This window comes from Paenibacillus sp. NPDC058898 (assembly GCF_049316025.1).
GTDB lineage: Bacteria > Bacillota > Bacilli > Paenibacillales > Paenibacillaceae > Paenibacillus_AQ.
In genome coordinates, this window is the sequence record NZ_JBMOSM010000003.1 from 288,358 (window position 1) to 345,401 (window position 57,044).

Here is a 57,044-nt window from a genome sequence, read left to right on the forward strand (position 1 = left end):
CAAGGGGTTGATCTTATGTTGTTACTAATACTCTATGCTCTGATCATAACGGTCAACGTTCTGATCGTTTTGTTCGGCTTGTATGTCTTCAATCATCCAGATAATGATTGGTTACGAATGTTCAATGGAATTCCTGAGGATGTAGAACAAGATGATATTGATTTATTGAAAATTAAATTCAGGGCTGTAATCGCAATAATAGTCGGTCTGATCATGGGTTCGTTTTCGGTATTGCAGGTCATCGTTACACATATTGGGTAGGGAGGTAAATCATTTGTTTCCAATGCTAGTTGGTGTGATAATGAAATAGACGATCATGACATGTTAAAGGTGCAAGCACTTGGAATTTTAATTCCAACAAATTCATTTGAAATGAGGTAAATATATCATGAGAAAGATTAACTGGCCCGGACGAACCAAGTTAGAAAATTCATCTGGTAACGCCTCTCTGGTTCTGGATGTTATTCTCTATATCCCTCGTTGGATAATGAGGCTTTTTTAGTGGAGAGTATTCGCTCCATCACCTTGTCCGGTTGCAATCGGGAATCACTTAAAGAATGTGATGACTGGAAGCCTTAACCATGTTACGCTGGAAGTAAGCGGTTGCAACACCAATGTTGCCAGATGTTAATGCAGCCCGCCAATAAAGGATGTGTACAGAGGATGCGCTACGCTACTCCATATCTGCTTGAAAGGAGAACCATCGATGGGACCGTTCACTGACGATTTACTTCAGAATAAAGTCGTATTGATCACGGGAGGCGCCACGGGGCTGGGGCGTGCCATGGGGGAGAAATTTGCCGACCTTGGCGCCAAACTCGCCATCTGCGGACGCCGTGAGGAAGTTCTGCAGCAAACTGCTGAAGAACTAAGACAGCAGGGCTGCGAGGTATGGTACAAGAGCTGCGATGTACGGGACCCTGCGCAGATCTCGGCTCTTGTTGAAGCGGCAGAGCAGCATTACGGAGGCATTGATGTGCTTGTCAACAATGCAGCCGGGAATTTTATAAGCCCCACGGAGCGTCTCTCCCCTCGGGCTGTAGATGCCGTGCTGAACATTGTGCTGCACGGCACCTTCTACGCAACCCTTGAAGTCGGCAAACGCTGGATTGAACAGGGCACAAGCGGAACGATGCTCAACATCGTCACAACATATGCCTCGACAGGCTCTGGCTATGTGGTCCCTTCGGCAGCTGCAAAAGCGGGTGTGCTTGCGCTGACACGATCTCTCGCGGTGGAATGGGCCCCTTACGGCATCCGTCAGGTAGCGATCGCCCCGGGTCCGTTCCCGACCGAAGGCGCTTGGTCAAGATTATCGCCTACGCCGGACCTGGAGCAAAAAATGATCGACCGCATCCCCCTGAAGCGCGTAGGGGACGCAGAAGAACTGGCTAATCTTGCCGCTTATCTCATTTCCGATTTTGCTGGTTATATTAATGGTGACGTGATCACCATCGATGGCGGCGAATGGCTGAGGGGTGCGGGGCAATTCAACGACTTGGCGGAAGTGACCCATGAGCAATGGGACCGTCTGGCCGAACTGACACGCAAAGGCAAATAACCTCATAGGTAAGAAAAACATCTATCGACGTACTTTTACTACAGCAGACAGACTGCCTTTAGAGGTTTATCGAAATTTTCAGCTTCACTGAAAACTTATACATTCCATAATCTTATAATAGCCCCAAGCCGTGAGCATGTCATAACTGCTCCCGCTTGGGGCTATCCGGTATCCTGTGTTTCCTATGTTATTCGTTAACTCTAATAGGAATCAACCAGCAGTGCATACACGATGCCTGGCCCGTGAACGCCAATCGTAAGATCATTCTCGATATCGGCGGAACGGCTCGGACCCGAGATGAAGTGGATTCCCGCCGGCAACTGCTCGCGTCCGGACTGATCGAACTGAATCAGAATCTCGCCGAGTCGGGTAACCATACGCTCTACAGGGATGATAGCCATCAACACGGTCGGCAGCAGGCTGACGGATCTGCCTTTATGCGGGGACGATTTCACCGTAATCGAACCGGTATAAGCCGCTGCGTAATCCGCCAAGACGACGCCAAAATCGGCCCTGGCCGCTACAGCCCTCCAGTCCGTGTCCGCTGCATCATTCCAGGAGAGAACAAGAGCCTCCGGCAGGCTCTCCTCCAGCCCCAGGCGGTCCAGTGCCTCTTCCTGCTGACGAAGAATCGTAGCCGCACTCATCTCCTTCGCTTTGTCCCTGATAAACCGGCTGATCTCTTCGCGATTGCTCAGCCTTACCACATGGCCCCCGGCCGCTTCAAAGTTGGCGGTAAACTGTGTAATCCTCTCCTCAAGCGGCCACTCAAATTCATTCCAGAAGTCGGGGGCACCGCGGAAAGGGTGCTCCGGGGCGGTGCAAACCCGGTCTCTCCCCAGCTTCGCGGCGATTCCATCCATGAACTGCTCCTGCTTCTTGCGAGACTGTTCTTCAAGACGGTTCAGCCAGCTGCGATCAGTTTCGTTAGTCATGGGCATTCTCCCCCTTTCCGGACTTCTGCTGCTGAAGCCGCTCCTTCAATCGGTTTGCGATTTCAGGGTCCATCGACCCGGAGGTTCTGCGAATATCCTGCTCCATCTCCGACCATCGGTCACGGAAGGATTCCTTAGGGAGACTCGGCGTTACCCTGTACGAATTCCACCCCTTCAAAGGACCGATCCTCGTTCGGATTTCCCCGCCTCGCACCACCAATTTCTGCCCCCACTTTCCGAGGGATACCACACTACGGTAACGCTTGGCATTCCCCATAATCGCCGAGAAGCCCTTCATTCCCATCGCTTCCAGCTTGTCACCGCGCCCAGCTTCAATCTTCCGGCGGCGCAGGGAAACCAGCATATCATGCAGCGGAATCTTCACGGGGCATGCTTCATAACAGGCCCCGCACAGGCTGGATGCGTTGGCGATATCGTCCCATTCCGCGACATTCTTGTTCAAGGCCGGTGTTAATACGGCACCGATGGGGCCGCTATATGTGCCTCCATAGGCGTGCCCGCCAATATGGCGATATACCGGACAAGCATTCAGGCATGCGCCGCAGCGTATGCAGTTGAGCAGCTCCTGAAATTCGGGGTCGCCGAGCTGGAGAGAACGTCCGTTATCGATGATGATAATATGCATTTCGTCCGGACCATCGGCATCCAATTCTCTCTTCGGACCACTGATTCCAGACATGTAGACTGTCAGCTTCTGACCCGTCGCCGAGCGCGGCAGCAAGGTAGCCATCACTTCGAGATCCGCCCATGACGGGATAATCCGCTCCATGCCCATCAGGGTAATCTGTGTCTTGGGCACCGTCGTCACCATGCGGGCATTGCCCTCATTCTCGAACAATACCATCGAGCCCGTCTCGGCGATCGCAAAATTACAACCCGTCATGCCAATGTCCGCTTCAAGGAATTTCTCGCGCAGCTTCATGCGGACAAAACCCGCCATAATCGCCGTATCGGGCGGCAGCGTTTCGCCTGCCTCTGCGGACAACAGCTCCGCGATCTGATAGCGGTTCTTATGGATGGCAGGAATGATGATATGAGATGGCGTTTCATCCGCAAGCTGAATAATATACTCACCGAGATCCGTTTCGACGGCCTCCACCCCGATCGAGTCGAGCGCCTTGTTCAGATGCAGCTCCTCGGACACCATCGATTTTGATTTTACGACGGACTTGGCCGCCTTATGCTCCGCAATCTGCAAGGAGATCGTGACCGCTTCTTCCGCCGTCTCCGCAAAATGGACATGGGCTCCGTTCGCCCTGGCCTGTTCAGCAAACTCATTCAAATAGTAATCCAAGTGCGCAATGGTATGGAGCCGAATTTGGCGTCCTCGTTCCCTCCACGCATCCCAGTTGCCATGTTCCTCCGACGCAAGCTTTTTGCCAAGCCGCAACCGCTCTGTCGTAAACTTCACCGCATTGCGCAAAAAATCGTTATTAAGGGCGTAGCCTGCACGCTCCTTAACCGTCTGCGCTTTCGATTCAGCTGTGCTCATGTACACTCACCCCCTCATACAGAAGCTCGGCCAAATGTTTAACCTGAACCTTCTCGCCCCGGTGACGCAGATTGCCGGCAATATTCATGAGGCAGGCCATATCGAGACCGACAAGCACGGACGCCTCGGTCTCCAGCACATGATCGCTTTTCTCTGTCACCATGGCCCCCGAAATGTCCGCCATTTTCACGGCAAACGTTCCACCGAACCCGCAGCAATCCTCGGCAAAAGGCAAGGGAACAAGCTCCAGCCCCTTGACGTGGCTGAGCAGTTTCATCGGTTGCTCCTTAACGCCGAGCAGGCGGCTTCCGTGACAGGAAGGATGATAGGTTACCTTTTGCGGATAAACGGCGCCTACATCGGTCACGCCCAGCACGTCAACAAGGAATTGCGTAAATTCATAGCATTTGGATTGAAGCGCTTTCGCTTTATCCAGGTATATGGGATCGTCCTTGAACAAATCCGGATAATGATGAATCATATACGTGCAGGAGCCTGAGGGGGACACAACGAAGTCGCTATCGTCAAAAGCGTCCAGAATCGTCTTGGCACTTATGCGTGCATCATCCCAATAACCACTGTTATAGGCCGGTTGGCCGCAGCAAGTCTGGATTTCGGGGAATTCCAGCTGCACGCCGTACCTTGCCAGCAATCTTGCCATCGATTCAGCTACCCGCGGGAACAAGGCGTCGCTGAGACAAGTGACAAACAATGAAATCTTCAACCTCTTCACCCCGCTAATCATCAGGATATGGACCGAGAAATCGGCCTCTAGCAAGAACCCCGGACCGGGGGGATTCTATGTGATATGTTATAGCAACTTGCTCTATACAGATTCGATCTTGATGCCCAATGCTCGATAAGGTGCCGCTTCTTCTTCCTTCAAGCTGCGATCAGTGATGATCAGATTCACTTGGGAGAGATCGGCAACCTGCGCAAAAGCCTGCGTGCCGAATTTGCTGGCATCGGCGAGCAGAATGGTCTCATCCGTCATTCCGATCATTTTATGCTTGATTCTCGCTTGAAGCTCATTGGATTCGCTAAGGCCCCGCTCGATGTGCACACCCTTGCATGACAGAAAGGCTTTATCCACGTAGTAAGCATCCAGCGAGCGTTCTGCGAGCGGACCGACAAAGGACAGGGAGCGATGAGCCAGAATGCCGCCTGTGGAGATCACCTGAACCCTCTCCTTGGTGCTCAACTCAGCAGCCACCTTTATCGAATTCGTCAGCACGGTAATCGGAATATCCGGTATGATTTTCGCCATGTACCAAGCCGTAGAGCTTGCATCCAGCAGGATGCGATCATTCGGATGGATTCGCTTGACCGCTTCCTCCGCGATTCGCTGCTTCTCCAGCGCATGCATGATTTCCCGCTCAGCATACGGTATTTCCGGCTGCGACCGCTGAATTTCCGGTTGATCCTTCACGCTAACCGCTCCGCCATGGGAACGGCGCAGGCGCCCTGCCTGTTCCAGCCTGTCAAGATCGCGGCGAATCGTTTCTTCCGTTACACCGCAGAGCTGACTCAGCTCGGAGACTCGGATGCTCCCTCTTTCGTTGACCAACTGTACTATTTTCTCATATCGTTCTGCAACCAGCATCATACCGCCCATCCTTACTGTTTATATATTCTATCGCTTCCCGGTCCGCTGACCGAACACTCCGTAAGCTTCCTCCCATAAGGGAGTTTCCTTCGGCTCATAAGTCTTGACCGGGAAAGACTCTCTAATGACTGCGCGCGCTTCCCATATATCGGATAGCTCGCCTTGCGCGATCCACTGCACGGCCATATTGCCGATAGCACTGCCCTCTGCGGGACCTGCCCAAACGGGCTTCCCTATCGCATTCGCAGTCCACTGACATAATGTTTCATTATGAATGCCACCACCTACCATATGCAAGCCCTGAAATTTTTGCCCGGACAATTCCTCAGTCAACTCCAGCACATAACGGTATTGCATAGCCAGACTCTCCATTATGCAGCGCACAAGAGCACTTATCCCCTGCGGAACGCTCTGGTTCGTGCGGGCCGCATATTCCACTACCCGCTTCGGCATATCACCTGCAGGGAGGAATACAGGATCATCGGGATCAATGAAACAAGCAAATGCTGGCACCGCATCCGCCATATTAACCAATTCGGGGTAGGAGTACGTTAACCCTTCCCGTCCCCAGGTCCGCTGGCATTCCTGTAGAATCCAAAGTCCCATGATGTTCTTGAGCAGCCGGTACGTACCGTACGCTCCTCCCTCATTCGTGAAGTTCAGCTCTCTGGCCCGTTCATGTATGACAGGCTGGTCGACTTCGGTTCCCATCAGCGACCAGGTACCGCAGCTTAAGTAAGCAAATGATCGTTCCAGTGCCGGAACCGCGACAACGGCGGAAGCCGTATCATGCTCTGCAACCGTATAGAGCGGAATGGATGGAATCCCCAGCTCCTCTGTTACGGATGACCTCAGAGCTCCAACAAGCGTACCGGGTTGAACAACAGGATGAAATAACTTAGGAGGGATATTTAATGATTTCAAGAGATGATCATCCCAGCTGGCCGAAAGCGGGTTAAACAGCTGCGTTGTGGTAGCATTCGTAAATTCATTCGCCAGCTCGCCGGTCAAGAAGTATCGCAGCAAATCGGGAATCATAAGAAAACGCTCGGCTTCTTGAAGCAGGTAGGGCTTCTGCCGTTGCAATGAAGCCAGCTGATAGATTGTGTTGAACGAGAGGAACTGAATCCCCGTCCGATCAAAGATCTCGGCAGGCGGCACATCCCGGAAGACCTGATCCATCACGCCATCCGTACGTGTGTCCCGATAATGATACGGATTCATGAGCAGTTCCCCGCTCCGATCCAGGAGTCCATAATCCACCGCCCAGGTATCAATGCCGATGCTCGACGGCAAATTATGCTGACCTTTCAACCGGAGCAGGCCCTGCTTCACCTCGTGGTAGATCCGTAATATATCCCATTGGAAACGGTCACCGATTCGAACCGGATCGTTCGGGAACCGGTGGATTTCCGTTACGTCGATGGTTCGGCCATTCCATTGACCCAGCATAGCCCTGCCACTGCTTGCGCCCAAATCAAATGCAAGAATGCTCAACGCTCCCCAGCCTCCTTGTCAGATCAAAATCAACGATTCGGGCACCAACCCGAGGGTACTCCGTCTTCTCATCCTTACGAACGCTTCAGCAATACATCCTGCTCATACTGTTTCACTTCGGACAGCCACTCTTCTCTGACAGGTACACCCATGCGTTCGCAGTAATAATCCCACACCGCTCCAAACGGATAGGACTTAAACTCTTCCGATATCGCCAGGCGGGTCGTGTAATCGCCTTCAAGTTCAGCCTGCTTCAGCCTATCGATGGGTTCCAGCTTGGCACGCAGCAGTGCCTTAATCGTATTGCGTGTCCCGATAACCCACGCTGCGATGCGGTTAATGCTGGCATCAAAAAAGTCCAGTCCGATATGGGTAACTTCCAGCAGGTTATTGCGAACCAGCTCGCGTCCAATCTCGATCAGTTCATCATCCATGATGACGACATGGTCGCTGTCCCAGCGCATTGGCCGGCTGACATGGAGAAGAAGTCCATCGGTGAAAAGAGCAAGCGACGACAGTTTGCCGGCAATACTCTCGGTTGGGTGGAAGTGGCCCGCATCCAGGCAGATCAGCTTGTTGTTTCGAATGCCGTACCCCATATAAAACTCGTGGGAACCCACAACATAAGCCTCAGAGCCTAGTCCGAACAGCTTGCTCTCGACGGCATCGAGGTTCCATTGCGGATTCATTTCTTCAGCAAAAATCTCATCCAGCGCATCCTTCAGCCGCTGCCTCGGCGCCATTCGGTCTACCGGCATATCCTTGTATCCATCCGGAACCCAGATATTCGTTACACAGGTTTGACCCAGCTGTTCCCCGAAGTAAGCCCCGATTCTTCGCGACGCCTTGCAATGCTCAATCCAAAATTGACGGATCGCTGGATCGGCATGACTCAGCGTAAATCCATCCTTCGATTTGTCGTGGGAGAAGCAGGTCGGATTAAAATCGAGGCCAATGCCTTGCTCCTTGGCCCAATCCACCCAAGACTGGAAGTGCCTCGGCTCGAGCTGATCCAAATCAACGGACTCGTCGGTATCCGCGTAGATTGCATGAAGGTTCACTTTGTGGGATCCCGGAATGAGCGACATCGCTTTTTCCAGATCGGCCCGCAGCTGATCCGGCGTACCTGCAGCCCCGGGGTATTCCCCGGTCACGGAGATGCCCCCGGATAGCTCCTGATCGCGGAACAGAAATCCTCGGACATCATCTCCTTGCCAGCAGTGGATGGAGATTTTGATGCGCTCAAGTTCCGTCAAGATTTCGTCCACGTTGATGCCATGCTGCCCATAGAGCTTTTTAGCTTCTTCAAAGTTCCTTGCAACATCCTGCCTCATCACATATCCTCCCGTATGATGGATAGCAGGGTCATATTAGACCCAGCGCCCCATCTTAATAAGAAATCTTGATTCCTTGCGGTAGATGTGTCATACCTTCATTCGATTAACGAGTAAATGCAGCAGGTACCCCGCCGTCAATCGTCAGCATGCAGCCGGTCGTCTTCGAAGATCTTGATGATGCAAAGTAAGCGATGCCTTCGGCAATATCCTGCGGATAGATGTTGACAAGAAGCGTTGTGCGTTTACGATAATGCTCTTCCAACTGATCGGGTTCAATCCCGTAAGCTGCTGCCCGCTCGTTTCTCCAGTTCGAATTCCAGATCGCGGAACCTTGCAGAATGGCGTCCGGCAGAATGGTGTTGACTCGAATGCCGTATTCTCCGCCTTCAGCAGCAATGCAGCGCGCCAGATGAGCCTCCAGTGCTTTTACAGAGCTGTATGCGGTCACGTTCTTACCGGCATAGACGGAATTCTTCGATCCGACAAACACCATGCTTCCGCCAACGCCCTGTGTCTTCATCAACGAGAAGGCTTCCCGCGCAACCAGGAAATAACCTGTGCCCAGCACGTTCATGTTCAGGTTCCATTCCTTCAACGATGTCTCGTCAAACGGGCTGGATGTTGCAAGGCCCGCATTGTTGACGATAATATCAACACCGCCATAAGTGATGGATGTTTCTCGATAGGCGCGCTTCACCGCCTCTTCGTCGGTTACATCCATCTTAACAGCAAATGCCCGATTCTCCCCGTGTTTTGCGTTAATCTCCTCGGCAACCTGCTGCGCCCCTTCCAGGTTCAAATCCGCCAAAACGACATGCGCACCTTCTGCTACTAGCCTGCGGGCTGTGGCACTTCCGATACCGCCTGCTCCCCCAGTAATAAAAGCGATCTGGCGGGAAAACTCCGCCTCAGCCGGTGCAAGACTCAATTTATACAACTCAAGCGGCCAATACTCCACGTTGTAGGATTCATTTTCACTCAGGGATACAAAATTGCCCAGGGCCGTCGCACCGCGCATGACCGCAATCGCCCTATGATACAGGGCGCCGCTGACTTGCGACATCGCCCAGCTCTTGCCCGTGTTGATCATTCCGATGCCGGGAATAAGAATGACGCGCGGAGCCGCCTCGAACATGACGTCCCCTTCATGATGGTTGCGTTCAAAATAAGCTTTATACTGCTCTTTGTAAGCAGCAATCCCATCGATAAGCTTTGCCTTAAGACCTTCCACATCTTCGGCGTCAGGTGTCCAGTCGATGAAGAGAGGAACTACCTTGGTATGAACCAGATGATCGGGGCAAGCTGCGCCTACCTGGGACAGCTTCGGCGAATCGGCACCGCCGACAAAGTCCAATACATCATCTTGATCGTCGAAGGACAGGATCATTTTCTTCACGTCGCTAACGGCGCCGCGAACAGCAGGCATCACTTTAGCAGCGATGCTGCGACGCACTTCCGATCCAAGCGGTGTATGCTTCCGGCCGCCGAACAGCTTGTCGTTATCTACTCGAGCTTCGATGAAAGCTTCCGCTTCACTAATGATACGAATCGTTTGCGCGTAACAGGCTTCCGATGTATCGCCCCATGTGACAAGCCCATGCTTCTCCATCAGTACCAGCTCGGCCTTCGGATTAGCCAACACCCCTTCGGCAATCATCTTCGACAAAGTAAATCCGGGACGAACGTAAGGAACCCACACGAATCGGTCGCCAAAGATCTCCCGTGCTAATTCTTTGCCGTTATGGGCGCAGCATAAGCTGATAATGGCATCCGGGTGGGTATGGTCCACATGCTGAAACGGCAAGAACGCATGCAGCAGCGTTTCAATGGATGCGCGAGGGTGCTTCGCATCGACCATGCAATGTCCCAGATAAGCCACCATTTCCTCATCCGACATCGAATCCCTTTCGAATAACGGCCGAATATCCTCCATGCGCAAGCCTGTGAAATTGCCCGATTTCATGGTAGCCAGATCGGAACCGCTGCCTTTCACGTACATAACCTCTATGTCTTTGCCGCGAAAATCCTGAATCGTTGTTTTGCTGGATGTGTTGCCGCCGCCCCAGTTGCATACGCGCCGGTCGGAACCGATCAAATTCGAACGGTAGACGAGCTCATCCAATGTATGTTGTGCCTGCTGTGCCTTTGACTGTTCCCATAAGCTTTGAACCATGAAGCTTCCCCTCCGATTGACCCTATGAATTTGCTTTCATTTGTTTCCCATAATATCACGCCCGTTTATCTTTGAATAGTGTATTTTCAAAAATAAACAAAGATTTATATGCGTTTATTCAGAATTCCATCTTATAAATCTGTTGCAAACAAAAAAACATCCCTGCCAGAGTTATCTCTAGACAAAAGCTGCTAAATTACAATCTAAAGATGGGTCTGAGCCTGCGGCTGCCATTTGATCCGCCTTCGCAATTCCTTCCATTAAGGCATCACGAAAGGCGATTTCATCCTCATTGACATAACCCATAAATACAATTTCCGAAATGTCCTTATGGTTGAAAAAGATATTGGAATCTACGGTCAGATTAACACTTGCTTCATCCCCGGCTTTAGTCCAGCACAGAAATCATTCCGGGGTACAGGGTTCTGTTACATCCCCAGCCCGTTAAAGTCACCCCCATTCTCCTGTAAATTATAAACAATTCATCATTACGGAGAGGGTGTCATTCATATGAATCAACTTGCACGTGAAACGAGGAACTGGGCGTTCAAGCTGTATAAGCAGGAGACTGGGCTTTTGCTGACAGGGCTGCTCGGGTTTTTGTTAGCTGGAATATGCGGGATATGGGTATTGCTGAATGGGGGGTCTGTCTCGCCGGATGGAGATATCTCCAAAGCGTTTTCCTTCAACGCGGCTCTGGGGATCTTCATCGTATCAACCGCAATCATTTTGCCGGTTTCCGGTATGAGGCCACGAAGCAAATCGTTCTACCGCTGGTGCTATATTCCGCTTGTTCTGTTCTCCTACTTCGCCGAAACCGTTCAAAATTTCCGCGGTGTCGATCCGCGATTCGTTCAGAACGGCTCGACTTTTGATTATGTCATCTCGACTATTTTCCCTGCCGTTGCGATGCTGCTTGTCGTGTTCTACCTGACCCTTGGCGCCCAATACTTCCGCAAGCGTGTAATGGAAGCCCATCCGGAACTCGGGCTCGGCATTCGTTATGCCATGATCGCGGTGCTGGTATCTTTTGCAGCTGGTATATGGATCTCCATCAATGCGGGACGTTTTACCGGGATCGGCGGCAATATCATCTGGCTGCACGGACTAGGGTTTCATGCGCTGCAAGCGATCCCTTTTGTGGCGTGGCTGTCCATGAGGAAATCCGTCAATCCTGCAGTTAAACCGATCCTCATCCATATTAGCGGTCTGGCATATTTGCTCGGATTAATCGCCATCGGATGGCAGACGGTTCTTGGATACTCCATCGCTGAATGGTCCTTGCTTCCAATTCTGGCGGGCAGCTGTTTTCTCGTCGCATTCACGCCAGTTATATGGCTGCTCAGTCAGTCCAATGCAACCGCTGAACCTGTCCACCATGCCCAATCCACACGTAATGTATAAGACTTGCATAAGAAAAACGGCTATCGACGAACTTTCTCAGAAGACAGACCGCGTTTATAGGATGTTTTTCTTGCGATATCAGGAAGCCCCATGCTTCGAAGTTTATACTTTCTGATATCTAAAAAAAAAGAGACAGTACTGGGATATTCCCACCTGTCTCTTCTATAAAAACACTGCGCCCGTGATCTAAATTCCTTGACGTTTAGATAAACAAGAACGGAATGAGGAACAACAGCGCTATGGCTTCCCAAGCAAACACATTGCCTCCCCAGCCGTATCCACCGTAGCCACCGCCGTAGCCGTAAGGTCCAAATGCGGACGTTTGCGCACTGCTTTTAGCTGACTTCGAAGACTTTTTGCCCTTTTTACCTTTTGTGGACAATGTATATACGGATGGGTTCCCAAATTCGAGTTCAAGGCCTCGATCATGTACACCGCGAATAGTCCCCACGACTTCTGTTCCATCACGCATGACAGCGCAAACGGTTTTGCCGACGTAACCTCTGCATCCTTCTGCCGAAATTGGTATTGGTTGCACTTATTTTCCCCCTCCCCAGCGTTTGTGTATTATATTCCGCCTGGGGAGAAGACGGCAGAGATAGGTGTCCACATCTCCAAAAATCCGCCATTTAACCTCACTTAATCGCGCTAGCTTTTCGGTAGGCTCTAATCATTAAATCTTCGTCAACCGCGCCTTGAAACCGCTCAGATATCAGACCGTCCGGCGAGATGACGTAGGTGGTCGGATAGGCCACCACCTCGTACCGTCTGGTGCTTGCTCCGTTCGGGTCGTATAGGACAGGAAAGGTAAAACCGTTCTGCTCAACAAAAGACTGTACCTCACTCATGCTATTTTCCAGATGCGTCATATTTACAGCTAGTATTATCACGTTCTCATCCTGATGTTTATCGTAAAAATCCTGCATATAAGGCATTTCTACCTTGCAAGGCGGACACCAGGATGCCCAAAAGTTCAGAAGAACCGTTTGCCCACGATAATCGGACAGTTTGATCTCCTGCCCTTCCCGATTCATCAGCGTAAAATCCGGTGCGCGAAGCCCGGGCTTCAACCCTTCAGCAACGGCTTCGGGATTGTTTTTGTCATTCGGCGATACGAGTGCTTCTCGTTCGCTGACCGAGGTGGAAGCGAAGTCATAGATTGCCCACACGAAAAGAGCGCCTATGATGAGTTGCACCGCTCCATTTCTCCCTAATCCCAGGGTAAGAAAACGGGTGAGATGAGAATGGAATTGAAGCCAGCTCATCGTCAGCAGTGTACCGAATAATAGCATATAGAATAAGGAAGAGTTTAGACCAGCCCCGTCCGCCCACAACCATTGAAATACATACCCGACCCATCCGCTCGCGAATGCCGACAACAGAGCGGACTTCAGCAGTAGACCTGAATCTTTTCTATTCTTGTTCCAGCGCAGAGCTATGTAGATCAGGGATAGAACGACCCCAAGCCATATCCCCTTCGTTCCGCCCGTCATGTAAATAAGCGAGGTCGGATGCTGCAAGGTGCGGATCGGATCGAACACCAGCATCCCGAATTTCCATGAAATAAAACCGATGATAAGTACAGATAAATAGGTGTCCAGGATCCATTCCCGCTGCGGCATCTGACGCAAACGAATTCGAAGCGCAGCGAAACCAGCCGCCGCACAAATTAGAAAAATCACAATGTCGGCCCTCACCATAAAAGGACCTATCGGAATTATACTCAAATGCGAACCTCCTATGGTCGGCAAAGCAATTGTAAGCATCGCTATTACCCACCGGGGTATATCCCCATAATAGTAGATTCCCTCTCTAATGTAAACTCAAGCGGAGCACTTTTTAAGAGAAGGGCCGAATCCGATTAATGGAACTCCACAGCAGAGCCATTTCAGTATGTGTTTTTCCGCCGATGACAATCTCTTTTCGTTTCAGTTCCTGGCCGCCCATATATTTATAAAAATGCTCAGCCTTATTGCCTTCAAGGACCCAGACCAATAATGAACGATATCCTCTAACTTGCAGAAATTCCTTCAGCCTCGCAAACAGCTGCTTCCCCCAGCCCTTCCCCTGAAGCTCTTCCAAAAGATAGATCGCGTAAAGTTCTCCTTCATGAGAAATCTTCTGCTCTCGCTCCGTGCCGTAAGACATGAACCCGTATACCTCGCCATCTTCATCTGCAATGACCAGAAGTTGTTCGTCCTCCGGCATATTGGCAAGCTTCCAGCGCCAGCCTTCTATCCGATCCGCAGCGGACAAATTTTCTAAGAAGCTATCATCCACGATTCCTTTATACGTCGTTTTCCAGCTATTCACGTGGACGTTAGCGATGCCTGCAACATCATGTTCATTTGCGTGTCTAATATGCATAAACTTCCTCTTCCTCCTGCTCATATCTTAATCTCTATGTATTCGCGGACACGATCTGCGATCCTCTTTTTTATGAACGCTTCATCCCTGATGACGCAATGCCCATTCCCGGCATACATATATCGAGATCGGTACTCCGAGCAGCTACCCATGGAAGGAGCGCATCTTGATGAATAAAGCATTGATACGGCTTGAAGATATCGGACCGGGCGGCTGGTATGAGACGGAGGAACAACAGGCGAAGCTGCTGGTCATCGCACGGTTCCTACATCATCAACAGATCCCCTTTCACCTGGCCGTCATTCCGCGATATGTCGATCCGGTGCACCATGTGGATCGATCGATAGATGATCTGCATGATGAAGTTTCCCTTCGATTTGCAAGGCTGCTACGAAGGATGGTAGCCCTTGGAGCCTCGCTAGGTATTCATGGATATACGCATCAGTACGGGGAATCGGTAAGCGGCGACGGATTCGAATTTGCTTATCCCGAATGCAGCGGCAATTGTCCTCCGGATGATCCGCCCGAGGCGCTCCATTCGCTCCGGCAGTTGCAGCAATCCTATGCTTATCAGCGGGTTCAACGGGCTCATAAGAGGTTTCAAGCGGCTGGTCTTACAGCGGTCTGGTACGAAACTCCCCATTATACCGCTTCATCTGTCCAGCGCCATATTATTGAGATTTGTAACGGCATCCTCTATGAATCTCCGACTTCCAGCCCAGATGCAAGGACAGTCACACTCCAGCACACCCTGGACGATCCATTGACAAACGGAACGATCTACGTTCCCACTCCGCTTTATTATGTTGCAGGTGACAAGATTGAGGAAGAAGTCACTCGTATGGAACGGACATTACAGGATTTCACAGGCGATCGTGAACTGGCCTCGTTCTTCTACCACCCCTATCTCGAATTCCCCTATATCCGTTTCCTTGCTGACGGCACTGTACATTATGAAGAGCATTCGCCTCTTAGAAGAATCATTCAGTCCTTCAATAGGGAGCGTAAATCGTTTGTGACCATAACCTCAATCTTGCCCTTCATACCGGATTTCAGGGAAACCCGATGGCAGGACAGGTCGACCATGAATCGCCCTAAGTTTCTGCACGCCACGAGAAAAGAGCAGCCGGATCGATGGATCGTCCGGGACGAGGCCAACAACCTATGGTACGACGCTACTTTTTGGGTCTTGTCCCCCATTAAAATCCATAATGGCATACAGTATATACGCCCGCTGTTGGCAGGCTGGCCGCTTTACCCCGGTGGAACTGCGATGGCAGGCGATTATGATGGAGATGGCAGCGTCGATGCGGCTGTATGGCATGCGGAGCTGGGGATCTGTGAGGTTGCCTTGGGTTCAGGCAGCCGTTTAGTACCATCGGGTCATTGGCTCTGTGAATTTGGAGCCGTGGACTGGAAAGCTCTTACGGGGGATTTGGACGGGGACGGCAGACATGATTTATTTCTATGGGACCCTGTCACAGGAAAAGCCGCCATTGCTTATAGCTCCGGGTGTCATTTTTATTCTCCCCTCATTCAGCATGAGGTTTCCGTACAGGGTGAAGGCGTGATTCCCTCCATAGGAGATGTGAATGGCGATGGACTGGATGACCTGGTCGTGTGGAACTCCGACTCAGGCACATGCCAGGTCTGGTTAAGCAGTGGAAAACAGCTCGTGGACGCCGGAAATTGGTATTCTGACAAAGATTCCATCGGTTCACCCATATCTGTGATGTTAGGTGACGTGGATGGGGATGGGCTGAAAGATTTGATTCTCGTTGAACATATCGCAGGGAAATGGCTCGTTCTCTATAGCTCGGGAACCGCCTTCGGGCGGCAGGAAGAACGGTTTGGGCCTTGGGTTGCCGGTGAATCAATGACACCTCTCATTGGCGATCTAACGGGCAATGGCCGTGTCAGTCTGCTGGCATGGTCTCCGAATCGGCTCGGCGGAACCTTGGATGCCGCCATCAATTCCAGGGACCGGACAATCGGATAAGGACATGATATACTTCTATACAACAAAACCAGGTTTATTCAAACCTCCCGTAATATGCGGTCTGTCTTCTGAGAAAGTACGTCGATGGAAGTTATTCTTATAAGTTCTCATCTCTATACTTATTTCTATGTTCGGAGGAGAAGTCATGTCATCCAAAAGCGAAAACCATACCAACAGCAATACAGCCAGTCCATCCCCCCCAGTCAAAATCGTGAAACCCAAGCTCCCCAAACAGCTTGAGCCTATGATTCTATCCGATGCCGGCGTTGACGATGAATCCTCGTTCATTCAATCTACTTGTCAGGACGAGACCCTGTCTTATATTTCAGCCGACAAGGTTCAATTCGATCAAATGATATTCCATAACGTTACGTTCCAGCACGTCACGCTCCACCATGCCGAACTAACGGATCTGGTATTTAACCATTGCGACTTGTCCAACGTAGATCTCAGTGAGGCCATTATGTACCGCGTACAATTCAATCATTGCAAAATTCTGGGGCTAGACTTGACGGCAGCCACCATCCGTAATGTCGTGTTCGATCATTGCACGGGCGACTATGCTACGTTCCGTTTTGCTAACATGAAGCAGGTGTCATTCCAATCCACCTCGCTCATAAAGTCGGATTTTTATCATTCCGAATTAAGCAAGGTGGAATTTGTGGATTGTCAGATCGACCAATCGCAGTTCTCCGGTACGAAGCTTGCGGGAATCGACTTAAGCCGAACCGATTTCCATAATATTGGCGTGACCCTGGAGGATCTTCAAGGATGCATCATTTCACCGCATCAAGCTATCCCGTTAACCAAAATATTCGGTCTTGTCGTCAAAGAATGACCGTAAGTTACGTGCTCTCAATAATCATCTTCGTTTATATGATGGACGTATCCGTGCGCAGCATAAAGCGGCTTACTCCGAGGTCCGTTGGACCCTTCGGGTTAAGCCGCTTTTTTAGATCATTCTATTATTGATCAAGAGTATACTTCTGCAAATCCAGCGGCAGCGGTGCCGGGATGTCACAGGTGCTGACCATCTCATAGCGCTTGCCTTCATCGGAAGCATCATGGAATCCCCACATAGCTTCAAGCACATGGTAGGCAAGCTCGCCACTCGCACGGTGAGCTCTCCCGCTGCGGATAGCATAGGCCATATCCGCTGGGCCGATCCCTCTTGTATTCTCGTTATACCCCGGAAGCAATGGTTCTTCCGTCCACTCGGTTTCTCTAGTCAACCGATATTGAACCGAGCCGCCAAAGCCGTTGGGATCTGGGACGAGCATTGTACCCTTGGTGCCGTAGATTTCAATATTAGGAAGCGTGCTCCCTCCAAATACATCAAAACTCGTAATCAGTGTGCCAATCGCACCGTTATGAAACTCCATAAGTCCAGCCACGTGAGTAGGAATGTCCACCTGAATCTTCTGACCCTGTTTCTTCTCACTGGTAATCGTCCGTTCCGTAAGGGCCGTTCCGGTCATGCCGCTAATACGGCGGATGGGTCCCAGCAGCTGAACCAGCGCTGTCAGGTAGTAAGGCCCCATGTCAAACATCGGACCACCGCCAGCGGCATAATAAAATTCCGGATCAGGATGCCAATGCTCGTGTCCGCGGCTCATCATAAATGCGGTCGCTGCAATCGGCTTGCCGATGCGTCCGTCTTCAATGAGTTTCAGTGCCGTTTGGATACCGGCTCCAAGGAATGTCTCAGGAGCGCATCCGACAAGCAGCCCTTTGGACGCAGCCATATCCAGCACCGCCTTACCCTCTTCTCGGGTCACGCCAAGCGGCTTTTCCACGTACACATGCTTGCCGGCTTGCAGTGCATCCAGCATAATTTGCGCGTGAAGTGCAGGTATCGTCAGATTAATGACCAGCTCAATCTCCGGATCTGCAAGCAGTTCCTCGGTAGTGTATACATTCGGGATATTATACTTGGCAGCCTGTTCCTCGGCACGCGCACGATCGATATCCGCACAAGCCGTCATCTCCAGGATATCGAACTTATGGCAGTTTTCCATATATATGCCGCTGATTTTTCCGCAGCCGATGATGCCAACCTTTACTTTCTTCATGATCCAAGTCTCCTTCTGCCTTATTGGCTGTCTCCCATGCCTGTGTAGCTTTGACCTTCCGTAAACACACTCATGTCCGAACCCGAATACAACGCTTTGCCTTCAGCAGCCCAGAGCAATCCCCTGCGCATCATTTCCTTCACCTGCGGCATATCGACGATATCCGCATGATGGCCGAGGGAATTGTAATAGACCCGTCCATATCCCCAGCGCTTCGTCCACGCCACCGGCATGTCGACCGCTTTGTTAAGCAGGTGCGGTCCGGCCGCAACCGGAAAACGAGTGGTTGCCAGCACTTCAACGGCCGGATCCACATGCAGATAATACTGCTCGGAGGCCACCGTGAAATCCTGCATTCCTGCTACCAGCGGACTGGAGCTCGATTTAATCTCAACCCGGTATTTCACGCCGTCGTTGCCTGGATGCGCAACCCAGTTTCCTCCTGTCATGAACTGCCAATCCACATTGTTGCGGAACGAATCACACATACCGCCGTGGCAGCCCGCCAAGCCGGTTCCCTTCTGTACGGCAAGCGATACGTTCTCCACCTGCTCCTTCGATATTTCGCCCATCGTCCATACCGGCACGATCAGATCCAAGGCTTGAAGCTTCTCTGCATCATTAAAAGCATCCAGCGTGCCGGATACTTCTACCTCATATTGCTCATGCCGAAGCAATTCCTCGAAAATGCCGGCAACCTGCTCGGGTTCATGTCCGTCCCAGCCGCCCCATACAATTAAAGCCTTTTTCATGATGATAGCACTCCTTTTTTATGTGTCCGGCCAAGATCGGCCGAATGACTTGATTACATTTCCGACAGCTGCACCCAGCGGCGCTCTGCAATGGATTTATCCACGGCTTCCAGCACTGCCTGGCATTTCACGCCATCCTCGAAATTGGGCATAGGCTGCCTTCCCTCGGATATAGCGGTCGACAGCTCCAGAATTTCATGCGTAAAGGTGTGCTCGAAACCAATCGTATGTCCCGGAGGCCACCATGCTTCCATATAATCGTGAACGGGATCGGTTGCGAGTACGCGGCGGAAGCCCTGAACATCCTCAGCGTCGGATGTAAAGTAAACCTCCAGCTCATTCATCCGTTCAAAATCGAATTTAACACTGCCCAAGCTGCCGTTGATCTCGAAGGAGTTGGTGCTGCGGTGACCCGCAGCAAAGCGGGTCGCCTCAAAACTGCCCAGCGCCCCGTTCTCAAAGCGGGTCATGAACAGCGTAGCGTCATCTACCGTCACTTTCCCCATGGGACCGCCTGTGCTTCCTTTTGCGCTTAACCCGGTCATCTCGCTGGCAATAGGACGCTCCTTGATAAAGGTCTCACTCATTCCGATCACTTCCTGCATATCGCCGACCAGATAATGGGCGAGATCGATCAGGTGAGCTCCAAGATCCCCGTGCGATCCGGATCCGGCCACTTCCTTCTGCAACCGCCATACCAGCGGGAACTGCGGGTCCATGATCCAATCCTGCAAAAACCAGGCGCGAAAATGATAGATCTGGCCCAATCTTCCACCTTCAACCAGCTTCTTGGCCAGTCTTACGGCTGGTGAAAATCTATAGTTAAATCCGACCATATGTGTGACTCCCGCTTCTTGCGCTGCCTGCAGCATCTCTCTGGCGTCCGCCAGGGTCAAAGCAAGCGGCTTCTCGCAAAATATATGCTTGCCCGCCTTGGCCGCGGCAATGGCAATCTCCTTATGGGCATCGCTTGGAGCATTGATATCGATCAGATCGATATCTTCCCGATGGACAAGCTCCTTCCAATCGGTAACGCTTTCACTCCAGCCCAGCTGAACCGCCGCAGCTTGAACGGCCGACACATTACGTCCGCAGATTGCCACCATTTCTGGCTTCAGCGCCTCCGGAAAAAACATCGGGAGGCTCCGGTACGCATTGCTGTGGGCTTTACCCATAAATTTATAACCAATCATGCCGACACGTAATTGTTTCATCCTTCATTCCTCCTTAAATAAGGGTTCATTGATTTCGATGAAGCGAAGATGCACGGATTACCAGGCGAGTTGGAAGTTGGCGATGGAGAACTGCGTTCGTTACGTTACCTGCTGGCAAATCGGAGGCTTCCAGCATCCGAAGCACATGCTCCGCTGCAAGGCATCCCAGCTCATAAAACGGAACTCTCACGCTGGTAAGCGGCGGAGTACACAGCTCGGCGGCATCCGAATCGTCATACCCGACAAAGGCAGGCATTCGTTCTTCTGAAATGCCTAATGCCCGCAGTCCCTGCTGAAGTCCAATCGCCATGCGGTCATTGGCGGCAAATACGGCTTCAATCCGGTCCAACTTCCCGGCGATTAACTCGGCTGCGGCATAACCGCTTTTGCGGCTGAAGTTGCCTTCGAACAGCAAGGATTCATCCAGCACGATTCCCGCTTCATTCAGTGCCCGGGCGTACCCCTTCAACCGGTCGCGACTGTTGGAATACTGAGGCGGCCCATTCAGGAAAGCAATCTTCCGGAAACCCTGCTGCGTCAAGTGATGAACCGCTTGATAGCTTCCATCCACATGATCGGCATCCATAACGTGAAACGCCTCGCCGTCAAAGTATTGATTAATCAGGCAATAGGGTTGATTCGCTTCACTCAGCTGTTTGATGGCCGCACGTTCGCCTTCATCATCCCGGGCGCCCAGAATAATGCAGGCATCAACTTTCTGAGTTCGGAACAGGTTCAAGTAGTCCATCGAACCGCCAGGCTCGCGGAACAGCATCAACAGGTCATATTGACTCTCCAACGCCTTACTGCCAATACCACTCAATATTTCGGAAAAATAGTAAGCGGAGAATATACGAGCCTTCGGCAGATAGGGCATGACGACGCCCAGGTTACCGCTTCTTCGACGGGCAAAACTTCGGGCAAGCGCACTCGGGGTATACCCGAGCTGATCCGCCGCTTCCAGCACCCGCTGCTTGGTCTCCTCCTTGATTGGTCCGACCCCATTCAGTACACGGGATACCGTTGCTTCCGAAACGCCGGCAAGCTGTGCAACTTCTTTACGACTAGCGATATTCATCAAGCCTCCTGCAATTTATGTACGCGCGTACATTTTCTCATGGAGCCTTTCTGTTGTCAACCGCCTTGATCTAATTTCATGTATAATATGGCGCCAAGAAACGCTGCTGCGGTTCTCCATGATCCTGATACCGATCAATCCTCGGCGGTACCATCATGCTTCTGCGATAAGCTCATACTACTTCTAGTATTAGAGCGTCCGTATCCCTTATCCTTTGTTGCGAACGTTCTTTTTCTGTCCTCCTGATATCCTCCGATTTCATGCAGCAAAATTATTCTTGCACCATCATTTGAGATATGCAATAATCATCTCCAGACACTTATTAAACTCGTTTAAAAAGGTGAGGAAGTGGTGATGACAACGCGCAAAGAAGCTTTACCCACACCGCAATCCATGAAATACGCCGTGCGGCGCGCGCTCCGCTCTTCCCTGCTGGAGCTCGGCAGTGGAACCAAAGCGGAGCTAAGTGATCGGCTCGGCATCAGCTTTCCTACAGTGAGCAAAGTTCTGGAACAGATGGCCCAGGAAGGCGAGGTCACCCTGCTCGGACTGGATGAGTCCAGTGGCGGCAGGCGTGCAAACCGCTACGCTTTTAACCCGGACTATATGCTGGGTCTCGCCGTTTATTATGAGAAGGAGCAGAGCGTATATACCATTTTTAATTGGAACGGCGATCTGATCGAACGGAAAGCTGAAGACGGCATACTCCAGCTTGGACCGGAAGCGCTGGCTTCCCAGCTAGGAAGCTGGATCCACCGTTATCCTAAGATCCGCTCAATTGCGGTCGGCATGCCGGCTGCGGTGCGAGATGGCGTCATTTTTCACGTACCGCTGTACGGGACATTCCAGGATTATGACCTTAAATCTTACCTGGAGAACCTGTTCTCCATTCCTGTCATCGTGGAGAATGACATGAATGCGGCCGTGCTTGGCTATCAGAATTTGAGCCGCTCGGAGGAAGCTTCCCTGGTATACGTGTATCTGGGACATAATGGTCCGGGGGCGGGGCTGCTGATCAACGGAAACGTCGTTCGGGGCAGGACGTTCTTCACGGGTGAGATCGGCTATGTACCGATGAGCAAAGACAACAATTTTCATGATGTATTGGACCGTAAAAGTTCCGTCATGAGCAGTCTCATCGAGCCGGATGAGGAGCAAATCGATGCGTTAAGCCGATTAAGCGCCGCCTTCACCGCGATTCTCAATCCGGATGCCATTCTGTGGTGTGAGCATAACCTTCTGCCCTCCACCCTGCTCTCCGTTAAAGACCGGGCTTCCGCCTACGTACCGGAGCGGCATCTGCCCGAGATGCTGCTTCGCGAGTGGGAACATGACTATATAGCCGGCCTGCAGCGGCTTGCTCTGGATATGATGATATCCGATACAAGTGCAATGTAAAATTCAACGATGACGATTGGGGAATAACCGTGAATACAGACCTTCAAACGAAAGCAAAACCTAAATTCAGCAAAGACTACACCCTTCATTTGGCAACCATCTTTCTCGGCTTTATCATTTTCGGAATATCGGAAAATATAAAGGGACCCGCCATTCCAAGAATTCAATTCGACTTCAACCTGGATGAAATGCAGATCGGTACCTTGCTATCGCTGAACGCGCTCGGGTACTTGATTGCCTGCTCTTTCACCGCGCTGTTAACCCGGAAGATCGGGATCAAGTGGGTCAGCATGGCTGCCTTCGGTTCGATGGCTCTCTCGGGTGTATTCATCTTCCTGTCGCACAGCTACCCAATGTTTACCGCGTCCTACTTCTTCATGTACATTGGAAACGGTATGCTGGAAATCGGCCTCGCCATATTGGCAGCCCGGATCTTTGTGCGAAACACAGGCACGATGATGAACCTGTCCCATTTCTTCTACGGAATTAGCTCAACCGTGGCACCAATGATTGCATCCGGCCTCATGACCGTAAGCGTGTTTAATTACACACTGGACTGGCGGGGTATGTATCTGGCCATGCTGATGTTATCCGTACTGCCGATGATCCCGGCACTCATGAGTAAGTTTCCCGGGGACGATCTATCCGAAACGGAACGAACTCCGCTCAAGTTATTAGTTAAAGATCCTGCGCTGTGGCTTGTTGTCATGATTCTATCCTTCGGTGTCGTATCGGAGATGGCCGTTGGCGGTTGGCTCGTAAACTTTCTTGAAAAATCGTACAAATGGGAACCTACGGCTGCAGCCGGGATGCTGTCCGCCTTCTTCCTCTGCTTCTCGGCAGCACGCCTGCTGCTTGGCCCGATAACGGATCGGATCGGCTTCACGCTGTCCATCATCATCCTGTCCGCGCTGACCGGAGTATGTACATTTGTCGCAATCTTTGGCGGGGAATCCTATGCCTTCCTGTTTGCGGCTGCCGGCATTGGAATTGCTCCGATTTATCCGACGGTCATGGCTCTAATTGCCAAAAGATATCCGAACGAGAGCGACACTGCGATTACGTTCATCGTCACCATGATGGGAATCGGCAGCGTTATCGGCAATTACGCGATCGGAGCGATCACGAACGGATTCAAGCAAATGTACGGCAGCGGAACAGAGCTCGGTTTGCTGCGCGGGCTGCAGGCCGGCTATGGCTTCATCGGATTGTGTGCCATCCTATGCTCACTCTTCGGCATCATTCTGTACCGTTATTTAAAAGTCCGTAAGCAATTGGTCTAATCCTTTAATTCTCTTTGAACATTAAAGGGAGCCCTCTCATGAGTACGAGAGGGCTCCCTTTTATTCATTAATAACGTTTGTCTACCCACACCCTCATTAACCCAAGTCGGGTTGATCAACAAGTTCGATGCTTGCTGTTTCGGTATGATGCAGCTCAAACACCAAGATCTCATTGCGCCCCTGCTTCAGCAGCGGTCCAGGCAGATAAAGTGCTGCTTGTGGTCCTTGTTCCCAGTAACGCCCCAGGTTAAATCCATTAACCCAGACGACCCCTTTTCCCCATCCGTCCAAGCGGAGAAACGTATCGCCAATGTCATCCACCGAGAATTCACCCCGATAGAAGGTAGGGCGATCCCGCTGTTCAAGCGGACCCGCAAGCGGTTGAAACGGTGCCGCATTCGGATTCTCAAGCGGCAAAGGATAGATGCTCCAGTCATACAGGAACTGGTTGTTCATCCGGACTCCCTCAGTGATCCCTTTATAGTCCTTCAGCTTCGGGCCGTAATTGATACGCCCCATATTCTCGACAACGATCTCAAGCCGAGCCCCGGCTGCCGGAACATCGATCTGCAGGGCTTGGGGATTCCAGCGTTCAACCGTTCCCTGATACTTACCGTCCAGGAATACCTGTGCCCGGTCATGCACCTCTTGCAGATACAGCGATTCTCCTTGACGAGGTCCGGAGATATCCGTTGCGTAAACGATGAAGCCATAACTTTGACCCAGCAGTTCCATCGGAACAGGTGTCGTACGTTTCACCGGATCGGATAGAACTGACAGGTGCTCCAGCAAGTCGGCATAATGCGTCATGCGAACCGAACCATAGCTATTTTTCTTGACGGACTGAGGCAGACTTGGGAAATCCGAGAGCTCTTTCCCCTGATGCTTCGCAATCGCGCTGCGAATGGCCTCGTATTTAGCTGTTACATCCCCACACTCCGAGATAGGGGCATCATAATCGTAGCTAGTTATCGTGGGCTCATACTTCTCGTGAAAATTCGCCCCGTTATAAAATCCGAAATTCGTTCCGCCATGAAACATGTAGAAGTTCACGGATGCATTCAAGCTCAGCATCTCCTTGAACACGGAGGCGGCATCTTCCGCGTCCCGGGTATGATGGGGTTTCAACCAATGATCAAACCATCCATTCCAGTATTCCATGCACATCAGAGGGTCTTCTGCGCGATATTCCCGCAGTTTGGCAAAAGCTTCCTCGGTTCTTGAACCAAAATTGACGGTGGCAAGCACGCCTGGAACGGTTCCCCCTTGCAGCATCCCGTCGGTGGGACCATCCGAAGTGAACAGCAATACATCTACGCCCCGCTTGATCAAGCCATCCTTCAAATACTCCAGATATGCCGTATCATTACCGTAGCTCCCGTACTCGTTCTCGATTTGCATGGCAATCACCGGACCTCCATTGGAGGTTAATAACGGAACCAGCCGCGGAATCAGTTCATCATAATAATGGTCAACCTTCTCCAGATACACCGGGTCCATGCACCGCAGGTGGATATCCGGATACTGCAGCAGCCAGGACGGAAGCCCGCCAAATTCCCATTCTGCGCATATGTAAGGGCTTGGTCGAAGGATCACATGCAGCCCGACATCACCGGCAATTTGGACGAATCTCTCCAAGTCGGCGATGCCATCAAACGTAAATTGTCCTTCCTCAGGTTCATGCAAATTCCACGGAATATAGCTTTCCACGGTGTTCAACCCACAGCTTTTCAGCTTCATCAGCCTGTCTTCCCAATATTCCGGTACGATCCGAAAATAATGTACGGCACCCGACAGAATCTGGATCGGCTCATCCCCGAGCACGAACTGTTGATTAACCGCTTTCAATTGAGCTTTCATATCCTGTTTCCTCCCTGCTCGTATCATTTCGCTTTCTATTATCATCATCTAACAAAAGCTCGTGCTGCTCAATCTCCAAATGGATCATTCTTTATACCTTTTGTGCCGAATATTCAGAATCGCAAGCTCCTATTATGATAATATATATGGCATAATCACTGGAATTTTCGATGCCAAAGGAGCCGACCCATATGGATATCGCTTATCGCTTCCCTAATATGATTCACACCCTTCAAGTAACAGGATGCCTTTTTGATTCCCATCCACCCGGATGGAGTTATCCGAGGCATCATCATCATCTGTTCGAGCTGCTGTACTGTCTGGAAGGCGAGGTCCTGCAGGAAATTCATCGGGAGTCCTTTACGCTGCGGCAAGGGGAATGGCTTCTGATCAAATCCGGAGTGCCCCATCAAACCTCCAATCTGGCGAGCGGGCCGTATGGATACTTCAACGTTCATTTTGATCTCGATGATCAGGAAATTAGGAGTTTATTGTCCGCCGCCCCTTACCGTCACATTCGCCAGCAGGAAAGCGAGCACAGCAATCTGAATGCATACGTTCAAGAGCTGGAGGGAATCGTTCGGCGCAGTCAGCCGGCAGCCCATTCGCTTCATCCGGAGAACCCGAGAGCTGAGTACAATCTCACCTTTGAAGACAGGCTGCTGCTTCAGTCCTATACATTGCTCATCATCCACGATGTACTTTCACTTCTGAAGGTGCAGGATGAAGTCAAGCTGCCTTCGTCGACACAGGCTGCAGCAGGCTCGCATAAACCGTCTTCCTTGCATGCTGCCGATGCCGCGCATGCCATTGAAGAAAAATTATCATCAGGACTCACAGAGGAGATCTCTGTCGCAGCGGTATCCAAAGAGCTTAATTTAAGCCGCAGCCAATGCAGCAAGCTGTTTCGCCAGGTTTACGGAATATCGCCAAGACAATATATCAGCCGTCAAAAGCTCACCCTAGCCAAGGAACTGCTAGTCACGACCCATCTGCCAATGACGGCGATCGCAGACAAACTCGGTTTTCGCTCAGCAAGCCATTTTTCAAGACAATTCCGCCGCTGGACTGGGCAGTCGCCAACCGAATACCGTCCCAGACACTAAATAGTGGAATTTGATTATTTTTAGTAAGTTACTTGACAATTAACAGCATAATTGAGTATGATACAATCTATAGTTTCAGCTATACAAAAGTTAGTTGATAACAATTAAAAACAAAAACAAGGAGCTGTTACCATTCATGCGTAGTTATTCTTCTACGGGTACATTTATTATTCGAGTTATTCTGGGGGTCATCTTTTTGGCTCACGGTTTGGATAAATTCCAGAGCGGCATCGGAAATATCGAGGGCTTTTTCGCAAGTTTGGGTATCCCCGCATTCATGGCAACCGTTGTGGCCATTATCGAAATTGTAGGTGGTATTGCACTGATTATCGGTTTGGGAACAAGGATTGCCTCCCTTGTTCTTGGCGTCGTGCTTGTCGTTGCTATTTTTCAGGCCAAGCTGGGCATGGGCTTCCTAAATGGCTATGAATTGGATATAGCGCTGCTCGCAATGGCTGTCCACCTTGCCCTTAGCGGCAGCAGCCTGCTGTCAGTTGATTCATTGTTTAGCAAGAAGAACAAAGCCTAAAGCAAACGCAAAGGCTCGCCGTTAATCCGAGGCGCGACGACCTCATTTAAGAAAAACGTCTATCGACGTACTCTCAAAGAGGACAGACCGCGTTTAGCGGTAGTTTTTCTTGCGATATCAGGCAGCAGATCCTTCGAAGTTTCTATATCTTAAAAAAAGCCGTACCTGACGATCAGTCTCCCATGATCCTGATCCAGGTACGGCTCTTTTTATAACATGTTATGAAAAGTTGCTGCCGCCCGTTTCTGCCTCTAAAGCCGAATTCCTTTGCAATCTCAGGAGCGTAAACGACAACCCTGCGGATATCGCAATACAGATTGAACCTACAATGTACACCATGCGAATGCCGAGTGTATCCGCAACTAGACCAATTATGGCAATCGATAAACTCGTTACCGTGGATAGCAAGATATCACGCGAAGCGTAAATTTTCGGCAGCATCTCTTGATTTACACTGGATTGGAGCGCGGTTTGCTGAGCCACATCCCGCAGCTGGTAGGCCGGTCCCATTGCTATACACAGGATCAAAGCCACGATCGGGATACTGTTCAGGCCATACCATAGGGTAAGCAAACTGAACACCGCGGAACCTACGGCCATGCATGGAATCAGATTCTTCTGGATAAAGGAAGACAGCAGCAGCATCAGTAACCCACCCACAATGGCGCCTACATAATAACTGGCGTTAATGAATCCCCACCAAGCTTCGCCTTGATGCAGCACTTCCTTGACATACACCAGCGTGATCGCTCCTACCCAGATGGTTCCGGCAATCCCTTCAATCATATCCATCATCGTGACGATTCTTAATGTAGGATTTCTCCACAGGTAGAACCAGCCTTCACGAATCACTTCCCAGCTTGGTTTCGCTCGTCCAGCTGCAGCCGGTTCCTTCGCCTTCATGGAGCGCGCTGCGATCCAAAGGGAAAAGACGGATACCCAGATGAGTACACAGCTCATGATTAAAGTCGGCATATGTCCAAACCGTACAACTAGAAAGCCCGTAAAGGTATATCCTGCAATCTGCAAGGATTGGCTAGTCACGGATAGTGAGCTGTTGGCCTTAACCAATCGGTCAGGTGCAACTAGTCTCGGAACCATGGACTGGATGAGCGGGTTTCCCCATCCTTCGGTAAAAGCAATGAACAAGATAAACATACATAGTATGGAAACCTGAGATGATATGTATGGAAATGCAATGACCAATGCGGTTAACAACAGAGCTTTCATGACTTGAAGCCTTACCAGAAGCTTGGAGAAGCCGAATTTCTCCATGACAAGCGGAGCCGTAAGACCGGCGACAAACCGTGCGACTGCGTTAAACAGCGGGAACAACGCGGCAATAAAGGCCGATCCGGATTCTTGATACATAAAGGTAGTCAGTACCATAATGTAGACAACGCCTGCCAGCGAAATGCTCGAGTGCGCGGTCCAGTAGTATAGAAAGCCCCCTCTTTTCATGTTCACACCCTATCCTGATGATCTTTTTTCTAATAGTCATAACATAGGTTGAAAGTTTCTGTAAAGATAATGGAAGTTCTCCCATACTAAAAAAACCTGCTCCCACGATCCATCCATGAGAGCAGGCCTGACTATAATTTGCTATGAAGCGCTACTGGCAACTGGCCAACGGTCTTGCCCCGGATAAGGGCATCGCTTGTCTTTCAGCTTTGCAGTGATCTGTACGATGCAGCCGCACAGCGTGCACGTCGTGTTCCCCTGCAGCTTTGGACAAGAGAAGCACGCACGCAGTCGGGCGTCATACTCACCATCCGACACGCACCGGTCAGACGCAAACATGGGAGATGATAGGACGCGTGTAATTTGTTCATCGTTAACCTGGTAATCGTCATGACAACCTTTACAGCGATTATCCGCCATCACCTTCGTTTATCCTGCCGTGATCTCGAGAACGGTAACGGACATCGGTGCAAGCTTCGCACGCAGAATGTCGCGTTCCTGTTCAAATGCATGGAATGTTGTTGGCCTCAGGGTCTCCGGCGATTCAAAGGTGTTATGAGCGTCCAGCGAATCGGAGGCAAGCTGCTGGCCTACGATCTTAGACACCTCACCGTTTAATCCCCGAAGCTGAATCGTCACGTCACTTTGCTCCGTGTGGCTCACATTACACAGGCTCACATGGATTTTGCCAGCTTGATCCTTCGAGGCCGTTACGGATACTTGCGGAATCTTCTCGCCGTCCATCTCGTAATCGTCGCCGCTGTAATTGGTTGCCAAACGTTCTGCATCCTGATGCACTTTATACATATCAAACACATGATAGGTCGGAGTCAGGATCATCTTCTCGCCTTCGGTCAAAACGACGGACTGAAGGACATTGACAACCTGAGCAATGTTCGCCATGACCACCCGATCATTATGCTCGTGGAAGATATTCAGCGTTAACCCCGCCACCAAGGCATCACGGATCGTATTCTGCTGATACAGGAAGCCCGGGTTGGTGCCAGGCTCTACATCAAACCAGGTCCCCCACTCGTCTACAATGAGGCCGATCCGCTTGTTAGGATCATACTGGTCCATGATCGCCGAGTGTCTTGTAATCAATTCATCCATATGAAGCGCCTTCTTCATCGTGGTGAACCATTCCTGTTCGCTGAAACCGGTAGCAGGTCCTTTACCGGTCCAGAATTCGCCCGGAATCGTGTAATAGTGAAGACTGATGGCATCCATAAACGGATGAGCTTCTCTCATCACGGTTTCCATCCAGCGGTAATCATCGACGTTCGGGCCGCAGGCAATCTTGTAGATCTTGTTATCGCCATAGTTGCGAACATAAGTCTGATAACGTCTGTACAGGTCCGCATAATATTCTGGCCGCATATTGCCTCCGCAGCCCCAGTTCTCGTTCCCAACGCCAAAATATTTCACGTTCCAAGGCTTCTCGCGGCCATTCTCCTGACGCCACGCAACCATCGGCGACACGCCATCGAAGGTTATGTATTCAACCCATTCCGACATCTCCTGCACGGTACCGCTGCCGACATTGCCGGATATGTAAGGTTCGCAACCCAAGAGCTCGCAAAGACGCAGGAATTCGTGCGTGCCAAAATGGTTGTTCTCTACAACGCCGCCCCAGTGCGTATTGACCATTTGCTTCCGATTCTCACGCGGACCGACGCCGTCCTTCCAGTGGTACTCGTCAGCAAAACAACCGCCGGGCCAGCGGAGCACCGGTATGTTAAGCTGTTTCAGCGCCTCCAGCACATCATTGCGGATCCCCTCCGTATTCGGAATCGGTGAATCCTCACCCACCCATATGCCCTCATAAATGCAGCGGCCCAGATGCTCGGAGAAATGACCATAAATATTGCGGTTGATTTTACCTTTGGATACATCCGAATGAATGGTAATAACATGACTCATGACTTCTTCCGCTCCTCGCTCTTTTTTTGTAGATGTTTATATGAAATGGTTTAACATTCTTTAAAATAATGATATCGGCCAAACTGGATTCCGTCAACCCGTAATTTAAACGCTTTCACGAAATAGCCCTATTTTTCGCCCAAAAAAAACCGGCCCAAGGTCGATCTTGCGATCGGGCTCTGAGCCAGTCACTGTTCAACGCGTCGCCCGAATTAAAAATTCCCGGGTCCGCTCTGCCTTCGGTTGGTTAAATATTTGATCCGGCGTGCCGGATTCGACGACCTGTCCGTTATCCATGAAGATAATTCGGTCTGCCACTTCTTTCGCAAAACTCATCTCATGCGTTACGATCACCATCGTCATATGCTCCTCGGCCAGCTGCTTGATGACCGCCAGCACCTCGCCTGTCAGCTCGGGATCCAGCGCCGATGTCGGTTCATCAAACAGCATGATGTCCGGATTCATCATCAGCGCTCTCGCAATGGCCACTCGCTGCTTCTGCCCGCCCGACAAATTTCCAGGATATACATCCGCTTTATCAGATAATCCGACCTTCTGCAGAAGCGCTGCGCTGTTTAACCTAACTTCTTCCTTCGATTGTTTCTTCACATGTTTAGGTGCCAGCCCCAGATTCTCCTGTACCGTGAGATGAGGAAACAGGTTGAAATGCTGGAAAACCATACCCATCCGGGCTGTGATCGCTTTGATCTGCGGCGGGCTGACATACACGCCATCCTTTACGAGATATTGATCCTGCAGCTTGATCGATCCGCCATTGATCTCCTCCAGATGCACCAGGCTCCGGAGCATGGTGCTTTTACCCGAGCCGGAAGGTCCGATGACGGCAATCACTTCATTCTTCTGTATCTCAAAGCTGACGTCCTTCAGCACGTCCAACTGGCCGAAGGATTTTTTTACATGGGTTACTTCGATAATTGCCATTACACGACAGTCCTTCTATTCATATTTAAATCGGCGTTCCAGAAACTTAAAAACACATGTTAACACTAGCGTCATCAGTAGATAAATAACACCCGCGATGAAAAACGGCATAATCGTGACATCACGATTGACCGCCGTATAGGCGAAGTGCAGCAGCTCCGGAACCGCCACTGCATACAGCAGCGCCGTATCTTTCACCAGCGTAATGGATTCGTTGGATACCGCCGGCAGGGCTACGCGAAACATTTGGGGCAGAATCACTTTCGTGGTCGTTTGCCAGCGGTTTAGGCCCAGCACCTTGGACGCTTCATATTGACCCTTATCAATCGCCAAAAGGCCTCCCCGGAAGATTTCCGCAAAATAAGCAGCATAGTTTAGCACAAAAGCCAAGCTTGCGGCTACAAAACGGTCTAAAACGAGATACTCGCCGATCACGGGCAGCACCGGCAGACCGAAGCAAAAGAACAGCAGCTGCAGCAGCAGCGGCGTACCCCGAAAAACATAAATATAGGCATTGGCCAACCAAGCCAGCGGCTTGATTGAGCTTCGAACCATTAACGTGAACACAAACCCGAGCGGGATGGAGACCAGGATGGCAATTAAAAACAACAGGATCGTTGTCTGTGCGCCCTCCAGCATCGGTTTGCCGATTTGAATGATGTAATCCATACTCATATACTCTTAACTCCTAATGGAAAAACTTCTTGAGATGCTTGAAGTTCTTCAAAGATATCGTAGACCCATAACAGGGAACACAAAACCGGAGCCTTTGGTCAAAGTCCGGTTTCTTGGAATACCTATGGAAGGATGAATAACCATCCTTGTGGAACATCCTACTTCAACACTTTGTTTTCGCCAAACCATTTCTCGGAAATCTTGGCTGCCGTACCATCGGCATTCATATCGTCCAGTGCTTTTTGCAGACTTTGAAGCAGCTCCTCGTTGCCTTTCTTAACTCCAATGCCGTACTGCTCCGGTGCCAGGGATTCCTCGAGAATCTTGTACGTTCCCTCTTCCTTGGACATGAAGTATTTCATCACGACTTCGTCTATGATCACAGCCTCTACGCGTCCATTCTTCAGATCGCTCAGAGCCAGCATATTGTCAGGAAATTCGTTGATCTTCTTCACTTGCGTGTGAATCTCGTTGGCACTTAGCGCATCAGCAGCTGAGGATAGCGACTGCAAACCGACCTGTTTGCCTGCCAAATCGCTGATCGAAGTTATATCCGAATCAGCCAGCACGGCGACGACCTGGCTATTCTCCAGATAAGGCTTAGTGAACAACACCTTCTCCTTGCGCTCATCAGTAATGGTATAGCCGTTCCATATCAAATCAATACGGCCGCTGCTAAGCTCGGACTCCTTCGATTTCCAGTCGATGGGTTGAAACTTGATTTCCTTGCCCATCTTCTCGGCGGCTGCACGAGCATAATCGATATCAAAGCCGACAATTTCATTGCTCTCGTCACGAAAACCCATGGGCGCGAACTTGTCGTCAATCCCGACAACCAGCTCATTGCCATCGCTTGCTGAGCTTGAACAGCCGACTATGGTTAATAAAAGCATGAAGCCTGCTAATACGGATGCTATCTTTTTCACCAAAAAATCCCCCTCGTAGACATAAACGCAGCCATATTCAGGATGTATAGGAATCCGTTTCATATGCAAACTGCTTTTTCACTTTAATACGTTATCAAGACTCCATGATACCATATTAGCAGAGAAGAGTCGATAGTTTCATAGAATGGCCAATTTTCCATTCGACAAGAAATTTATGTATTTTCATCCTATTTTAAGGTTACTTTAAGGATGATTTCAGTTTAGCGGGAAAGAATGATGGACTGTAAGACCAACATCAAGAAAGGCGGTAAACAACAATGACAACCCACTTGAAGTCAGTGAAGCGGCTGGTGCTTGTCGCCATCGCTGTAGTCATGGGCCTCGCTTATCTTCCCGTCTCGGTCTCAGCGGAACCGATTGGACAGCAAACAGAATCACCGGCTGTTCCTTCGACCAAAGACGAACGCGGGCAACATAAACCCGGTCATATGTTCAAGGCAATCTGCCAATTTCTGAAGCTGGAACCGCAAGTTCTTCAGGATAAACTCAAAACCTCGACACTCGCGGAAATAGCCAAGGAACAAGGTATATCTAGAGATGCCATGAAAGCCAAGATCGTTGAGCTGTTGAAGGATAAAATCGCCTCGCATCCGAAGCAGCTGGGTAAATCCATCGATTACTCCGCTGCCGCAGACAAGCTCCTTGACGCCAAAGGCGGATGGCATAAGCAGCGGATGCATCATCGTCATGGCCGATTAATCTCGGATAGCGCCGAGCTGGCCAAGCTTCTGAAGACGACGCCGGAAGCACTCAAGCAGTCGCTCCAATCCGGAAAATCATTGGCTCAGATCGCGAAGGAGCAAGGCGTTCCCGTCCAGTCCGTCATTGATCAACAAGTCCAAGCACTTACCAAGCGCCTGGATCAGAAGTTGACCGAAGGCAAACTGACGAAGGAAGAATACGAGGAGCGCAAATCCAAAATTGCTCCGTTCGTCAGCGATGTCGTGAATGGTAAACTCAAGCCGATGAAACACAGTCGGTAAAGTGCCCGCTTGCGCTTGACCCTGTTGTCATTGGACAGCACAAGAGCCACTCCAGCGGTTAGGAATAACCAATGGAGCGGCTCTTTATTTTCATCCGTTTATTCTATTTATCATCCATTTAAGGCACGTATTGTTGGATCATCTTCACAACGACGCCATCTTCGACGGTGATATGAAATGGAAACCATTTCATATCTACGATATCATCCTTTTTGTAGATGTCCGTGAATTTGTCCAGACTTACCAATTGGTTCCAGGAAATCTGGGCATCCTCATACCGTCCGGTATGATCGTACAACTGAAGCAGCACTTCTGCATCTTCTGCCACAGGAAGTTCAATCTGTTCTTCCGTATCATTTACGATATAATAGCCGTCCAGAGCTTCCGTCATCTCAGGGTCCTGTTCCCGTTCGCGGAATACCTGATTCGCTTCCTCTCCCTCATACCATTCAATCGGATCTACTTGCAGATAGACCTTGCCGTCTCTAATCTCAAGGCCGTTGATGTAGACAGCTTCCTGATTCGAAGCTTTCGGAACCGGCTCATAATTGTTGCCTGAGGCTACGCCAACGGTTGTCATCATGATCAGTACAAGCAGCATCATTGCTCCCAATTTCCAAGCCGACTTCTTCATCTTCTCATCGCTCCCTCTTCATCCTTCTATTAAATAGATTCAGCTCGTGAACCCGACTTAGCGTACATTAAACATCATTAACCCAATTCCTGGATATTTGAAACGTATATGTATTTTATCATTCATATCTTTATTATACGGACCCATTTGGTAAAATGGATGTCAATTCGATGTAAATTCATTACAATATTTCAATCTTCGTAAGCGCTTAAAGACGGCGATATTGAATTATATTGTAATTATGGATGAATAGGGGGGGAAATCAACAATAAAAAACAAGCCCTCCCCACTGATTCCTCAGTCGATGGTCAGGCTTGTTAATACTCTTTCAGATATTATTGATTGAATGCTTCAGTCAGAACAGGAACGATCTGCGATTTGCGGGAAACCACGCCTTTAAGCAGAGCCTTGTTCTCCGACAGAGACACATTGTATGCTTTCTCAACAGCTTTGGACTCTTTACCGAGTGCAAGAGCGATTGAATCGTTGTTCAGAATATCTGTCACGACGAAGACGAACAGATCAAGGTTTTTGTCAGCGATAATCCCTTGAATCGCATCTTCGAGTTCGGCTTGACGGGACAATACATCATTGGTATCAACCGCGTTAACCTGTGCGATTTCCACTTTAGCTCCGCCCATTTGGAATTCCTTGGCATCCAGGGAGATCAATTGCGCGATGGTTTTGTCGCTCAGATCGGCGCCTGCCTTGAGCATCTCGAGCCCATAGCTGTCTGCATCCACGCCAGCGATCTCAGCCAGCTCGCGAGCTGCTGCGATATCTTCGTCCGTGCAGGTTGGGGATTTGAACAACAAGGAGTCCGAGATGATGGCGGACAGCATCAGGCCAGCAATTTCTTTACGAACGGCTACGCCTTTTTCCTTGTAAATCTTGTTCAGAATGGTGGCTGTGCAGCCAACAGGCTCAGCACGGTAGTATAACGGGTGACTTGTCTCAAAATTCGCGATACGGTGATGATCGATAACCTCAATTACGCGAACCTGATCAATGTCGCTTGCACTTTGCTGACGCTCGTTATGATCCACGAGAATAACGTCTTGGGCTTCATTCGCAACCGTCTCAACGAACCGCGGCGCTTCTACCTTAAAGTAATCGAGCGCATATTGAGTTTCACCGTTAACGTCACCAAGACGTACGGGCTCGGCGGAAAGGCCAAGCTGGTTCTTCAAATCAGCGTAAGCAACAGCAGAGCAGATCGTGTCCGTATCCGGATTTTTGTGTCCAAAAATTAATGTTTTTGCCATATATAATGCCCCTCTCGCAACATAAATTTCATCGTTTATATCGATAAACAGATGATCACCTATCTGATTATATCGTTAAATTCTACTTATTCCAATTCCTTTACAGAGATTATTTTTAGGTCGTATTTATACCAATACAATTTCCGGTTCCGGAACGAATCCAAAATGGTTGTTAATCGACTCCGAGATCAGATTCATCAAGTACAGAATGTCGGTTGCCTTGGCATGCTTCTGGTTCAGAATCATGTTGCCGTGATGCGGAGAAATGATCGCGCCGCCATATTCGGTTCCTTTCATATTCAGCTGATCCACGAGCGAGCCGACGGCTACCCCATAATCATAATTATTTTTGAATACGGAACCGCAGGACGGGTAATCAAAATGGCGTTTACTCGTCCGGTACTTGATGATGTCAAGCATTGACTGCGGCGTCTCGATTCCTCTTCCTGCCAATGCGTGCACCTCGCCCAGGAAGAATGAGAAAAAGGACGGCAAGGATGATGGATGGCTGCCGCGGGTCTTCCATTCTGTAAGCAGTTCGGACGTCATGCTGATCTGCTCCTCCGAGCTGACCGGAATATTGAGATCGGCGCCTACTATGATCCAAGGGTGCTGCTGGAAGATGGATTGCTTGTATGCAAATAAACAGTCCGCCACGGAAATGGACTGTACCTTTAAGCTCGAATCCGTTGTATCGATATAATAAACCGTGTCCAGAATATCGCAGATTTGGCGCGCATTATATTTGGCGTTCATATAGATGCCGGCCCCTACGCAGCCTGGCAGCAAAAAAGTAAAGTCGAGCAAATCCGTCCCCCCCATTAAACCCATCAAGGACAGTAGCGACATGGGCGCGCCGGATGAAACGTACCATTTATCTCCCGACACCCGAAGATCCACCAGGTTTTTGAGCGATATAAACACCAGATCATGGTTCGGTTCATCCGGGAACAGGATATTGGAGCCCATCCCGAAGATGTACCATGGCATCCCGCGTTTCCTGCAGTCCTGCAGCAGATCCGCCAGGTCATTTGCCGTTTTAGGCATGGCCAGATAATTGGCTGAACCGCCGATCCCATACGTAGAAAAAGCAGACAGCTCCACATTGCGCTTGCACAATCGGTCGATAGCAGATGTATGTAAAGTCATCGTAGACATGTCACTCCCTATTCTTCACATTAGGCACAACATTCCTTACTAAATGTGGGGATGTTACATCATTATGATCCAACTACTTGGGTGGTGTCAAACTGGAGTGGAATCCTGGCTAAATAGCAAAAAATCCCTGGATTACAGCCATTAGACCGTAACCAAGGGATTCATTCATGATCTCTTTATGCGTGCCCAGGATTTATTCAAGGAAATCCTTGAGACGTTTGCTGCGGCTCGGATGACGCAATTTACGAAGCGCCTTCGCCTCAATCTGCCTGATGCGTTCACGGGTAACGCCGAACACCTGCCCTACTTCCTCCAGGGTGCGGGTCCGACCATCCTCAAGTCCAAAGCGCAGCCTGAGCACATTCTCCTCACGCTCGGTGAGCGTATCCAGCACTTCCTCCAGCTGTTCCTTCAGCAGCTCAAACGCCGCGGCATCTGCCGGAGCCAATGCGTCCTGATCCTCAATGAAATCACCCAGGTTGGAGTCGCTCTCCTCGCCGACCGGCGTTTCCAGGGACACAGGTTCTTGGGATACCTTCTGGATCTCACGTACTTTTTCCGGCGTGATATCCATCTCTTTACCGATTTCTTCTGGTGTCGGTTCGCGCCCCAGCTCCTGAAGGAGCTGCCTGGAGACACGGACGAGCTTATTAATCGTCTCTACCATATGCACCGGAATCCGGATCGTTCTTGCTTGGTCAGCGATTGAGCGGGTTATCGCCTGGCGTATCCACCAGGTGGCATACGTACTAAACTTAAAGCCCTTGGAGTAATCGAACTTCTCCACCGCTTTAATCAGGCCCATATTGCCTTCTTGTATCAGATCAAGGAACTGCATTCCCCGACCAGCATAGCGTCTTGCTATACTTACAACGAGACGAAGATTCGCTTCGGCCAAACGGCGTTTCGCTTCTTCGTCTCCCTCCTCTATTCGTTTGGACAGTTCCACTTCTTCATCGGCTGTAAGGAGGGGAACCCGACCGATTTCTTTCAGGTACATGCGAACCGGATCGCTAATCTTGATGCCTGGTGGAAGTGAGAGATCGTCATGAACCGAAAAATCCTCTGTCGGAGAATTAGCCGCTTTCTCTGTATCCGTAACCTCTCGTTCCAATGCAAAATCCGCACTTTGACGGTTCTCCATTCTATGCCCCCCTGTTGACAATCCCATATTTTCATGCTAATCTAGCATTAGGTTATTATGACATTAAGCCAATAGTTATTTATCCTTCATTCTAGCATATTTTTTACACTATATCAACTTCTAATATATTCTAGTTCATTTCACCCGATCTCACCCTGAGATCGGGTTTTTTTATGCTCCAAATCTGCCTTAAGGAACTAGTCATTGCCTCTTCGAACAAGTACAAGTTCATCGTCTTACACTACATATGCTACGTTTATTTAAGCTGATCTAGTACAGCTTTCGTTTGCTGATTCAACGATTTCACATCGGGAGCCTTCGCGGGCTCATCGCTCAGCTGATATTTGTGCTTTAGTTCAAGCGTTGCCCTCACCCGGTCGTTCAGCATCTCCTCCGGGATTACGCCGCTATCAACAGCCTTGGTCAATGCTTGAATGACCGCTTCTTCTAATGCATATTCATGTCCGATCAGAATCATGTTGCTCCCTGCGACGACGGACTTCACGGAAGCCTCCCCTACGTCCGTGCTGCCGGAAATAGCCCCCATTGTCATATCATCCGTTATAACGACACCCTTAAACCCCATTTCTTCCCTTAACAAATCGTGAATGACGGGTTTCGAATAGGAAGATGGCGTATCCGGATCAATGCCCTTCATCAGCAGATGCGCAACCATGACCACATCGGCCCCTTCATCAATCGCTTGTTGAAAAGGTACCAGCTCCACTTCATGCAGACGCTTTAGATCATGGTCAACAACAGGCAGACCGAGATGGGAATCGACCGAAGTATCGCCATGCCCTGGAAAATGCTTCACTACAGGTACGACGCCATGCTCCTGTATCCCCTTCATGGAGGCAATCCCCTGCGTGCTTACGGTTTCTGCTGTATTGCCAAAGGATCGATCGCCGATGACCGGATTGTTCGGGTTGCTATTAATGTCCAGCACCGGGGCAAAAACCATATTGAGTCCGACTCCCGACACCTTTTGCGCGATAAGACCACCAACACGATTGGTCAGTGCAAGATCCCCGTTGCTTCCGATTTTGCCGCTTGACGGCAGCTTCACATATTCATCGGGAAAACGGGTAACCCGTCCACCCTCCTCATCAATACTCAGCCATAGCGGCACAGGATTCACAGCATTTGCCTTCTTCAGCTCATTCAATAGGTCTACTGACTGCTGTACGCTATCGATATTATCCTTAAAAAGGATAAATCCGCCTACATGGTAATCCTCCAGCAATCTGCGCGAAGTATCATCCAAGGCAGTCCCTTCAATTCCAACCAGCACCAGCTGGCCGATCTTCTCCTTGACGGTCATGCTATTCAGAAGCTCAGCTACCGCATCTTCAGGCTCGTTCTCAGGCAATTTCCCGTCCTCGCCTTCGTTGTCCGTGCTGCCTGATGAAGACGTTGACCCGTCTTCATTATCTGGAGAAGGAGTCTGCGGCTCCTGCACTTGCTCCGAAGGCGAAGCTCCTGGTCCGTTGTCCCCAGGGTTGCTTGGTTCGGCTTCGCCCCGACAACCTGCCACAGCCAATAGCAAGATGACAACCAGCATCGTTAAGCACATCCATTTTGTCCTACGCTTCAACTTGTCACCTTCCTTCAAATTCACACTATTATATTCGTCCTCTGTTCCACAGAGTCCTTCCATCATAACATGATTTCCTTACAGCCCAAACCAAGCCTAAGCTGCCCGCCTAAGAAAGAAGAAAGAGCCGCATCGACAACGGCCCTTCTTCGCCTATTTAAGCAGCCCAAGCTTACGGGCTTGCTCCTCGGTTAATATAAACTGCTCCGTGTCCCATACTTCATCCTCATCCGTTCTTCCGAACATCAGCATGATATCATCCCATATATTCTTTTGCATCGCCTCAGCTTGCGTGATAATCACTTTCATGTGAACCTCATTCCTTTCCTTGGAATCATCTCCTACTACATATACAACCATCACAGGTCGTATAGAATCGAAAAACAAACAAAAGCCTGCAGATAGTATCTGCAGGCAGGATCTGTACTATAACTAGGAATAAGCAGGATGATATTTAATCCACGACATCGCAATGGTGCCCTCGCCGGCATGGATGCCCGCAACGGGAATAAAGGTCATAATTTCGGTTTTCAACGCCGGATGGGCCCCGCTGATTTCCTTCTGGATTTCTTCGGCCTCTTCTACGTTGTTTGCGTGCATGATGCAGACCTTTTTAATTTTCTGTAAATCCAGTTTCATAAGTTCCAGCATTCTCTGCTTGGCCTTCTTGAACGTTCGGATCTTCTCTTCCACAATGACTTTGCCTTCATCAAAACGCAGCAGCAGATGAATGCGGAGCAGATTGCTGAGAAGAAGCTGGGTGCCGGATACCCGACCGCTGCTGTGAAGCCGGTGCAGGCTTGCCGGAATAAGGTAGAACGACATGTTTTGCACCATGGACTGGATTTTATCTTTTATCATCTGCACGGTATCCCCTTGGCTATGCCAGTGAATCCCGGACATGATCATTTCGCGTACCGGAAACGCTCCCGCTTGAGAATCGATGCCAACCACGGGTACCTCGGCAATCTCTGCTGCCTGCATAGATGAATTCAATGTTCCGCTGAGCTCGGATGAACAGTGAATGGCGATAATATCATCATACTTCACTTTCAGGGATTCATATAATTCGATGAATTCACCGATTGGAGGCTGTGAACTGCTGACTTTCGGTTCATCTTTCATTCTTTCATAAAAGGTCTCTGCCGAGATGTCAATTCCTTCCCTGTACGCCTCCTGTCCAAGTATCAACCTCAAAGGTACAATATAAATATGATTTTCCTTGGCGAATTCAGGATCGATTGTACTCGTGCTGTCGGTTACCCAAGCTATGGATCTCATTATCGTGTTCACGTCTCGCTTTCGTGTAGTAAGAAGTAGAAAAGGAAGCGATTTAAGCCTCTAAATTCATCATATCTTACCCTTACAGCGCATTGCAAACGAAAGGAATGTGATTTCATATCCTACACATAGGTTCGCCACACAAAAGCCTTATTTTCGCTCTGCGTTATACCCCTTTTCTCCAAAAGGTTCCAGCTGTTCAATCCAATATGCCTCCCGTTTGCTGACCGCGTCCTTCAGATCATAGAACGGATCTTGCTTGGGCTCAATCGTCTCCAGAATCTCGAAGGCAAAAGCATCCTCACCATACTCATTCCATTCCCGCTGAAGCGTCTTATTGTAGCTTGTTCCCATCTGCAGCTCGAATCGTTTGCCGTTCATGGTCTTCAAGTTATTCGTTCCGGCAACAAATACCTTGCCGTTCTTTGTGTTTCGAATTTGATACACGCCTGCTTCAATCTTGATTTCCTTATACATTTGATTTAGTTCCTGTCTGCGGTTCATGGCGTTAAAACCTCCTAATCTTAGCGTTTATGTCGTTAACCAGTACTGGCTTCCATCATCCTTGCGATTCAAAAAACCATATTCGATCAAATATCGGCGAATGGTCACATAATCGGGATTGTCTCTTCCGATCGTATCGTTGATTTCCTGTTCGGAATACAAGACATCCGGTTTAAAACGGGCAGCGATTTCTCGTAAAACGACGTACTTTTGTTTCTCTTTGAGCTTAAATGTCTTCAGCGGGCCATCGGTCCCTTCGGGAAACGCCTTGGCCAGGATCGATTGCCTTTCTTCTTCCGTGACATTGTAGCGCTCATCCACCATTCTGGCCTGCTTGGGAATTTCCACGAATGCCGGCGCATGGTCATCCTTTTCCTTCAGCAGCTCCATTAAAGTCAGCAGCACCTTGGACTGTCTTTCCTTCTCCTTCAGGGCAAACCGGTGATTGCGAATCGTGGATGCACTGCCTATGCCGAGCTCCTGTTGTACCTCTTTATCGTTCTTGCCTTGGTAGAAGAGCTGCAGCAATCGATTCTGATGCTCGGTCAGTCCAGTCAGCTTTTTATCGAGGCCAGACAAATACTGAAATACGGAGCCATGCTCCCGGCGGATATGAACCGTCATGTATCGTTCTGACTCATATAACACATCTTGGTCCGGGTAGATGATCCCTTTCTCAATCGTCTTGCCACACAGGAGGCATACCCATACGGGCCCTTCGTCAATATAGCCTTGTTTAAGTTCATCTATAGAAGCATTCCAGAAACGCTCGTTCGGATCCATTGCAAACACCACTTTTCAATTAGTTATTTATATAGACATTTTATATTTTTGTCTATAACATGTCAATCGCACTCCACTCACTTATAATATTTCTTCCTCCCTTATGTGGAACCTGCTAGAATAGAGGTTGCTGCTGTAAAATTTAGGGGGTATCATCATGGGTTTCATTCAACAGTCGGCAAAAGAAATGCATTCTTGGCCGCGCAACATCAAGCTGTTTTTTCTAGCTAACGTGCTGTATCAGATCGGTACCGGCATGTTTAGCGTGCTCTACAATCTGTACATACAAGGCCTTGGATATAATGACTCCATGAATGGAACAGTGGTCAGTATTCAATCCCTGGCAACGGCACTGATGTTCATTCCGATCGGCCTGATCGGAGACCGTGGCAGCCGCAAACGAATCCTCGTCCTTGGGGCGTTGTTAAGCGGTGCAGGACTGATCGCGCGCTCTTTTCTTGAAAGCGAGTTCAGCTTGCTTGGTCTTGCAATATATACCGGTTTATTCGCATCCTTTTTTCAGGTGCTGGCTATCCCCTTTCTAGCGGAAAACACGGCGAAAGCGGCTCGCATGCGGATCTTTAGCATCCACGCCTCGCTTGTTCTTGCTTCTCAAGTGCTCGGAAGCATGGGAGGCGGATTCTTGGCGGATGCCCTGCAGGCCGTTGGTATGAACAAGGTCGGCAGCTTGAAAACAGCGCTTTTCATAGGCGGCCTGGCAACCTTTGCGGCGTTTATCCCGCTCTTGTTCACAACCGATCAGAAGGCCGAGGAGATACAGGCACTGGATGCACCGCTTACTGATCATCAACCAGCTCAGGCAGGAGGAGCTGTGAACACCTCCGGTTTGGGGGATTACAAAGTCATCGGTCAGTTCGCGCTTGCCCAATTGTTAATCGGCCTGGGCTCAGGGCTTGTCGTGCCTTATTTGAATTTATATTTTACCAACCGCTTCTCAGTATCGTTATCGGCTGTCGGCATTCTGATATCACTCGGACAAGTCATGACTATCGTATCGATGCTGATTGGACCTACACTGGTGAATCGGGTGGGAGCCGTCAGGGCCGTGGTGCTCTTTCAAGTCCTATCCTTGCCCTTCCTGCTGTTAACCGGGTTCACGAACGTACTCCTCATCGCATCGGTCGGCTTCCTGTTCCGCCAAGCCCTGATGAATGCCGCCAATCCGATACAGTCCTCTATTCTGATCGACCGCGTACCGGATCACCGAAGAGGAATCGCCAATTCGGTCACGCAAACAGCCTTCATGCTGGGCTGGGCTACCATGGGACCCGTACAATCTAAACTCGTCACCACTTACGGCAGCTATTGGGGATATGCGATCACATTTTGTATTACCGGAACGCTATATGTTGTATCTTCGTTTCTATACTACCGAATGTTCCGTGAGCGAAAAAGCAGCAGCCTCTCCTCCTCTGATACTACCGCTACTCTCTAACCTCAACCCGCAGAGGTTTCACATGTAGCGGAACAGCCCCATTGGCTACAGCCATGATCCGGGCCTGAAAGCTTCCCTTATACCGGAAGACAGGCCCCATATCGGATTGTCCACCTCAACGGATATCCGGTATTATTGATTCCCGTCATCATACCATTCGTTTACATCGGCTGTTCCGGTGAACCACCGGGGAAATCGAAACTGCCAAAAGCCCCTCATAAAACCTCTGCTCCCCCGATTGAATGTGAATTCCGCCGTTAGCCCCCACGGCTATCCGGAGATCGGCCGCCAAGTGCTGTTTATTCCCTAAATAATCCACGACACGGCTGCGCTGTGCATTATAGATCATCGTGGCATCAAACCACCTCTAAATACCCGGAAAATCAAAGCGGCGACACCACGTCATCCGTTTCTCTTCCCCATTCATCCCGATAAGCATAGTTCTCAATCACAAACGGGATCCTTTTCCCCGATTCGGAAACACTGCTTATCCATATCCGTCTTGATATCAAGTTCAACATAGACCGGATTTCTCTTTATGCGCTTTAGCTCCCCTTGGAAAGTCCTTTAAGTCTTCAGCCGGACACCTCTGCTCTCTATGCGAAAACATTCAGTTTACATTCAGCCGCGTTTAAGAAAGATATCAGGAACGATTGATAGGATAGATTTCGTAAGCAAACAAGCAAACGAATGATAGAGAGAAACGAGGTGGAATCATGACGACCCCATTGAAATACCGGAACGAGCTGAAATTTTTTGTGAATATTCACCAGTATCAAATCATCCGTCAACGATTGAGAAATCTGGTGAACTACGATCAGCATGCAGGACCTGGCGGGGAATATCACATTCGAAGTTTGTACTTTGATGATATCAACAACAAAGCTTTATACGAGAAGCTGGCTGGGGTTCGGGACCGGGTGAAATACCGCATCCGCATCTACAACGTAACCGACGACACCATCCATTTTGAGAAAAAAATCAAATTTCGGGATTACATCGCCAAGCTGAAGGAGCCGCTCACAAGGGAGATGGTTGATCAGATCATGGCCGGTCAATACGAATGCCTCTATCAACCAGACAAGCCATTGATGATGGAGCTGTATCACGAGATGAAGCATAAGCTGATGCGGCCCAAGGTCATTGTCGATTATGTCCGGGAGCCGTATGTCTGTCCTAACGGAAATGTCCGGATTACGTTTGATAAGGAGCTTCGAACCGGCCTGCACTCCACGGATCTGTTCAATCGGAATCTGCTGCCCATCCGGGCGATCGATGAGAATCTGATCATATTGGAAGTCAAATATGACGAGTACATCCCGGATTACATCAAAATCGCGCTGCAGTTGGAAGGACTAGGCCGTCAATCGGCTTCCAAGTACGTGATGTGCCGCAAATTTCTGAAATATAACACATGGGAGGATCAATAATTCATGAACACCACATCTACATCAAGCAGTACAAGCACCACCAATTTTTCGGATATCATCAAAAACTCCGTCATGGAAAACTTCGTATCCGATATCAGCATCGCCAAAATCCTGATTACGCTGTCCGTTTCTTTCGTTATCGGGCTATTTATTTATCTGCTCTATAAAAGAGTCTTCAGCGGCGTGCTGTATTCCAAAAGCTTTAACGTGTCTCTGATCGGGATGACCATGATCACGGCCGTTGTCATCATTGCCATTAACTCAAATCTCGTGCTCTCGCTCGGTATGGTCGGCGCACTCTCCATCGTCCGTTTCCGTACGCCCATCAAGGATCCAACCGATCTGATCTTCCTGTTCTGGGCCGCGGTTGCCGGGATCGTAACCGGAGCCGGGTTCTACACGCTGGCTGCCATCGGCTCCATCGCAGTCGGTCTTATCCTGTTCTTCTTCATTAAAAAAGCAACAGTGGATACGCCTTATCTGCTCGTGATTCATTGCGATAATGAGCAGAGCGAGCAAGCCGTAAAAGAACAAATCGGTCAAGCCGTGAAGCGTTATAATCTGAAGCAAAAAACCGTGACGCCAGGCAGCATTGAACTGACACTGGAAGTAAGACTGCGTGACGCCGAAGGCCAGTTCGTAAACAAGCTGTCCCAGCTCCCGGGTGTTCATAACGCGATTCTGATCAGTTACAGTGGCGACTATGTATCCTAAGTCAGGCGGTGGGCAGAGATGAAAAAGAAAAGAATGACGGTCCTGCTGGCCCTTGTGCTGACCATATTCCTCCTGATCTCAGGCTGCCAATGGACACCCACAGCTGCCGAAACGGTGAGCAGCACGGAGAGTGATGCCCAGCAGGAGCAAATCGATTCAACGGTTTTTCCGAAGGATAAAGTCATAGATGTTAAAATCACGATGGACGAAGCGGATTTTCAGAATATGCTGGACAACTCCAGCGCCGAAGAATATAAAGAAGCATCCGTCAATTACAACGGCATACAATTTGATCATGTCGGCATTCGCACCAAAGGCAATTTAAGCCTGCGCAGCGTGGTCAATTCGGACTCCGACCGTTACAGCTTCAAAATATCCTTTGACGAATACCTCAATCAAACCTTGAATGGAATCAGTAAAATCAATCTGAACAACAACTACAGCGACGCCTCGTATATGCGGGAATTCCTCACCTACGAGCTGGCGGATTCCGTCGGACTGCCGACTCCCGGCTTTTCTTACGTCAATGTATACGTTAACGATGAATTATGGGGGTTCTACCTCGCAATTGAACAAATTGGCGACTCCTATCTGGAGCGTCATTTCGATCATTCGTACGGCGCGTTGTACAAGGCTGAGATGACCGGCGCTGGCAGCGATCTGACTTGGCTTGGCAATGACCCTGATTCCTATACCGGACTTGTCATGAAATCCAAATCATCCAACGATGATGTATTGATCGATATGCTGGATGAGCTCAATAACGGCTCCGATTATGAGAAGGTGCTGGATGTGGATAATGTACTTAAGTACGTTGCCTTAAATGTCGTTGCTTCCAATATGGACAGTTATCTGGGGATGAACAAACAGAACTACTACCTGTATGAGAACAATGGCATCTTCTCTGTCCTGCCTTGGGATTATAATATGGCATTCGGAGGATTTGGGGGCTCCAGCATCCTCATTGACGAGCCAACCCAGGGAGCCTTGGCGGAACGACCCCTGATTGCCAAACTGCTCGAGGTTGACGAATATAAGGAACGCTATCACGCCATCCTCTCGGAGATGCTGAAAGGCTACATGCAGCAGGAAACATTCAATGAACGGGTGGCGCAATTACAAGACTTAATTTCCGAGCACGTAAAGCAAGACCCAAGACCCTTCTATTCCTATGGGGATTACGAGCAATCCATCCCGACATTGACCTCATTCGTGGAAGAGTCAACGGATAATGTCCAGCAGCAGCTGGATGGAACGATTCCTTCCGCAGGCGATGGAAGCGGCAGCGGCGGCATGGGCCCCGGGGGTGGTGGCGGCATGCGACCTGGTGGTGGTGGCGGGATGGTACCTGGCGGAAATAACAGTACGCCGCAGCCTAATTCGAATGGAGGCACCCAGGGAAACACTACTGATACTGATATTGGCACGAGCACGACACCGGGTGGAGATGGCGGCAGCGGGACGAATGGAAATGGGATGCTTCCCCCTAACGACACCCTGGCCGGAGGCATCTCTGCCGGGAAAACGCCCGCCAACAGCGATGGTGCTACGCCTGATCCTTCTGGCGACGCGTCCGGAAGTAGCGCAGATGCTACCTCAGGCAAAGCTGGAGGGCCTGATCCTGACACCGACACCGTACCTACAGGAGATGAATCTTCCTTGTCAGTCGTATCGGCTGTCGGATCGAGCGCAAGCCCCCCTTCTGCTGGAAATCAATCAACCATGCCTCAGGACCCCGGCCAGAATGGTCAAGGCCAGATGCCGGATTTCCCTCAGGGGCAGATGGGGAACGGATTCGGCGGCGAGTTTGGCGGTCAAATGCAGGGAGGCCGGGGAATGGGCCGGCCGGGCGATTGGTCAAACGGGGCTGCCGAGGAACAAGGCAGTGCCAAGGAGGCCTTGTACGCCGGAGTATCCATCGTGCTGCTTCTTCTCTCTTGTCTCTTGGTAACGCTGTATAAACGTAAAAGACTGTAATCATCCAACAAGGGGCAGTTCCAAAGGTCGATACCTTTGGAACTGCCCCTTTAAATCCCATCGTTCGAGCTTATGACCGATGAATTACACCAATTATACTGTGAACCACGTGATCATGATGGGCGCTCCGATAAAGATCATGCCCAGTGCCATGACGATCCTCGTCGTATTTCTAGACAGCTTGTGCTGGGTCGCGGTTGAACGATACCAACCGCTGAACTGCAGGCGATTCCGGTAAAGCACAAGAAACAACAGTACATTCCCCACGAACAGGAACAGGAAATATAGTCCGTTCCAAGGTATCCAGGCCTTCAGTATTTCATGTTCAATGTTGCCCAGAACCGTTACAAAGATCATCATTATGATCATCATACGTATCATTTCGAGAATGGATGAGGCCAATTTGGTCATAACACTTACTCCTTTTTCAATCATGCTGGTTTTGACATTACTATTTTTCCATTATACAGCAAAAGGCGAGATCGAGATATGCCAAAGGACGATATGGTCATGAAGAACCATACCGTCCGTTTTTTTCCCTCAGCCATGATGCTATTCAATGGGACTTGAGCTCTGCTTGTTGTTCGTGTACCGATTGTTTTCTTATAAAGTATGAATCCAGCTTCCGACTGACCAACAAGGACAGCACGATAAAGGCAAGGACACCGAACAATTTAAAAGGTTCCGCAATAAAATCGGACAGGTTGGCACCGATGTAAGAAACACAGAACACCATAATGCCCTTGCCCAAGGTTACAGCCATCAGATAGGACATCAGGTTCATTCTAGCTAGCCCGGCGGCTACGTTGACCGCTACAAACGGCCCCACGGGGAGTATGCCAAGCAGGAAAACGTAACTGAAACCGTTGCGCTGAATCCAGCGCATACCACGCTGAACTTTAGGTTTATTCGCCCAGCGTTCGATCAGTGCTGTACCGGATATTTTGCGCACGATGAGAAAGGTCGTTAAGCATCCTGCCACCATGCCGATCCAAGAGTAAAGAAACCCGGCCCACAGCCCATACACCGCCGCATTCACACCAACAATCACGATCGTGGGCATCGGTGGAATGAAGGATTTCAGAAAAGTCAGAAGGATGCCCGGCAGAGGGCCTAATGCTCTAAATTGTTCTAATAACCATTCCAGATTGCTCTCTGTAAAGTAAGACATGATGTCCAAGTAGCCAATCAATGACTTCACCCATTTCTGCTAAGTATTGCCGACTAGCTGACCTGAAGCACCTGATTCAGCTGAGCCAGATGGTGGTTGTCGTGCCAGATGAAATCCCGCATAAATTGCGCTACCTCAAAGGGATGCCCGTCCCCGTCCGTGTACCGGAGCTCATATGACGTTTCAGGCAGGGCTTCGATCGCCCGAATCAGCTTCTCCCTTGCGGTTATCGTCTGGTCCACCAGCGCTTCTGTTGATAACGTCTTGGCATATTGCCTTGACTGTTCATTGAAAGCATCATAATCCATATGCCGGACAGTCAATGCATCCCCTGTAGAAATTTTGGCAATGGCTTCATTGTAAAAATACTCATCCCAGCGCATGATATGGCACACCACATCACGTACGGCCCATTTCCCCTCTGCAATCGGGGTGCTCCAGTATCCCTCTTCCTGTTCCGCGAATTCTTTCACTTTGCCGATCCATGCGGAATACTCATTCAGCAGTTGCTGTTTGTCACTCATATCCATTCTCCTTGTCCATATAAGATTTAATATAGGCGTCCAGTCGATCCTCCGGCCAGTGATACATCTTGAGCAGTTCCTCATAAGGATCGCCTGTGATATGTAACAGCTTCGCAAAGGCAGGCTCCGTCTTGTAACCCGACCTCTTCAGCTCGATGATGCCTTGTCTTGCAGTTTCACCGAGTCGCTTCAAGAGCTTGTATTCCACAATCATATGACGGTAACCATTCTGCTTCGTCGAAGGTATTGGCTGTGCAAAAATCTCGAATTCCCACCCCTTATACTGAAAACGCGCTACCGTTCGATCCACGTTGTTGACCGTACGGGATGAGCATGTGAAATTCGAAACAAGTTCACTATAATGCGTCGTGAGCTCTCGCTCAAAACGGGCAAAATCCGTCACATGGCATATGATATCGAGATCGCTTGAAGCGATGTCAATCCCAATAGGGATCGTACCCACCAATATCGGGTTGCAGGGTTTCAAATGATCCCATAGTCTAAGCTCGTCTATAACCATGGCTGCTTGCTTCTGTTTAGCAGAGCCTAGTTGTAAGTACTCCAAATTAAGAAAATCCATATGTTCTTGCATGTCTGCCACCACCTGCATTACTGCTCTGAACTTTCAGGCTAGCGCTCGGTCCACGTCGTCCGAACATAACCCAGCTTCATGCCAATCGATTCCATATTACGATGGCTCTGCGATAAGAAGGCACATTGGGAGGCAATTAGATCGCATCCTGCAAGCTTCGCCTCCTGTATTCTCCTACGAAGCAGCTCCTGCTGCAAGCCCTGTCTACGATGCTCCGGGAGTGTTGCCGCAAATGTTAGTGACGCTGTCGATTGATTTACATACATGACGCCAGCTGCAGCCGGTTCATCTTTGACATAAGCGATATAGAAGCTCCATCCCGGGCGTGAATACAATACACGATTATTCGCGGCTACAGATGGAATTCCTTGATCAGGCAATCCTGTTCCATGACAATGAACTTTAGCATAATCCTCAAATTCATCTTTGTCTATTGTTCTGATCACAATTCCATTACCTTGCACCCCCTTCATCTCTTGCGGGTTCATATACATGGAATTATGAAAAGCAGATTGATAGAATCCGCGATCGGCAAGCGCAGTTAGGACTTCCTGATTCACCAGGCCGGGTACGATCTCAAACTGGAATTTGCGGTCCCTCGATCGATAAAAGTCGATGATATCGTCCAAGTTATTCAGATCCTCTGAACGCAGTCCTTTCACCGTGTTAAAAGAAAGCCAAGGCATCGTCTTGCTGTACAAGCACAGTACATGGCCGAAGCGCTTCATTTCGACCCCTTCGGGATTTCCGGTCCGACCTTCGATTGCTTTCATTCGATCCAACATATAATCCGTTTCCGAATCCTGAATTCGATGGATAAGTTCCTCAGATGGAAGATGCCGCATATGGCCTCCTATGTATTATGATTAGTAATTGGAAAAATAGAGCCCGAAGATCGCTTACTGATACTTCGGGCTCTTACTTGCTGTGTATGTTTTATTTCGCGCTGTCCGGCAAATCGCAAGATCCGTCGGCACACATGCCGTCGCTGCTGTCGGTGTCATTCACCATCACTAGCGGATTCGCTTCACGATAAGCCTTATCTAGAGCGTCCGTGAACACTTCCAGCGGCTGCGCACCGGACACGGCGTATTTGCCTTCCAACACGAAGAATGGCACTCCCCGAATTCCTAAATTTGTTGCAGCGGATTCATCTGCCCTTACTTCCGATTGGAAATCGTCACTCTCGAGCGCAGCCACTGCCTGATCCCGCTCCAGGCCGACTTCAGCCGCCAGATCAGCCAATCGATTCTTATCACCAAGATTCTCGCCGTCTGTAAAGTGTGCACGGAACAACCGCTCCGTCATTTCTTTCATTTTACCATGCCCGGATGCAAAATGAACCAGGCGGTGAGCATCAAATGAATTGGCCGGGATGACGCGATCCATGTGATAAGTAAGCCCGACGCTTGCCGCTTGCTGGGTCACGTTGCCGTTCGCAGCCTTAGCCTGTTCGATACTCATGCCGTATTTGGATGCCAATATCTCATCCATGGAAACCCCGGTCTTATACGATGCATTGGGATCAAGCTCAAAGCTGCGGTATACCACTTCAACCTGATCTTTATTAGGGAATTGCTCCAGTGCCGATTCGAAACGGCGTTTACCAATATAACAGAACGGACACATAAAATCCGACCATATTTCAACTTTCATTCTTTACGCCTCCTAGCGAGTATGAATACTGACTTACTTATTGTAACCCGCTTTCAGCATGACATCAACACCTCACATGAATACGGCGAGGTCTTACATGGATGTTCCAAGATACCGAGTACAAGCACGCCTGTTATCTAAGCGGGTTCCTGTTCTCCAGTAATCTGGTTAGAATCCAATCACTCACAACCTCAAAGTCTTGATTTCCCTTCAGGGAACTATTCATTACCAGATCCCTCATGCCAGCGGGTAGGCTCAACATATTCATCGTGTCTGTATCTCACAAGCTGTAAATATTCCTGAAGCACACGTTCCTCGTTATGCCCCTTATCGATAAACCAGCGGTTTCTGCGAAGCATTCTTTCATCTGTTGGTGATTCATTTCTTTTTTAGGCTCTGTTATCCTTGATTGTTGATTTCTGGCCAAAAGAAAAACCGCCCTATCAATCATACGGCGGTAAATTCTGAACTAACGTTTTCCGTTATCAATGACTCGCGGTACGGTCTTCCCCCAGTCTGTAACGGCAAAGTGCACTTTATCCCTCATACGCTTGCATCAAAGTTTTTATGTCAATTTTACTCTTCGTTTGGAGCAATGCTTTCATAACTCTTTCTGATTTTTCAGGATCTGGGTCGCTTACCATCTCGGTTAGAGTGGAAGGAATAATTTGCCACGACACGCCATACTTATCTTTTAGCCAACCGCAGTTTTGAGCCTTTTCATCTCCGCCTTCGGAGAGTTTTTCCCAAAAATAGTCCAATTCATCTTGATCTTCACAGTTCACGATAAATGATATTGCCTCTGTGAATTTGAAATACGGACCGCCATTTAAGGCTACGAATTCTTGCCCGTCCAGTTGAAATTCCACAGTCATTACGGTTCCTTCTGGTATCCCGTGATTATCTTTGCCATGGTGAGTGATTCTTCCTATCTTTGAATTTTTAAAAATAGAAGTGTACAACTCTGCCGCCTGTTCGGCTTGTGTATCGAACCACAAGTTTGGCGTGATTTTTTGGATTTTGTTATTCATTATTTTAACCTCCTTAATATTCAAGCGTTTTAGTAGGTTTATACACAATACAAATTAGCATAAAAAATGAGCCATGGTTTCTTTCAAATTGCTATGTTTAAAAAGTTACAGATGTAAAAATTAAGCATATCACAAATAAACTAATCTGCCCGTTAACGGAACGAGGCCACCGATCGTATTCCTGTGGCAGTTGAGAGCTATTTGATGCTAACTCCGCACATTCCACCATGCTCATAGGGATGATCGTCATATTTTTTATAAAAAAAAAGATTGCATTGTAAGCAGATTCATTATCATACGATTCGATACCGAGAAGCGACATGATCCAGGGAACCGTCCCTTGGTTTAAACCAAAATTCCATCCACAAGGGAGTCTTTTTGGGGAAGCCTTCGACTTCGGATATACATCGTTTAGAAAAGACACTCCAGATAGTCGACTTTTAGCCCTTCGATTTTCTTCATCATTTCAATGAGCGGCAATATTACTTTAACGTCCGCGGTGTCGTTAGGCAGAATAATGGAGAACAAGACAATCGGCCCTTTGGGACTTGGACAAACCCGGCGTACTCTCACACAAGGCAGACCGCAATAACGAAAAAAACAGACAGCAAACCGCCGCCTGTCACTTATATTTTTTCCAATCCATCTCGCTGTGTTCCAGTAAATACTCAAAATCATTATCGCGCCGCTTCTGTTCAGCCTTGCGCACAGCTTCCCGTTCCTGCCTTTCCTGCTCAAGCCGCTCAGCTTCATTGGCTTTCAAGGATTCGGTCGTTGCCTTCAACTTCGCCAGAACTTGAGGGTCCAGCATATCCTTTAACGTTGCGGGTTTATCAGCAGCTTCAGTTCGCGGCAATGGGGATGTTCTTTTCTTTTTTGCCATGATGTTCACCTCGATTTCCACATCATTATATCATCTTATGTACGGTCTGGCATCTATATATGTTGGGAATACCACGAAAAAAAAGAGAGCCTATCGGCTCTCCTTCCCATTATGCATACTTTACTTTGAGGGCGATCGATGGGACTTGAACCCACGAATGCCGGAGCCACAATCCGGTGCGTTAACCCCTTCGCCACGACCGCCAAGATAAGAGTATTTCATATTCTCGAGAATACATTTTAGCAGACATCAATCCATTTAGCAAATTGTAATTTTTTACAGGTCATTCTTGATTTCAACGGAAAGAACGTACTATACTTACTTGAACTCCAACATCTGAGAATAGGGCCCTTTTTCGATACAATATGATTTAAGCATAGGAGGTAGGACATCGATGATCTATCATATTGATTATGTCTCAGAGGGATTACATGTCAAGGGGTATCTGGGTCTGCCGCCACAATTGCCCCATTCAAGCACCCATGAGATGTCCGAAGCGGTCGATGCCATACCCGGCGTAACGGTAGTCGGCACGCTTGCATGCTCATTGAATAAGGACACTGTCCCGGAAGGATCCTTCGGGTCAACTGAACCTAAGCTGCCACTGGTCCTGTATTGCCGCGGCGGCATTGGACGGGTTGGGGCGGTAAGGTTAAAATGGGTCGAAGAATTCGCAGCGCAAGGATATGCGGTGTTTGCTCCAGCCTATCGTGGGAATGAAGGCAGCGAGGGCAGGGATGAATTCGGCGGTGCCGATACGATGGACGTGATCTCCGCAATCGAATGGCTATCGCGCATTTCATGGATAGATAACAAACGTATTCATCTGTTAGGCTTTTCCCGCGGGGCGATCAATGCTGCCGTGGCAGCCGCCCTGTCGTCACATGTATCCAAAATGATTCTCTGGAGCGGCGTCTCCGACTTGGCCCAAACCTACGAGGAACGAATCGATCTGCGCAGAATGATGAAACGCATCATTGGCGGTACGCCAACCAAGTTTCCGGAACGATACCTTCTCCGGTCTCCGATCCATTATGCGGACCGAATCCGATGTCCGGTCCTGATTGTCCATGGGACGCGGGACGAGCAGGTCCTGGTGGAACATAGTTACCGGATGCTGGACAAGCTTCAAGAGCAGGGACATCAGCCGGAAGCCCATCTGTACGAAGGTCTTGGGCATCATTTCCCGCCGCAGCAGCATGCAGCGGCGATCAACCGGATGTTCGACTGGTTGAAGAAATAAGTAGAAGTTGAGGAGCGCTCCTAACTTCTACTTATTCTCTCTCCAAGCGCGTGTTGATTGGCATTGCTTCCAACTAGTCGTGCCCAGCAGCCGTCTCAATCCAGTATTTACACGTTCCTTTCGCAATGGAACTTAATTCACCGTGATTCCATTCAATGATGCAACGGGAAGCCAGGTTGGATTCATCACAGGTCAGAAGGACCCTGCTTATGTTTTTGTCATAGGCTTTCTTGACCAACTCCGCCAGCAGCCGCTTGCCATATCCTTTTCCACGCTCCGACGGCCTGATGACATACCCGATATGTCCCCCTAGCTCTAGCAGATTCTCATTCAGTCGGTGTCTCAGCTTACCGTATCCTACAGGCTTGTCGTTATCGTATAACCAATATATCGTCTGAGGAACATACTCATCCGGAAGATCGATGCCTCTCGCCATTTCGTAATTGCGCTGCACCTTAGAGGCGAACTCTTCCATGCCTCCGCTATTTAGACCATTAACGAAGCCATTCCCGCCCTGGCCGATTTCCTGGACCATAAGCAGCAGGCTTTCATCCTCCTTCACCTGCAGCTCCCTTATCACTAATGCCATGCCTATTCCTCCACTTGAAAGATTGAATCTACAATGACAGGCAGCTGATCCCGTAAGGATACGGCTCCGAATACGGATCTGGCGTGAATCCCTTAATCCCCGAATACATCAAGCATCAAGTCCGAGAATCCATTCAATACCTTATGATGCTCCTCATAGTCGGTTGTCGCGTTAACGAAGCCTTGAACCTTGACCACGCGCTTCACTTTATCAAGTGATCCCAGGCCTTCTCTCAATACGGCCAGGACTTCAATTCCGGTCAGGCGAGCATATTCATAGCCCTGTTCTGTTGTGTAATGTTCGCCCAATTTGCCCCTTGGCTGTCCTGAGGGTCCTTTCCCCGAAACATACATCAATCCGTTAACAACGACATAGTTGGCATACTTCGCCGCTGGCGAGCCTGCTTTAGGTAGGTTGATGCCCAGCTCCTTCAGACGTTCCTCCGCACGAACGGTCATATGATCACTCCTACAGGAAAAATATTCAATATAAATTCCAACTATTGTATCACGGAATGACCTTTTTACAAGTAAAAAAAAGACCAACCTCACTCATCGAGGTTGGTCTTGATATGCGACATATCGGATGTTTAGATCCGGAACGAATAATAAGCATACCGTTCCGCATTATGAATGGCCTGCCATACGTCCGTCGTCTCGGCGCCCGGATACCAGTAGGCATAACCGGCAATCTGATATTTGGCGGCCATAAGATGTTTCATGGATAAAGAACGGGACTCCTCGGTCCATATACGATGCTGAATGCCACTGCTGCTATAAGCTGCTTCATACTGTGCC

57 protein-coding genes, 1 tRNA gene and 1 pseudogene (1 of these 59 running past the window's edge) are annotated in these 57,044 nt (G+C 49.6%); 15 read left to right on the forward strand and 44 right to left on the reverse strand.

Annotated elements, in window-relative coordinates; translation table 11 throughout:
* The first annotated feature begins 15 nt into the window (after positions 1 to 15).
* Positions 16 to 261, forward strand: coding sequence for a hypothetical protein (locus tag ACOZB4_RS09675; protein WP_422759535.1), 246 nt, complete (start codon positions 16 to 18; stop codon positions 259 to 261).
* Between the two features lie 445 nt (positions 262 to 706).
* Entirely contained in the window at positions 707 to 1,561 is an 855-nt protein-coding gene (locus ACOZB4_RS09680; RefSeq protein WP_379404369.1) for an SDR family oxidoreductase, read from the forward strand.
* A 200-nt stretch (positions 1,562 to 1,761) separates the two neighbouring features.
* Here the strand turns inward: ACOZB4_RS09680 and ACOZB4_RS09685 are convergent, their stop codons facing one another.
* From ACOZB4_RS09685 to ACOZB4_RS09720, 8 genes are all read right to left on the reverse strand, one after another.
* Positions 1,762 to 2,496 (reverse strand): LutC/YkgG family protein, encoded by a 735-nt coding sequence (locus ACOZB4_RS09685; protein WP_379404371.1) that lies wholly within the window; start codon positions 2,494 to 2,496, stop codon positions 1,762 to 1,764.
* Positions 2,489 to 4,009, reverse strand: a complete 1,521-nt coding sequence (locus ACOZB4_RS09690) for a LutB/LldF family L-lactate oxidation iron-sulfur protein (RefSeq protein WP_076322016.1) — start codon at positions 4,007 to 4,009, stop codon at positions 2,489 to 2,491. Before ACOZB4_RS09690 ends, ACOZB4_RS09685 begins: the two co-directional genes overlap by 8 nt.
* Entirely contained in the window at positions 3,996 to 4,733 is a 738-nt protein-coding gene (locus ACOZB4_RS09695; RefSeq protein WP_339290641.1) for a (Fe-S)-binding protein, read from the reverse strand. The genes ACOZB4_RS09690 and ACOZB4_RS09695 overlap by 14 nt, the downstream gene beginning before the upstream one ends.
* 102 nt (positions 4,734 to 4,835) lie before the next feature.
* The gene (locus tag ACOZB4_RS09700; RefSeq protein ID WP_076322195.1) at positions 4,836 to 5,612 is read right to left on the reverse strand and encodes a DeoR/GlpR family DNA-binding transcription regulator; all 777 of its coding nucleotides are present in this window, start codon (positions 5,610 to 5,612) and stop codon (positions 4,836 to 4,838) included.
* A gap of 30 nt (positions 5,613 to 5,642) precedes the next feature.
* Positions 5,643 to 7,112: a rhamnulokinase gene (locus tag ACOZB4_RS09705; RefSeq protein WP_379404374.1), complete on the reverse strand. Its 1,470-nt coding sequence runs from the start codon at positions 7,110 to 7,112 to the stop codon at positions 5,643 to 5,645.
* A gap of 74 nt (positions 7,113 to 7,186) precedes the next feature.
* Positions 7,187 to 8,446 carry an L-rhamnose isomerase gene (gene rhaA, locus ACOZB4_RS09710; protein ID WP_379404376.1) on the reverse strand — a complete coding sequence of 420 codons (1,260 nt, stop codon included), beginning with the start codon at positions 8,444 to 8,446 and terminating at the stop codon, positions 7,187 to 7,189.
* Between the two features lie 106 nt (positions 8,447 to 8,552).
* Positions 8,553 to 10,622 (reverse strand): bifunctional aldolase/short-chain dehydrogenase, encoded by a 2,070-nt coding sequence (locus ACOZB4_RS09715; RefSeq protein ID WP_379404378.1) that lies wholly within the window; start codon positions 10,620 to 10,622, stop codon positions 8,553 to 8,555.
* A gap of 177 nt (positions 10,623 to 10,799) precedes the next feature.
* Complete coding sequence (locus ACOZB4_RS09720) at positions 10,800 to 10,928, reverse strand: hypothetical protein (RefSeq protein ID WP_422759536.1); 129 nt, start codon at positions 10,926 to 10,928, stop codon at positions 10,800 to 10,802.
* Positions 10,929 to 11,132: 204 nt separating this feature from the next.
* On the opposite strand from ACOZB4_RS09720, the gene ACOZB4_RS09725 reads away from it, so the two are divergent.
* Positions 11,133 to 12,026 (forward strand): hypothetical protein, encoded by an 894-nt coding sequence (locus tag ACOZB4_RS09725; RefSeq protein WP_379404380.1) that lies wholly within the window; start codon positions 11,133 to 11,135, stop codon positions 12,024 to 12,026.
* Positions 12,027 to 12,228: 202 nt separating this feature from the next.
* On the opposite strand, the gene ACOZB4_RS09730 is transcribed toward ACOZB4_RS09725, so the two are convergent.
* The 3 genes from ACOZB4_RS09730 to ACOZB4_RS09740 form a co-directional block, all read right to left on the reverse strand.
* Positions 12,229 to 12,564, reverse strand: coding sequence for a hypothetical protein (locus ACOZB4_RS09730; RefSeq protein WP_379404382.1), 336 nt, complete (start codon positions 12,562 to 12,564; stop codon positions 12,229 to 12,231).
* 97 nt (positions 12,565 to 12,661) lie between these two features.
* Positions 12,662 to 13,753: a redoxin domain-containing protein gene (locus ACOZB4_RS09735; protein ID WP_379404384.1), complete on the reverse strand. Its 1,092-nt coding sequence runs from the start codon at positions 13,751 to 13,753 to the stop codon at positions 12,662 to 12,664.
* A gap of 112 nt (positions 13,754 to 13,865) precedes the next feature.
* Positions 13,866 to 14,393, reverse strand: coding sequence for a GNAT family N-acetyltransferase (locus ACOZB4_RS09740; protein WP_379404386.1), 528 nt, complete (start codon positions 14,391 to 14,393; stop codon positions 13,866 to 13,868).
* Between the two features lie 169 nt (positions 14,394 to 14,562).
* Between ACOZB4_RS09740 and ACOZB4_RS09745 the strand changes: the two genes are divergently transcribed.
* Both ACOZB4_RS09745 and ACOZB4_RS09750 read left to right on the forward strand, forming a co-directional pair.
* Positions 14,563 to 16,392 carry a DUF2334 domain-containing protein gene (locus ACOZB4_RS09745; RefSeq protein WP_379404388.1) on the forward strand — a complete coding sequence of 610 codons (1,830 nt, stop codon included), beginning with the start codon at positions 14,563 to 14,565 and terminating at the stop codon, positions 16,390 to 16,392.
* Positions 16,393 to 16,537: 145 nt separating this feature from the next.
* The gene (locus ACOZB4_RS09750) at positions 16,538 to 17,230 is read left to right on the forward strand and encodes a pentapeptide repeat-containing protein (protein WP_213644302.1); all 693 of its coding nucleotides are present in this window, start codon (positions 16,538 to 16,540) and stop codon (positions 17,228 to 17,230) included.
* A gap of 127 nt (positions 17,231 to 17,357) precedes the next feature.
* Here ACOZB4_RS09750 and ACOZB4_RS09755 read toward each other — a convergent pair whose 3' ends face one another.
* Genes ACOZB4_RS09755 through ACOZB4_RS09770 form a run of 4 tightly spaced genes read right to left on the reverse strand, consistent with a single transcriptional unit; the run spans position 17,358 to position 21,508 of the window.
* Entirely contained in the window at positions 17,358 to 18,464 is a 1,107-nt protein-coding gene (locus ACOZB4_RS09755; RefSeq protein WP_379404391.1) for a Gfo/Idh/MocA family protein, read from the reverse strand.
* A 20-nt stretch (positions 18,465 to 18,484) separates the two neighbouring features.
* On the reverse strand, positions 18,485 to 19,216 hold the full coding sequence (locus ACOZB4_RS09760; RefSeq protein WP_379404393.1) for a ThuA domain-containing protein: 732 nt from the start codon (positions 19,214 to 19,216) through the stop codon (positions 18,485 to 18,487).
* Positions 19,217 to 19,269: 53 nt separating this feature from the next.
* On the reverse strand, positions 19,270 to 20,430 hold the full coding sequence (locus tag ACOZB4_RS09765; protein ID WP_379404395.1) for a Gfo/Idh/MocA family protein: 1,161 nt from the start codon (positions 20,428 to 20,430) through the stop codon (positions 19,270 to 19,272).
* Positions 20,431 to 20,455: 25 nt separating this feature from the next.
* Complete coding sequence (locus ACOZB4_RS09770; RefSeq protein ID WP_339265975.1) at positions 20,456 to 21,508, reverse strand: LacI family DNA-binding transcriptional regulator; 1,053 nt, start codon at positions 21,506 to 21,508, stop codon at positions 20,456 to 20,458.
* Between the two features lie 354 nt (positions 21,509 to 21,862).
* On the opposite strand from ACOZB4_RS09770, the gene ACOZB4_RS09775 reads away from it, so the two are divergent.
* The gene (locus ACOZB4_RS09775) at positions 21,863 to 22,906 is read left to right on the forward strand and encodes an ROK family transcriptional regulator (protein WP_379404397.1); all 1,044 of its coding nucleotides are present in this window, start codon (positions 21,863 to 21,865) and stop codon (positions 22,904 to 22,906) included.
* A gap of 29 nt (positions 22,907 to 22,935) precedes the next feature.
* Positions 22,936 to 24,189 (forward strand): MFS transporter, encoded by a 1,254-nt coding sequence (locus ACOZB4_RS09780; protein ID WP_076322031.1) that lies wholly within the window; start codon positions 22,936 to 22,938, stop codon positions 24,187 to 24,189.
* A 96-nt stretch (positions 24,190 to 24,285) separates the two neighbouring features.
* Here ACOZB4_RS09780 and ACOZB4_RS09785 read toward each other — a convergent pair whose 3' ends face one another.
* Complete coding sequence (locus ACOZB4_RS09785; RefSeq protein ID WP_379404399.1) at positions 24,286 to 26,049, reverse strand: glycoside hydrolase family 35 protein; 1,764 nt, start codon at positions 26,047 to 26,049, stop codon at positions 24,286 to 24,288.
* Between the two features lie 191 nt (positions 26,050 to 26,240).
* Here ACOZB4_RS09785 and ACOZB4_RS09790 point away from each other — a divergent pair, with 191 nt between their 5' ends.
* Complete coding sequence (locus tag ACOZB4_RS09790; protein ID WP_379404401.1) at positions 26,241 to 27,155, forward strand: AraC family transcriptional regulator; 915 nt, start codon at positions 26,241 to 26,243, stop codon at positions 27,153 to 27,155.
* A 136-nt stretch (positions 27,156 to 27,291) separates the two neighbouring features.
* Complete coding sequence (locus ACOZB4_RS09795; RefSeq protein ID WP_215153961.1) at positions 27,292 to 27,684, forward strand: DoxX family protein; 393 nt, start codon at positions 27,292 to 27,294, stop codon at positions 27,682 to 27,684.
* A 219-nt stretch (positions 27,685 to 27,903) separates the two neighbouring features.
* Here ACOZB4_RS09795 and ACOZB4_RS09800 read toward each other — a convergent pair whose 3' ends face one another.
* From ACOZB4_RS09800 to ACOZB4_RS09820, 5 genes are all read right to left on the reverse strand, one after another.
* Entirely contained in the window at positions 27,904 to 29,145 is a 1,242-nt protein-coding gene (locus ACOZB4_RS09800; protein ID WP_379404404.1) for an MFS transporter, read from the reverse strand.
* Between the two features lie 429 nt (positions 29,146 to 29,574).
* A complete protein-coding gene (locus ACOZB4_RS09805) occupies positions 29,575 to 31,068 on the reverse strand; it encodes an alpha-N-arabinofuranosidase (protein ID WP_379404406.1) in 1,494 nt (497 codons plus the stop codon).
* 195 nt (positions 31,069 to 31,263) lie between these two features.
* Positions 31,264 to 32,010 carry an amino acid ABC transporter ATP-binding protein gene (locus ACOZB4_RS09810; RefSeq protein ID WP_339290673.1) on the reverse strand — a complete coding sequence of 249 codons (747 nt, stop codon included), beginning with the start codon at positions 32,008 to 32,010 and terminating at the stop codon, positions 31,264 to 31,266.
* 15 nt (positions 32,011 to 32,025) lie between these two features.
* On the reverse strand, positions 32,026 to 32,685 hold the full coding sequence (locus ACOZB4_RS09815) for an amino acid ABC transporter permease (RefSeq protein WP_379404408.1): 660 nt from the start codon (positions 32,683 to 32,685) through the stop codon (positions 32,026 to 32,028).
* Positions 32,686 to 32,843: 158 nt separating this feature from the next.
* Entirely contained in the window at positions 32,844 to 33,611 is a 768-nt protein-coding gene (locus tag ACOZB4_RS09820) for an amino acid ABC transporter substrate-binding protein (protein WP_379404411.1), read from the reverse strand.
* A 278-nt stretch (positions 33,612 to 33,889) separates the two neighbouring features.
* On the opposite strand from ACOZB4_RS09820, the gene ACOZB4_RS09825 reads away from it, so the two are divergent.
* Positions 33,890 to 34,615, forward strand: coding sequence for a hypothetical protein (locus tag ACOZB4_RS09825; RefSeq protein WP_379404413.1), 726 nt, complete (start codon positions 33,890 to 33,892; stop codon positions 34,613 to 34,615).
* A 118-nt stretch (positions 34,616 to 34,733) separates the two neighbouring features.
* Here the strand turns inward: ACOZB4_RS09825 and ACOZB4_RS09830 are convergent, their stop codons facing one another.
* The 9 genes from ACOZB4_RS09830 to ACOZB4_RS09870 all read right to left on the reverse strand — a co-directional run bounded on the left by ACOZB4_RS09830 (position 34,734) and on the right by ACOZB4_RS09870 (position 42,981).
* On the reverse strand, positions 34,734 to 35,249 hold the full coding sequence (locus ACOZB4_RS09830; RefSeq protein WP_076322042.1) for a hypothetical protein: 516 nt from the start codon (positions 35,247 to 35,249) through the stop codon (positions 34,734 to 34,736).
* 335 nt (positions 35,250 to 35,584) lie between these two features.
* Positions 35,585 to 36,514, reverse strand: coding sequence for a manganese-dependent inorganic pyrophosphatase (locus tag ACOZB4_RS09835; RefSeq protein WP_379404415.1), 930 nt, complete (start codon positions 36,512 to 36,514; stop codon positions 35,585 to 35,587).
* A 126-nt stretch (positions 36,515 to 36,640) separates the two neighbouring features.
* Positions 36,641 to 37,663: a UDP-N-acetylmuramate dehydrogenase gene (locus tag ACOZB4_RS09840; RefSeq protein ID WP_379404417.1), complete on the reverse strand. Its 1,023-nt coding sequence runs from the start codon at positions 37,661 to 37,663 to the stop codon at positions 36,641 to 36,643.
* A gap of 202 nt (positions 37,664 to 37,865) precedes the next feature.
* Entirely contained in the window at positions 37,866 to 38,816 is a 951-nt protein-coding gene (gene rpoD, locus ACOZB4_RS09845) for an RNA polymerase sigma factor RpoD (RefSeq protein WP_076322045.1), read from the reverse strand.
* 256 nt (positions 38,817 to 39,072) lie between these two features.
* Positions 39,073 to 40,392 carry a beta-N-acetylhexosaminidase gene (nagZ, locus tag ACOZB4_RS09850; RefSeq protein WP_379404845.1) on the reverse strand — a complete coding sequence of 440 codons (1,320 nt, stop codon included), beginning with the start codon at positions 40,390 to 40,392 and terminating at the stop codon, positions 39,073 to 39,075.
* 174 nt (positions 40,393 to 40,566) lie between these two features.
* On the reverse strand, positions 40,567 to 40,722 hold the full coding sequence (locus ACOZB4_RS09855) for a hypothetical protein (protein ID WP_165593394.1): 156 nt from the start codon (positions 40,720 to 40,722) through the stop codon (positions 40,567 to 40,569).
* 123 nt (positions 40,723 to 40,845) lie between these two features.
* The gene (locus tag ACOZB4_RS09860) at positions 40,846 to 41,694 is read right to left on the reverse strand and encodes a DegV family protein (protein WP_213644287.1); all 849 of its coding nucleotides are present in this window, start codon (positions 41,692 to 41,694) and stop codon (positions 40,846 to 40,848) included.
* Between the two features lie 150 nt (positions 41,695 to 41,844).
* A complete protein-coding gene (locus tag ACOZB4_RS09865) occupies positions 41,845 to 42,198 on the reverse strand; it encodes a GIY-YIG nuclease family protein (RefSeq protein ID WP_379404421.1) in 354 nt (117 codons plus the stop codon).
* Positions 42,199 to 42,225: 27 nt separating this feature from the next.
* A complete protein-coding gene (locus ACOZB4_RS09870) occupies positions 42,226 to 42,981 on the reverse strand; it encodes a DUF2087 domain-containing protein (RefSeq protein WP_379404423.1) in 756 nt (251 codons plus the stop codon).
* A gap of 157 nt (positions 42,982 to 43,138) precedes the next feature.
* On the opposite strand from ACOZB4_RS09870, the gene ACOZB4_RS09875 reads away from it, so the two are divergent.
* Positions 43,139 to 44,437, forward strand: a complete 1,299-nt coding sequence (locus ACOZB4_RS09875) for an MFS transporter (protein WP_339266007.1) — start codon at positions 43,139 to 43,141, stop codon at positions 44,435 to 44,437.
* A 148-nt stretch (positions 44,438 to 44,585) separates the two neighbouring features.
* Here the strand turns inward: ACOZB4_RS09875 and ACOZB4_RS09880 are convergent, their stop codons facing one another.
* A complete protein-coding gene (locus ACOZB4_RS09880; protein WP_379404425.1) occupies positions 44,586 to 44,786 on the reverse strand; it encodes a DUF4166 domain-containing protein in 201 nt (66 codons plus the stop codon).
* 367 nt (positions 44,787 to 45,153) lie between these two features.
* Between ACOZB4_RS09880 and ACOZB4_RS09885 the strand changes: the two genes are divergently transcribed.
* The 3 genes from ACOZB4_RS09885 to ACOZB4_RS09895 are packed head-to-tail and all read left to right on the forward strand — an operon-like array spanning position 45,154 to position 48,558.
* Complete coding sequence (locus ACOZB4_RS09885) at positions 45,154 to 45,867, forward strand: polyphosphate polymerase domain-containing protein (protein WP_379404427.1); 714 nt, start codon at positions 45,154 to 45,156, stop codon at positions 45,865 to 45,867.
* 3 nt (positions 45,868 to 45,870) lie between these two features.
* On the forward strand, positions 45,871 to 46,581 hold the full coding sequence (locus ACOZB4_RS09890) for a DUF4956 domain-containing protein (RefSeq protein WP_379404429.1): 711 nt from the start codon (positions 45,871 to 45,873) through the stop codon (positions 46,579 to 46,581).
* Between the two features lie 18 nt (positions 46,582 to 46,599).
* The gene (locus ACOZB4_RS09895) at positions 46,600 to 48,558 is read left to right on the forward strand and encodes a CotH kinase family protein (RefSeq protein ID WP_379404431.1); all 1,959 of its coding nucleotides are present in this window, start codon (positions 46,600 to 46,602) and stop codon (positions 48,556 to 48,558) included.
* A gap of 93 nt (positions 48,559 to 48,651) precedes the next feature.
* On the opposite strand, the gene ACOZB4_RS09900 is transcribed toward ACOZB4_RS09895, so the two are convergent.
* The 10 genes from ACOZB4_RS09900 to ACOZB4_RS09945 form a co-directional block, all read right to left on the reverse strand.
* Positions 48,652 to 48,969: a hypothetical protein gene (locus ACOZB4_RS09900; protein WP_379404433.1), complete on the reverse strand. Its 318-nt coding sequence runs from the start codon at positions 48,967 to 48,969 to the stop codon at positions 48,652 to 48,654.
* Positions 48,970 to 49,114: 145 nt separating this feature from the next.
* Complete coding sequence (locus ACOZB4_RS09905) at positions 49,115 to 49,729, reverse strand: TVP38/TMEM64 family protein (RefSeq protein WP_379404435.1); 615 nt, start codon at positions 49,727 to 49,729, stop codon at positions 49,115 to 49,117.
* A gap of 53 nt (positions 49,730 to 49,782) precedes the next feature.
* A complete protein-coding gene (locus ACOZB4_RS09910) occupies positions 49,783 to 50,253 on the reverse strand; it encodes a DinB family protein (RefSeq protein ID WP_379404437.1) in 471 nt (156 codons plus the stop codon).
* Positions 50,246 to 50,845, reverse strand: coding sequence for a DUF4269 domain-containing protein (locus ACOZB4_RS09915; protein WP_339290696.1), 600 nt, complete (start codon positions 50,843 to 50,845; stop codon positions 50,246 to 50,248). Before ACOZB4_RS09915 ends, ACOZB4_RS09910 begins: the two co-directional genes overlap by 8 nt.
* 38 nt (positions 50,846 to 50,883) lie before the next feature.
* Positions 50,884 to 51,690 carry a GNAT family N-acetyltransferase gene (locus ACOZB4_RS09920; RefSeq protein ID WP_379404439.1) on the reverse strand — a complete coding sequence of 269 codons (807 nt, stop codon included), beginning with the start codon at positions 51,688 to 51,690 and terminating at the stop codon, positions 50,884 to 50,886.
* 91 nt (positions 51,691 to 51,781) lie between these two features.
* A complete protein-coding gene (locus ACOZB4_RS09925) occupies positions 51,782 to 52,501 on the reverse strand; it encodes a DsbA family oxidoreductase (protein WP_379404441.1) in 720 nt (239 codons plus the stop codon).
* 218 nt (positions 52,502 to 52,719) lie between these two features.
* Entirely contained in the window at positions 52,720 to 52,860 is a 141-nt protein-coding gene (locus ACOZB4_RS09930) for a hypothetical protein (RefSeq protein ID WP_379404443.1), read from the reverse strand.
* 177 nt (positions 52,861 to 53,037) lie between these two features.
* Entirely contained in the window at positions 53,038 to 53,532 is a 495-nt protein-coding gene (locus tag ACOZB4_RS09935) for a VOC family protein (RefSeq protein ID WP_042226070.1), read from the reverse strand.
* Between the two features lie 622 nt (positions 53,533 to 54,154).
* Positions 54,155 to 54,415 carry a YqkE family protein gene (locus tag ACOZB4_RS09940; RefSeq protein WP_076322198.1) on the reverse strand — a complete coding sequence of 87 codons (261 nt, stop codon included), beginning with the start codon at positions 54,413 to 54,415 and terminating at the stop codon, positions 54,155 to 54,157.
* Positions 54,416 to 54,545: 130 nt separating this feature from the next.
* Positions 54,546 to 54,618 (reverse strand) — tRNA-His (locus tag ACOZB4_RS09945).
* A 191-nt stretch (positions 54,619 to 54,809) separates the two neighbouring features.
* Here ACOZB4_RS09945 and ACOZB4_RS09950 point away from each other — a divergent pair.
* Positions 54,810 to 55,658: an alpha/beta hydrolase family protein gene (locus ACOZB4_RS09950; RefSeq protein ID WP_379404446.1), complete on the forward strand. Its 849-nt coding sequence runs from the start codon at positions 54,810 to 54,812 to the stop codon at positions 55,656 to 55,658.
* A 73-nt stretch (positions 55,659 to 55,731) separates the two neighbouring features.
* Here ACOZB4_RS09950 and ACOZB4_RS09955 read toward each other — a convergent pair whose 3' ends face one another.
* The 3 genes and pseudogenes from ACOZB4_RS09955 to ACOZB4_RS09965 all read right to left on the reverse strand — a co-directional run.
* Positions 55,732 to 56,247 (reverse strand): GNAT family N-acetyltransferase, encoded by a 516-nt coding sequence (locus ACOZB4_RS09955; RefSeq protein ID WP_379404448.1) that lies wholly within the window; start codon positions 56,245 to 56,247, stop codon positions 55,732 to 55,734.
* A gap of 2 nt (positions 56,248 to 56,249) precedes the next feature.
* Positions 56,250 to 56,705: pseudogene (locus tag ACOZB4_RS09960) on the reverse strand (RidA family protein).
* Between the two features lie 131 nt (positions 56,706 to 56,836).
* A protein-coding gene (locus tag ACOZB4_RS09965; protein WP_379404450.1) for an S-layer homology domain-containing protein crosses the window boundary here: on the reverse strand, positions 56,837 to 57,044 show its final stretch. It continues 1,397 nt past the right edge of the window; 208 of the gene's 1,605 nt are visible here — the last part of the coding sequence; its start codon lies off the right edge, out of view — the gene reads right to left on this strand; its stop codon occupies positions 56,837 to 56,839.

Excerpts from the sequence above, each read along its gene's own strand:
- ACOZB4_RS09675 (WP_422759535.1), top strand. The coding sequence starts at position 16 with ATGTTGTTACTAATACTCTATGCTCTGATCATAACGGTCAACGTTCTG.
- ACOZB4_RS09680 (WP_379404369.1), top strand. The coding sequence starts at position 707 with ATGGGACCGTTCACTGACGATTTACTTCAGAATAAAGTCGTATTGATC.
- ACOZB4_RS09685 (WP_379404371.1), bottom strand. The coding sequence starts at position 2,496 with ATGACTAACGAAACTGATCGCAGCTGGCTGAACCGTCTTGAAGAACAG.
- ACOZB4_RS09690 (WP_076322016.1), bottom strand. The coding sequence starts at position 4,009 with ATGAGCACAGCTGAATCGAAAGCGCAGACGGTTAAGGAGCGTGCAGGC.
- ACOZB4_RS09700 (WP_076322195.1), bottom strand. The coding sequence starts at position 5,612 with ATGCTGGTTGCAGAACGATATGAGAAAATAGTACAGTTGGTCAACGAA.
- rhaA (WP_379404376.1), bottom strand. The coding sequence starts at position 8,446 with ATGAGGCAGGATGTTGCAAGGAACTTTGAAGAAGCTAAAAAGCTCTAT.
- ACOZB4_RS09715 (WP_379404378.1), bottom strand. The coding sequence starts at position 10,622 with ATGGTTCAAAGCTTATGGGAACAGTCAAAGGCACAGCAGGCACAACAT.
- ACOZB4_RS09720 (WP_422759536.1), bottom strand. The coding sequence starts at position 10,928 with ATGGGTTATGTCAATGAGGATGAAATCGCCTTTCGTGATGCCTTAATG.
- ACOZB4_RS09725 (WP_379404380.1), top strand. The coding sequence starts at position 11,133 with ATGAATCAACTTGCACGTGAAACGAGGAACTGGGCGTTCAAGCTGTAT.
- ACOZB4_RS09740 (WP_379404386.1), bottom strand. The coding sequence starts at position 14,393 with ATGCATATTAGACACGCAAATGAACATGATGTTGCAGGCATCGCTAAC.
- ACOZB4_RS09745 (WP_379404388.1), top strand. The coding sequence starts at position 14,563 with ATGAATAAAGCATTGATACGGCTTGAAGATATCGGACCGGGCGGCTGG.
- ACOZB4_RS09750 (WP_213644302.1), top strand. The coding sequence starts at position 16,538 with ATGTCATCCAAAAGCGAAAACCATACCAACAGCAATACAGCCAGTCCA.
- ACOZB4_RS09755 (WP_379404391.1), bottom strand. The coding sequence starts at position 18,464 with ATGAAGAAAGTAAAGGTTGGCATCATCGGCTGCGGAAAAATCAGCGGC.
- ACOZB4_RS09760 (WP_379404393.1), bottom strand. The coding sequence starts at position 19,216 with ATGAAAAAGGCTTTAATTGTATGGGGCGGCTGGGACGGACATGAACCC.
- ACOZB4_RS09765 (WP_379404395.1), bottom strand. The coding sequence starts at position 20,430 with ATGAAACAATTACGTGTCGGCATGATTGGTTATAAATTTATGGGTAAA.
- ACOZB4_RS09770 (WP_339265975.1), bottom strand. The coding sequence starts at position 21,508 with ATGAATATCGCTAGTCGTAAAGAAGTTGCACAGCTTGCCGGCGTTTCG.
- ACOZB4_RS09775 (WP_379404397.1), top strand. The coding sequence starts at position 21,863 with ATGACAACGCGCAAAGAAGCTTTACCCACACCGCAATCCATGAAATAC.
- ACOZB4_RS09785 (WP_379404399.1), bottom strand. The coding sequence starts at position 26,049 with ATGAAAGCTCAATTGAAAGCGGTTAATCAACAGTTCGTGCTCGGGGAT.
- ACOZB4_RS09790 (WP_379404401.1), top strand. The coding sequence starts at position 26,241 with ATGGATATCGCTTATCGCTTCCCTAATATGATTCACACCCTTCAAGTA.
- ACOZB4_RS09795 (WP_215153961.1), top strand. The coding sequence starts at position 27,292 with ATGCGTAGTTATTCTTCTACGGGTACATTTATTATTCGAGTTATTCTG.
- ACOZB4_RS09800 (WP_379404404.1), bottom strand. The coding sequence starts at position 29,145 with ATGAAAAGAGGGGGCTTTCTATACTACTGGACCGCGCACTCGAGCATT.
- ACOZB4_RS09805 (WP_379404406.1), bottom strand. The coding sequence starts at position 31,068 with ATGAGTCATGTTATTACCATTCATTCGGATGTATCCAAAGGTAAAATC.
- ACOZB4_RS09810 (WP_339290673.1), bottom strand. The coding sequence starts at position 32,010 with ATGGCAATTATCGAAGTAACCCATGTAAAAAAATCCTTCGGCCAGTTG.
- ACOZB4_RS09815 (WP_379404408.1), bottom strand. The coding sequence starts at position 32,685 with ATGAGTATGGATTACATCATTCAAATCGGCAAACCGATGCTGGAGGGC.
- ACOZB4_RS09825 (WP_379404413.1), top strand. The coding sequence starts at position 33,890 with ATGACAACCCACTTGAAGTCAGTGAAGCGGCTGGTGCTTGTCGCCATC.
- ACOZB4_RS09830 (WP_076322042.1), bottom strand. The coding sequence starts at position 35,249 with ATGAAGAAGTCGGCTTGGAAATTGGGAGCAATGATGCTGCTTGTACTG.
- ACOZB4_RS09835 (WP_379404415.1), bottom strand. The coding sequence starts at position 36,514 with ATGGCAAAAACATTAATTTTTGGACACAAAAATCCGGATACGGACACG.
- ACOZB4_RS09840 (WP_379404417.1), bottom strand. The coding sequence starts at position 37,663 with ATGACTTTACATACATCTGCTATCGACCGATTGTGCAAGCGCAATGTG.
- rpoD (WP_076322045.1), bottom strand. The coding sequence starts at position 38,816 with ATGGAGAACCGTCAAAGTGCGGATTTTGCATTGGAACGAGAGGTTACG.
- nagZ (WP_379404845.1), bottom strand. The coding sequence starts at position 40,392 with ATGTGCTTAACGATGCTGGTTGTCATCTTGCTATTGGCTGTGGCAGGT.
- ACOZB4_RS09855 (WP_165593394.1), bottom strand. The coding sequence starts at position 40,722 with ATGAAAGTGATTATCACGCAAGCTGAGGCGATGCAAAAGAATATATGG.
- ACOZB4_RS09860 (WP_213644287.1), bottom strand. The coding sequence starts at position 41,694 with ATGAGATCCATAGCTTGGGTAACCGACAGCACGAGTACAATCGATCCT.
- ACOZB4_RS09865 (WP_379404421.1), bottom strand. The coding sequence starts at position 42,198 with ATGAACCGCAGACAGGAACTAAATCAAATGTATAAGGAAATCAAGATT.
- ACOZB4_RS09870 (WP_379404423.1), bottom strand. The coding sequence starts at position 42,981 with ATGGATCCGAACGAGCGTTTCTGGAATGCTTCTATAGATGAACTTAAA.
- ACOZB4_RS09875 (WP_339266007.1), top strand. The coding sequence starts at position 43,139 with ATGGGTTTCATTCAACAGTCGGCAAAAGAAATGCATTCTTGGCCGCGC.
- ACOZB4_RS09880 (WP_379404425.1), bottom strand. The coding sequence starts at position 44,786 with ATGATCTATAATGCACAGCGCAGCCGTGTCGTGGATTATTTAGGGAAT.
- ACOZB4_RS09885 (WP_379404427.1), top strand. The coding sequence starts at position 45,154 with ATGACGACCCCATTGAAATACCGGAACGAGCTGAAATTTTTTGTGAAT.
- ACOZB4_RS09890 (WP_379404429.1), top strand. The coding sequence starts at position 45,871 with ATGAACACCACATCTACATCAAGCAGTACAAGCACCACCAATTTTTCG.
- ACOZB4_RS09895 (WP_379404431.1), top strand. The coding sequence starts at position 46,600 with ATGAAAAAGAAAAGAATGACGGTCCTGCTGGCCCTTGTGCTGACCATA.
- ACOZB4_RS09900 (WP_379404433.1), bottom strand. The coding sequence starts at position 48,969 with ATGACCAAATTGGCCTCATCCATTCTCGAAATGATACGTATGATGATC.
- ACOZB4_RS09905 (WP_379404435.1), bottom strand. The coding sequence starts at position 49,729 with ATGTCTTACTTTACAGAGAGCAATCTGGAATGGTTATTAGAACAATTT.
- ACOZB4_RS09910 (WP_379404437.1), bottom strand. The coding sequence starts at position 50,253 with ATGAGTGACAAACAGCAACTGCTGAATGAGTATTCCGCATGGATCGGC.
- ACOZB4_RS09915 (WP_339290696.1), bottom strand. The coding sequence starts at position 50,845 with ATGCAAGAACATATGGATTTTCTTAATTTGGAGTACTTACAACTAGGC.
- ACOZB4_RS09920 (WP_379404439.1), bottom strand. The coding sequence starts at position 51,690 with ATGCGGCATCTTCCATCTGAGGAACTTATCCATCGAATTCAGGATTCG.
- ACOZB4_RS09925 (WP_379404441.1), bottom strand. The coding sequence starts at position 52,501 with ATGAAAGTTGAAATATGGTCGGATTTTATGTGTCCGTTCTGTTATATT.
- ACOZB4_RS09930 (WP_379404443.1), bottom strand. The coding sequence starts at position 52,860 with ATGCTTCGCAGAAACCGCTGGTTTATCGATAAGGGGCATAACGAGGAA.
- ACOZB4_RS09935 (WP_042226070.1), bottom strand. The coding sequence starts at position 53,532 with ATGAATAACAAAATCCAAAAAATCACGCCAAACTTGTGGTTCGATACA.
- ACOZB4_RS09940 (WP_076322198.1), bottom strand. The coding sequence starts at position 54,415 with ATGGCAAAAAAGAAAAGAACATCCCCATTGCCGCGAACTGAAGCTGCT.
- ACOZB4_RS09950 (WP_379404446.1), top strand. The coding sequence starts at position 54,810 with ATGATCTATCATATTGATTATGTCTCAGAGGGATTACATGTCAAGGGG.
- ACOZB4_RS09955 (WP_379404448.1), bottom strand. The coding sequence starts at position 56,247 with ATGGCATTAGTGATAAGGGAGCTGCAGGTGAAGGAGGATGAAAGCCTG.